Origin of the sequence: Streptomyces sp. NPDC088812 (assembly GCF_044750285.1) — a bacterium.
Classification (GTDB): Bacteria; Actinomycetota; Actinomycetes; order Streptomycetales; family Streptomycetaceae; genus Streptomyces.
Genome location: NZ_JBIVJP010000022.1, coordinates 120,525 through 177,159, shown reverse-complemented (window position 1 = coordinate 177,159; position 56,635 = coordinate 120,525). Strand labels below are relative to the sequence as shown.

General features: G+C 72.1%; 47 protein-coding genes and 3 pseudogenes (1 of these 50 running past the window's edge). 24 read left to right on the top strand and 26 right to left on the bottom strand.

Features of this window, described 5'->3' with window-relative positions; genetic code table 11:
- Nucleotides 1-247, top strand: the final stretch of a protein-coding gene (locus tag ACIP67_RS32920) for a carbohydrate kinase (RefSeq protein WP_401696678.1). 665 nt of this gene lie to the left of the window's left edge; 247 of the gene's 912 nt are visible here — the last part of the coding sequence; the start codon falls outside the window, past its left edge; it ends in the stop codon at nt 245-247.
- A gap of 340 nt (nt 248-587) precedes the next feature.
- Here ACIP67_RS32920 and uvrA read toward each other — a convergent pair whose 3' ends face one another.
- Nucleotides 588-3,620: an excinuclease ABC subunit UvrA gene (uvrA, locus tag ACIP67_RS32915; RefSeq protein WP_401696677.1), complete on the bottom strand. Its 3,033-nt coding sequence runs from the start codon at nt 3,618-3,620 to the stop codon at nt 588-590.
- Nucleotides 3,621-3,843: 223 nt separating this feature from the next.
- On the opposite strand from uvrA, the gene ACIP67_RS32910 reads away from it, so the two are divergent.
- From ACIP67_RS32910 to ACIP67_RS32890, 5 genes are all read left to right on the top strand, one after another.
- A complete protein-coding gene (locus ACIP67_RS32910; RefSeq protein ID WP_401696676.1) occupies nt 3,844-4,530 on the top strand; it encodes a maleylpyruvate isomerase family mycothiol-dependent enzyme in 687 nt (228 codons plus the stop codon).
- Between the two features lie 9 nt (nt 4,531-4,539).
- The gene (locus ACIP67_RS32905) at nt 4,540-5,196 is read left to right on the top strand and encodes an MBL fold metallo-hydrolase (RefSeq protein WP_401696675.1); all 657 of its coding nucleotides are present in this window, start codon (nt 4,540-4,542) and stop codon (nt 5,194-5,196) included.
- 396 nt (nt 5,197-5,592) lie between these two features.
- Entirely contained in the window at nt 5,593-6,477 is an 885-nt protein-coding gene (locus ACIP67_RS32900; protein WP_401696673.1) for an ABC transporter substrate-binding protein, read from the top strand.
- Nucleotides 6,474-7,418 (top strand): amino acid ABC transporter permease, encoded by a 945-nt coding sequence (locus ACIP67_RS32895; RefSeq protein ID WP_401696671.1) that lies wholly within the window; start codon nt 6,474-6,476, stop codon nt 7,416-7,418. Before ACIP67_RS32900 ends, ACIP67_RS32895 begins: the two co-directional genes overlap by 4 nt.
- Nucleotides 7,419-7,480: 62 nt before the next feature.
- Nucleotides 7,481-8,209 (top strand): amino acid ABC transporter ATP-binding protein, encoded by a 729-nt coding sequence (locus ACIP67_RS32890; RefSeq protein WP_401696707.1) that lies wholly within the window; start codon nt 7,481-7,483, stop codon nt 8,207-8,209.
- A gap of 42 nt (nt 8,210-8,251) precedes the next feature.
- Here ACIP67_RS32890 and aroQ read toward each other — a convergent pair whose 3' ends face one another.
- Nucleotides 8,252-8,725 carry a type II 3-dehydroquinate dehydratase gene (aroQ, locus tag ACIP67_RS32885; RefSeq protein ID WP_401696670.1) on the bottom strand — a complete coding sequence of 158 codons (474 nt, stop codon included), beginning with the start codon at nt 8,723-8,725 and terminating at the stop codon, nt 8,252-8,254.
- Between the two features lie 103 nt (nt 8,726-8,828).
- Between aroQ and ACIP67_RS32880 the strand changes: the two genes are divergently transcribed.
- On the top strand, nt 8,829-9,875 hold the full coding sequence (locus tag ACIP67_RS32880) for a S66 peptidase family protein (RefSeq protein WP_401696668.1): 1,047 nt from the start codon (nt 8,829-8,831) through the stop codon (nt 9,873-9,875).
- Between the two features lie 70 nt (nt 9,876-9,945).
- Nucleotides 9,946-11,274: an MFS transporter gene (locus ACIP67_RS32875; protein WP_401696666.1), complete on the top strand. Its 1,329-nt coding sequence runs from the start codon at nt 9,946-9,948 to the stop codon at nt 11,272-11,274.
- A gap of 48 nt (nt 11,275-11,322) precedes the next feature.
- On the opposite strand, the gene ACIP67_RS32870 is transcribed toward ACIP67_RS32875, so the two are convergent.
- The 6 genes from ACIP67_RS32870 to ACIP67_RS32845 all read right to left on the bottom strand — a co-directional run bounded on the left by ACIP67_RS32870 (nt 11,323) and on the right by ACIP67_RS32845 (nt 19,790).
- A complete protein-coding gene (locus ACIP67_RS32870) occupies nt 11,323-12,423 on the bottom strand; it encodes a calcium:proton antiporter (protein WP_401696705.1) in 1,101 nt (366 codons plus the stop codon).
- A 187-nt stretch (nt 12,424-12,610) separates the two neighbouring features.
- Nucleotides 12,611-13,612, bottom strand: coding sequence for a TerC family protein (locus tag ACIP67_RS32865; RefSeq protein ID WP_401696664.1), 1,002 nt, complete (start codon nt 13,610-13,612; stop codon nt 12,611-12,613).
- 288 nt (nt 13,613-13,900) lie between these two features.
- Nucleotides 13,901-15,943 carry a TerD family protein gene (locus ACIP67_RS32860; protein WP_401696662.1) on the bottom strand — a complete coding sequence of 681 codons (2,043 nt, stop codon included), beginning with the start codon at nt 15,941-15,943 and terminating at the stop codon, nt 13,901-13,903.
- A 60-nt stretch (nt 15,944-16,003) separates the two neighbouring features.
- The gene (locus tag ACIP67_RS32855) at nt 16,004-16,582 is read right to left on the bottom strand and encodes a TerD family protein (protein WP_401696660.1); all 579 of its coding nucleotides are present in this window, start codon (nt 16,580-16,582) and stop codon (nt 16,004-16,006) included.
- 153 nt (nt 16,583-16,735) lie between these two features.
- Nucleotides 16,736-18,883, bottom strand: a complete 2,148-nt coding sequence (gene uvrB / locus ACIP67_RS32850) for an excinuclease ABC subunit UvrB (RefSeq protein ID WP_401696659.1) — start codon at nt 18,881-18,883, stop codon at nt 16,736-16,738.
- Between the two features lie 40 nt (nt 18,884-18,923).
- Nucleotides 18,924-19,790, bottom strand: a complete 867-nt coding sequence (locus ACIP67_RS32845) for an MHYT domain-containing protein (protein WP_401696657.1) — start codon at nt 19,788-19,790, stop codon at nt 18,924-18,926.
- 277 nt (nt 19,791-20,067) lie between these two features.
- Between ACIP67_RS32845 and ACIP67_RS32840 the strand changes: the two genes are divergently transcribed.
- The gene (locus ACIP67_RS32840) at nt 20,068-20,934 is read left to right on the top strand and encodes a glycerophosphodiester phosphodiesterase (RefSeq protein ID WP_401696656.1); all 867 of its coding nucleotides are present in this window, start codon (nt 20,068-20,070) and stop codon (nt 20,932-20,934) included.
- Between the two features lie 71 nt (nt 20,935-21,005).
- The gene (locus ACIP67_RS32835) at nt 21,006-21,560 is read left to right on the top strand and encodes a methylated-DNA--[protein]-cysteine S-methyltransferase (protein ID WP_401696654.1); all 555 of its coding nucleotides are present in this window, start codon (nt 21,006-21,008) and stop codon (nt 21,558-21,560) included.
- A 186-nt stretch (nt 21,561-21,746) separates the two neighbouring features.
- Here ACIP67_RS32835 and ACIP67_RS32830 read toward each other — a convergent pair whose 3' ends face one another.
- Nucleotides 21,747-22,175, bottom strand: coding sequence for a VOC family protein (locus ACIP67_RS32830; protein WP_401696652.1), 429 nt, complete (start codon nt 22,173-22,175; stop codon nt 21,747-21,749).
- Between the two features lie 98 nt (nt 22,176-22,273).
- On the opposite strand from ACIP67_RS32830, the gene ACIP67_RS32825 reads away from it, so the two are divergent.
- Both ACIP67_RS32825 and ACIP67_RS32820 read left to right on the top strand, forming a co-directional pair.
- On the top strand, nt 22,274-23,182 hold the full coding sequence (locus ACIP67_RS32825; RefSeq protein WP_401696651.1) for a pseudouridine-5'-phosphate glycosidase: 909 nt from the start codon (nt 22,274-22,276) through the stop codon (nt 23,180-23,182).
- A pseudogene (locus ACIP67_RS32820) lies at nt 23,167-24,114 on the top strand (carbohydrate kinase family protein); the annotation flags it as partial. The gene ACIP67_RS32825 and the pseudogene ACIP67_RS32820, both read left to right, overlap by 16 nt.
- A 247-nt stretch (nt 24,115-24,361) precedes the next feature.
- Here the strand turns inward: ACIP67_RS32820 and ACIP67_RS32815 are convergent.
- Complete coding sequence (locus ACIP67_RS32815; protein ID WP_401696649.1) at nt 24,362-25,156, bottom strand: methyltransferase; 795 nt, start codon at nt 25,154-25,156, stop codon at nt 24,362-24,364.
- 289 nt (nt 25,157-25,445) lie between these two features.
- Here ACIP67_RS32815 and ACIP67_RS32810 point away from each other — a divergent pair, with 289 nt between their 5' ends.
- Nucleotides 25,446-26,573, top strand: coding sequence for a magnesium and cobalt transport protein CorA (locus ACIP67_RS32810; RefSeq protein ID WP_401696648.1), 1,128 nt, complete (start codon nt 25,446-25,448; stop codon nt 26,571-26,573).
- A gap of 22 nt (nt 26,574-26,595) precedes the next feature.
- On the opposite strand, the gene ACIP67_RS32805 is transcribed toward ACIP67_RS32810, so the two are convergent.
- A complete protein-coding gene (locus ACIP67_RS32805) occupies nt 26,596-27,237 on the bottom strand; it encodes a uridine kinase (RefSeq protein ID WP_401696647.1) in 642 nt (213 codons plus the stop codon).
- Nucleotides 27,238-27,338: 101 nt separating this feature from the next.
- On the opposite strand from ACIP67_RS32805, the gene ACIP67_RS32800 reads away from it, so the two are divergent.
- Both ACIP67_RS32800 and ACIP67_RS32795 read left to right on the top strand, forming a co-directional pair.
- Entirely contained in the window at nt 27,339-28,088 is a 750-nt protein-coding gene (locus tag ACIP67_RS32800) for a DUF2293 domain-containing protein (RefSeq protein WP_401696646.1), read from the top strand.
- Nucleotides 28,089-28,464: 376 nt separating this feature from the next.
- Complete coding sequence (locus ACIP67_RS32795; RefSeq protein ID WP_401696645.1) at nt 28,465-29,952, top strand: glutamate synthase subunit beta; 1,488 nt, start codon at nt 28,465-28,467, stop codon at nt 29,950-29,952.
- Nucleotides 29,953-30,030: 78 nt separating this feature from the next.
- Here ACIP67_RS32795 and ACIP67_RS32790 read toward each other — a convergent pair whose 3' ends face one another.
- A complete protein-coding gene (locus ACIP67_RS32790) occupies nt 30,031-30,615 on the bottom strand; it encodes a carboxymuconolactone decarboxylase family protein (RefSeq protein WP_401696704.1) in 585 nt (194 codons plus the stop codon).
- Between the two features lie 62 nt (nt 30,616-30,677).
- Between ACIP67_RS32790 and ACIP67_RS32785 the strand changes: the two genes are divergently transcribed.
- The gene (locus ACIP67_RS32785; RefSeq protein ID WP_401696644.1) at nt 30,678-32,240 is read left to right on the top strand and encodes a PLP-dependent aminotransferase family protein; all 1,563 of its coding nucleotides are present in this window, start codon (nt 30,678-30,680) and stop codon (nt 32,238-32,240) included.
- Nucleotides 32,241-32,408: 168 nt separating this feature from the next.
- Here the strand turns inward: ACIP67_RS32785 and ACIP67_RS32780 are convergent, their stop codons facing one another.
- From ACIP67_RS32780 to ACIP67_RS32770, 3 genes are all read right to left on the bottom strand, one after another.
- Nucleotides 32,409-33,221, bottom strand: a complete 813-nt coding sequence (locus ACIP67_RS32780) for an SAM-dependent methyltransferase (RefSeq protein WP_401696642.1) — start codon at nt 33,219-33,221, stop codon at nt 32,409-32,411.
- Between the two features lie 251 nt (nt 33,222-33,472).
- A complete protein-coding gene (locus ACIP67_RS32775; protein WP_319196274.1) occupies nt 33,473-33,727 on the bottom strand; it encodes a DUF397 domain-containing protein in 255 nt (84 codons plus the stop codon).
- Nucleotides 33,728-34,588: a helix-turn-helix transcriptional regulator gene (locus ACIP67_RS32770; RefSeq protein WP_401696639.1), complete on the bottom strand. Its 861-nt coding sequence runs from the start codon at nt 34,586-34,588 to the stop codon at nt 33,728-33,730.
- A gap of 258 nt (nt 34,589-34,846) precedes the next feature.
- On the opposite strand from ACIP67_RS32770, the pseudogene ACIP67_RS32765 reads away from it, so the two are divergent.
- From ACIP67_RS32765 to ACIP67_RS32755, 3 genes and pseudogenes are all read left to right on the top strand, one after another.
- A pseudogene (locus ACIP67_RS32765) lies at nt 34,847-35,359 on the top strand (ATP-binding protein); the annotation flags it as partial.
- Nucleotides 35,360-35,883: 524 nt separating this feature from the next.
- Nucleotides 35,884-36,321: a hypothetical protein gene (locus tag ACIP67_RS32760; protein ID WP_401696637.1), complete on the top strand. Its 438-nt coding sequence runs from the start codon at nt 35,884-35,886 to the stop codon at nt 36,319-36,321.
- A gap of 390 nt (nt 36,322-36,711) precedes the next feature.
- Nucleotides 36,712-38,631 carry an ABC transporter ATP-binding protein gene (locus ACIP67_RS32755; protein ID WP_401696703.1) on the top strand — a complete coding sequence of 640 codons (1,920 nt, stop codon included), beginning with the start codon at nt 36,712-36,714 and terminating at the stop codon, nt 38,629-38,631.
- A gap of 9 nt (nt 38,632-38,640) precedes the next feature.
- Here ACIP67_RS32755 and ACIP67_RS32750 read toward each other — a convergent pair whose 3' ends face one another.
- From ACIP67_RS32750 to ACIP67_RS32740, 3 genes and pseudogenes are all read right to left on the bottom strand, one after another.
- Complete coding sequence (locus ACIP67_RS32750; protein WP_401696636.1) at nt 38,641-38,817, bottom strand: hypothetical protein; 177 nt, start codon at nt 38,815-38,817, stop codon at nt 38,641-38,643.
- A gap of 166 nt (nt 38,818-38,983) precedes the next feature.
- A pseudogene (locus tag ACIP67_RS32745) lies at nt 38,984-39,341 on the bottom strand (DUF899 family protein).
- Between the two features lie 154 nt (nt 39,342-39,495).
- Nucleotides 39,496-41,451, bottom strand: a complete 1,956-nt coding sequence (locus ACIP67_RS32740; RefSeq protein WP_401696634.1) for an FUSC family protein — start codon at nt 41,449-41,451, stop codon at nt 39,496-39,498.
- A 438-nt stretch (nt 41,452-41,889) separates the two neighbouring features.
- On the opposite strand from ACIP67_RS32740, the gene ACIP67_RS32735 reads away from it, so the two are divergent.
- Nucleotides 41,890-43,368, top strand: a complete 1,479-nt coding sequence (locus ACIP67_RS32735; RefSeq protein ID WP_401696633.1) for a LamG domain-containing protein — start codon at nt 41,890-41,892, stop codon at nt 43,366-43,368.
- A 30-nt stretch (nt 43,369-43,398) separates the two neighbouring features.
- Here ACIP67_RS32735 and ACIP67_RS32730 read toward each other — a convergent pair whose 3' ends face one another.
- Both ACIP67_RS32730 and ACIP67_RS32725 read right to left on the bottom strand, forming a co-directional pair.
- Nucleotides 43,399-44,094: a uracil-DNA glycosylase gene (locus ACIP67_RS32730; RefSeq protein WP_401696632.1), complete on the bottom strand. Its 696-nt coding sequence runs from the start codon at nt 44,092-44,094 to the stop codon at nt 43,399-43,401.
- Nucleotides 44,095-44,144: 50 nt separating this feature from the next.
- Entirely contained in the window at nt 44,145-44,828 is a 684-nt protein-coding gene (locus ACIP67_RS32725) for a class I SAM-dependent methyltransferase (RefSeq protein ID WP_401696630.1), read from the bottom strand.
- A 149-nt stretch (nt 44,829-44,977) separates the two neighbouring features.
- Here ACIP67_RS32725 and ACIP67_RS32720 point away from each other — a divergent pair, with 149 nt between their 5' ends.
- Nucleotides 44,978-45,244, top strand: a complete 267-nt coding sequence (locus tag ACIP67_RS32720; protein ID WP_401696629.1) for a DUF6343 family protein — start codon at nt 44,978-44,980, stop codon at nt 45,242-45,244.
- A 125-nt stretch (nt 45,245-45,369) separates the two neighbouring features.
- Here ACIP67_RS32720 and ACIP67_RS32715 read toward each other — a convergent pair whose 3' ends face one another.
- From ACIP67_RS32715 to rpsA, 4 genes are all read right to left on the bottom strand, one after another.
- The gene (locus ACIP67_RS32715) at nt 45,370-45,750 is read right to left on the bottom strand and encodes a tetratricopeptide repeat protein (protein WP_389511501.1); all 381 of its coding nucleotides are present in this window, start codon (nt 45,748-45,750) and stop codon (nt 45,370-45,372) included.
- A 50-nt stretch (nt 45,751-45,800) separates the two neighbouring features.
- Nucleotides 45,801-46,430 (bottom strand): dephospho-CoA kinase, encoded by a 630-nt coding sequence (coaE, locus tag ACIP67_RS32710; RefSeq protein WP_401696627.1) that lies wholly within the window; start codon nt 46,428-46,430, stop codon nt 45,801-45,803.
- A 74-nt stretch (nt 46,431-46,504) separates the two neighbouring features.
- Nucleotides 46,505-47,443 (bottom strand): PAC2 family protein, encoded by a 939-nt coding sequence (locus tag ACIP67_RS32705; RefSeq protein ID WP_401696626.1) that lies wholly within the window; start codon nt 47,441-47,443, stop codon nt 46,505-46,507.
- A gap of 191 nt (nt 47,444-47,634) precedes the next feature.
- Nucleotides 47,635-49,125 carry a 30S ribosomal protein S1 gene (gene rpsA, locus ACIP67_RS32700; RefSeq protein ID WP_401696624.1) on the bottom strand — a complete coding sequence of 497 codons (1,491 nt, stop codon included), beginning with the start codon at nt 49,123-49,125 and terminating at the stop codon, nt 47,635-47,637.
- Nucleotides 49,126-49,456: 331 nt separating this feature from the next.
- Between rpsA and ACIP67_RS32695 the strand changes: the two genes are divergently transcribed.
- Together ACIP67_RS32695 and hrpB are read left to right on the top strand one after the other, a co-directional pair.
- Nucleotides 49,457-50,353: a class I SAM-dependent methyltransferase gene (locus ACIP67_RS32695; RefSeq protein ID WP_401696623.1), complete on the top strand. Its 897-nt coding sequence runs from the start codon at nt 49,457-49,459 to the stop codon at nt 50,351-50,353.
- 189 nt (nt 50,354-50,542) lie between these two features.
- Nucleotides 50,543-53,068 carry an ATP-dependent helicase HrpB gene (gene hrpB, locus ACIP67_RS32690; RefSeq protein WP_401696621.1) on the top strand — a complete coding sequence of 842 codons (2,526 nt, stop codon included), beginning with the start codon at nt 50,543-50,545 and terminating at the stop codon, nt 53,066-53,068.
- Nucleotides 53,069-53,197: 129 nt separating this feature from the next.
- Here hrpB and ACIP67_RS32685 read toward each other — a convergent pair whose 3' ends face one another.
- Complete coding sequence (locus ACIP67_RS32685) at nt 53,198-54,991, bottom strand: lytic transglycosylase domain-containing protein (RefSeq protein ID WP_401696619.1); 1,794 nt, start codon at nt 54,989-54,991, stop codon at nt 53,198-53,200.
- A 350-nt stretch (nt 54,992-55,341) separates the two neighbouring features.
- On the opposite strand from ACIP67_RS32685, the gene ACIP67_RS32680 reads away from it, so the two are divergent.
- Nucleotides 55,342-56,181 carry a DUF4184 family protein gene (locus ACIP67_RS32680; RefSeq protein ID WP_401696618.1) on the top strand — a complete coding sequence of 280 codons (840 nt, stop codon included), beginning with the start codon at nt 55,342-55,344 and terminating at the stop codon, nt 56,179-56,181.
- On the opposite strand, the gene ACIP67_RS32675 is transcribed toward ACIP67_RS32680, so the two are convergent.
- The gene (locus ACIP67_RS32675; RefSeq protein WP_401696617.1) at nt 56,168-56,515 is read right to left on the bottom strand and encodes a hypothetical protein; all 348 of its coding nucleotides are present in this window, start codon (nt 56,513-56,515) and stop codon (nt 56,168-56,170) included. The genes ACIP67_RS32680 and ACIP67_RS32675 overlap by 14 nt on opposite strands.
- Nucleotides 56,516-56,635 lie beyond the last annotated feature (120 nt).

Here is a 56,635-nt window from a genome sequence, read left to right as displayed (position 1 = left end):
CGGCGCGGTGTACCCGGTGCCGGGCGAGGAGGTCGAGGTGGTGGACACCATCGGCGCCGGCGACACCGTGAACGCGGCTCTTCTGCACGGTCTGTCGGCGCGCGACGCGCTGTCTGCGGCGGCGCTCGCGAGTCTGGGCCGCGAGGGCTGGGAGCGGCTCCTGCGGTTCGCGGCCCGCGCCGCGGCGGTCACCTGCTCCCGGGCGGGCGCCGAGCCGCCGTACGCCGCCGAAGTCGGCGAGCCGTAGCGGGTGGTCACGGGGGGAGCGGCCTGCATCCACCGGCCGGGGTCCCGGACGGCCGGTGTGCATCAGCCGCTTCCTGGGCGCGAGCGCCCCTGACCGGACTTCTGCTTCTCTCGGTGGTGTTGTCAAGGTGCGACCGGCCCCGCCTTTCGTCGCATGCAGGGCCAGGGTGGCTGCTGGTGGAACGGACGGCGCCCCGCGGGGAGTTCCCGCGGGGCGCCGTACTTTTCCGGAACATCCTTCGTTTTCAGGACTGTTCGGAAGTGGTCATGTTCTGTCGGCTACGGATGGTTGCTTGTGCTCAGCCGGAGGCCGGGCACAGCTCGGCTCGGCTCAGCTCGGCTCAGGCCTTGCGGGCCCGCACCGTCTTCTTCGCCGGCGTCGCCTTCTTGGTGGTCGAGGCCGCCTTCTTCGTCGCCGCGTTGTTGACGGACGTCGTGGCGGACGCCGTCTTCCGCGCCGTCGACCTCGCCGCGACCGCCTTCTTGGCCGCGGTCCCGCGCGCCGGCTTCACCGGTGCCGCGTCGCTGATGCGGTCGGCTCCGAGGATCTCCCGCAGGAACTTGCCGGTGTGACTGGCCGGGACCCCGGCGACCTCCTCCGGTGTGCCCTCGGCGACGACCAGGCCACCACCGGCGCCACCCTCGGGGCCCATGTCCACGACCCAGTCGGCGGTCTTGATCACGTCGAGGTTGTGCTCGATGACGATGACCGTGTTGCCCTTGTCGACCAGGCCTGCGAGGACCTTGAGGAGCTTGCTGATGTCCTCGAAGTGCAGACCCGTGGTCGGCTCGTCCAGGACGTAGACCGTGCGGCCGGTGGAACGCCGCTGCAGCTCGCTGGCGAGCTTCACGCGCTGCGCCTCACCACCGGACAGGGTGGTCGCGGACTGCCCGAGCCGGACGTAGCCGAGGCCGACGTCCTTGAGGGTGTTGAGGTGCCGGGCGATCGCGGGAACGGCCTCGAAGAACTCCGTGGCCTCCTCGATCGGCATGTTGAGCACGTCGGCGATGGACTTGCCCTTGTAGTGGACCTCCAGGGTCTCCCGGTTGTAGCGGGCGCCGTGACAGACCTCGCACGGGACGTAGACGTCCGGAAGGAAGTTCATCTCGATCTTGATCGTGCCGTCGCCCGAGCAGTTCTCGCAGCGGCCGCCCTTGACGTTGAAGGAGAAGCGGCCGGGCAGGTAGCCGCGGACCTTCGCCTCGGTCGTCTCGGCGAAGAGCTTGCGGATGTGGTCGAAGACGCCGGTGTACGTGGCGGGGTTCGACCGGGGGGTGCGGCCGATGGGCGACTGGTCGACGTGGACGACCTTGTCGACGAGGTCGTCGCCGTCCACGCGCGTGTGCCGTCCCGGCACGTTCCTCGCGCCGTTCAGTTCGCGGGCCAGGTGGGTGTACAGGATGTCGTTGACCAGCGTCGACTTGCCGGAGCCGGACACACCGGTGACCGCGGTGAACACGCCCAGGGGGAAGGAGACGTCGATGTCCTGGAGGTTGTTCTCGCGGGCGCCGTGGACCGTGAGCTGCCGGGACGGGTCGCGCGGGCGCCGTACGTCGGGCACCGGGATGGCCTTCTTGCCGGACAGGTACTGACCGGTCTGCGACTCGGCGTTCGCGAGCAGTTCCTTGAGGGAGCCGCTGTGGACGACCTTGCCGCCGTGCTCGCCGGCACCGGGGCCGATGTCGACGACCCAGTCGGCGATCTTGATGGTGTCCTCGTCGTGTTCGACGACGATGAGCGTGTTGCCCATGTCGCGCAGCCGCACGAGGGTCTCGATCAGCCGGTGGTTGTCGCGCTGGTGCAGGCCGATGGACGGCTCGTCGAGGACGTACAGGACACCGACGAGGCCGGAGCCGATCTGCGTGGCCAGGCGGATGCGCTGGGCCTCGCCGCCGGAGAGCGTGCCGGCCGCGCGGTTGAGCGAGAGGTAGTCGAGGCCGACGTCGACCAGGAACCGCAGCCGCTCGTTGACCTCCTTGAGCACGCGCTCGGCGATCTTCTTGTCGCGGGCGTTGAGCTTCAGCTCACCCAGGAACTCGGCGCAGTCGCTGATGGACATGGCGGCGACCTCGGCGATGGACTTCTCCATGATCGTGACCGCGAGGACGATCGGCTTCAGTCGGGTGCCCTCACAGATGGGGCAGGGCACCTCACGCATGTAGCCCTCGAAGCGCTCGCGGCTGGCGTCACTCTCGGCCTCGCTGTGCCGGCGCTTGACGAAGGGCACGGCACCCTCGAAGGGCGTCGTGTACACGCGCTCGCGGCCGTACCGGTTGCGGTAGCGGACCTCGATCTGGGTCTTGTGGCCGTACAGGAGCGCCTTCCTGGCGCGCTGCGGCAGGCCCGCGAAGGGGATGTCCGTCCGGAAGCCCAGCGCGTCCGCGAGGGCGCCGACGAGGCGGCCGAAGTAGTCCTTGGTGTGGCCGTGCGACCAGGGGTGGATGGCCCCCTCGTCCAGGGACTTGTCCTCGTCGGGGACGATCAGCTCGGGGTCGACCTCCATGCGCGTTCCGATGCCGGTGCACTCCGGGCAGGCGCCGAAGGGCGAGTTGAAGGAGAAGGAGCGGGGCTCCAGTTCCTCGAAGGACAGGTCGTCGTACGGGCAGTAGAGGTGTTCCGAGTACATGCGCTCGCGCTCGGGGTCGTCCTCGGGGAGGTCGACGAAGTCGAGCACGACCATGCCGCCGGACAGCCCGAGGGCGGTCTCCACGGAGTCGGTGAGCCGTCGCTTGGCGGACTCCTTCACCGTGAGGCGGTCGACGACCACCTCGATGGTGTGCTTCTCCTGCTTCTTCAGCGTGGGCGGGTGGGAGAGCTGGACCGTCTCGCCGTCCACGCGGGCGCGGGAGTAGCCCTTGGTCTGCAGATCGGCGAACAGGTCCACGAACTCGCCCTTGCGCTCGCGCACGAGCGGCGACAGCACCTGGAAGCGGCTGCCCTCCGGCAGCTCCAGGACCCTGTCGACGATGGCCTGCGGCGACTGGCGCGAGATCGGGCGGCCGCACTCGGGGCAGTGCGGCTTGCCGATGCGCGCGAAGAGCAGACGCAGGTAGTCGTAGACCTCGGTGATGGTGCCGACCGTGGAGCGCGGATTGCGCGACGTCGACTTCTGGTCGATGGAGACGGCCGGGGAGAGGCCTTCGATGAAGTCGACGTCCGGCTTGTCCATCTGGCCGAGGAACTGGCGGGCGTACGAGGAGAGCGACTCCACGTAGCGCCGCTGGCCCTCGGCGAAGATCGTGTCGAAGGCGAGCGAGGACTTGCCCGACCCCGACAGACCCGTGAAGACGATGAGCGAGTCGCGCGGCAGGTCGAGCGAGACATTCTTGAGGTTGTGCTCGCGCGCGCCACGGACGATGAGACGGTCGGCCACGCCGGTCCGCACCTTTCTTGAGAGAAGTGACAGGGGCGGGGCCCCCGTCTTCCTCAGACTAGGGGGAGCCACTGACAGCGCCGGTCGGGATTCACCGGATGACAACAATCCCCGGCCTTCCAGCATGCCCCATGCCGCCACCGACCATATAGCACGTGCATTCGATTTACGGCCGCGGTCCGTCACCTTCACCCGAAGGAGTGGCAGCGCTAGTGTCAGCGCCATGACTGATCACGCTCATGACCTGGGGTGTGTACGGGAAGCGACCGAGCGGCTGCTCGCCGCGGTCGCCGCGCTGGACGACGCGGCAGTGACCGAGTCGTCACGTCTGCCGGGCTGGAGCCGGGGACACGTCCTCGCCCATCTGGCACGCAACGCCGACGCTCTGGTCAACGTCCTTCAGGGCCGGCCCATGTACGCATCGGGCGCGGCCCGGGAGGCGGACATCGAGCGGGACGCTTCCCGTCCCCCGGAGGTCCAGCTGGCGGACGTCCGGGACAGCACGGCCCGCTTCCTGGAGGCGGGCGCCGCGCCCGCCGACTGGTCGCGCACGGTCGAGCTGCGAGGCGGGGTCACCGACTCGGCGGCCCGGGTTCCGTTCCGGCGGTGGGCCGAGGTCGAGCTGCACCATGTGGACCTCGGGATCGGTCACGAGCTGGAGGACCTGTCGGCGGAGTTCACCGAGCGGGAGATCGACTTCCTGGCCCGGCGGTTCGCCGGGCGTCCCGACGTGCCGCCGACCCGGCTGACGGACGGCACGCGCGCGTGGCACACCGGCCGGGAGACCGGCGATCCCGAGGTGACCGTCGCAGGGTCCCGCGCGGACCTCCTGGGCTGGCTCGCCGGGCGCCGCGACGGCTCGGCCCTGGACGTCGACGGAGGTCCCCTCCCGTCCCTCCCGCCGCTATAGGCTGCCGTCATGACGTACAGCGGAGAGGTGAGGGTCGGCGGCCCGGCCGACGTGCACGAACTCAAGGACCTCATGATCACCAAGATCGCGGTCGGTCCGATGGACAACAACGCCTATCTGCTGCGCTGCCGGGCCACGGACGAGCAGCTGCTGATCGACGCGGCCAACGACGCGCACACGCTCCTCGGCATGATCGGTGACGACGGCATCGCATCCGTCGTCACCACCCACCGTCACGGTGACCACTGGCAGGCGCTCGCCGACGTCGTGGCGGCCACGCGCGCGCGTACGTACGCCGGCCGGGACGACGTCGAGGGCATCCCCGTGCCGACCGACGTCCCCGTCGACGACGGCGACGTCGTCCGGGTGGGGAACGTGGAGCTCACCGCACGCCACCTGGTCGGACACACCCCGGGCTCGATCGCCCTCGTCTACGACGACCCGCACGGCCACCCGCACGTCTTCACGGGCGACTGCCTCTTCCCGGGAGGCGTGGGCAACACCTTCAAGAACCCCCAGGCGTTCACCAGCCTGATCCACGACGTCGAGACGAAGCTCTTCGAGGTGCTCCCGGACGAGACCTGGGTCTATCCGGGACACGGCAACGACACCACCCTGGGCGCCGAGCGCCCGCACCTGCCGGAGTGGCACGCGCGCGGCTGGTGAGCCACCCCGCACGCCAGCGGTGTCGTGCGCACCTGCGCGCCCGCGGCGTGGCGCACGCCCGCGCTCCCGCGACGGCGCACGCCCCCTGTGTACCTGCGCAGTGCGTACACAGGGGGCGTGCGCCGTCTTATGCGCACCCCGTATGAACGACGTGCACGTGCTGGTGCCCCACGCGTGCTCCCCCCGCACCTCCCCGCGCGGTCGACCGGTGGCACCCCCACGCGGGACGACGCCCCCGCACGGCCTGGGCCGCCGACCTTCTCCCGCCCCTCGGCCGGCGAGGGCCCAGGTGCTCTCGAACGCCCCTTTCACACGGCCGCAACACCCGTTCCCACAGGGTGGACAGTCGCTGATGTGATCTCGACAGAACACGGCCTTCACTGCCACTCTCCCGCCATGCCTTCTGACCCTCGTCTCCTGCGCCGCGCCGCCGTCGGCGTCACCTCGGTCCTCCTCGCCACCGCAGTCGGCTGCGCACCGCAGCCGGAGGACAACGCGGCCGCCGCGCCGTCCGGTTCGGCCGGGAGCACCTGCGCCAAGAGCACGCTGGCCACCAAGACCTCCGGCAAGCTGACGATCGCCACCGACTCACCCGCGTACGAACCGTGGTTCAAGGACGACAAGCCCGCCAACGGCCAGGGCTTCGAATCGGCGGTGGCCTACGCCGTGGCGGAGCAGCTCGGCTACGCCGAGAACGCCGTGGTGTGGCAGAGCGTGCCGTTCAACAAGGCCTTCGCGCCGGGTGAGAAGACCTTCGACTTCGACATCAACCAGGTGTCCATCAGCGACGAGCGCAAGAAGGCCGTGGACTTCTCGTCCGGCTACTACGACGTGCGCCAGGCCGTCATCGCGCTGAAGGGCACGAAGGCCGCGAGCGCGACGAGCATCGCGGACCTCAAGGGCCTCAAGCTGGGCGCCCAGGTCGGCACCACCAGCCTGGACTACGTCGACGACGTCGTACAGCCGACGCGGGCCGCCGCCGTCTACGCCAAGAACGACCAGGCCAAGTCCGCGCTGAAGAACGGCCAGGTCGACGCCATCGTCACCGACCTGCCGACCGCCTTCTACATCACCGCCGCCGAGGTGACCGACGGCACCATCGTCGGCCAGTTCGAGAACCAGGGCGGGACGCCGGAGCAGTTCGGGCTGGTGCTCGACAAGGGCAGCGCGCTCACCTCGTGCGTGACGGCCGCCGTCGACGCCCTCCGGCAGAACGGCACCCTGGCGAAGATCGAGCAGCAGTGGCTCTCCGACGCCGTCGACGCCCCGGTGTTCAAGTGACGGTCACCGAGGAGGAGCCCGGCCCCGAGGGCGCGGACGACAGCCCGAACGTGCCCGACAGCGGCCCCGGGAACGGCGAGGAGGGGCCCGGCCGCGGGTACGTCCCCTCGCGGCGGCGGCTGGAGCGCGAGCGCTACCGGCGCACGCGAGCCCGCCGCGCCACGGCGATCGCCGCGCTCTCGACCCTGGTCACCGCCGTCGCGCTCTATCTGATCGTCGTCAGCGCGCCCGGTTGGCCCCGCACCAAGGAGACGTTCTTCGACGGGCGGTACGCGCGCGAGGCCTTCCCGAAGGTCCTGGAAGGGCTCTGGCTGAACGTCCGCCTGCTGTTCGTCTGCGGCGCCGCCGTACTGGTCCTCGGCATGGTCATCGCCGTGGCCCGGACCCTGCGCGGCCCTCTTTTCTTCCCCCTGCGCGTACTGGCGGCGGCGTACACCGACTTCTTCCGCGGACTGCCGCTGATCATCAACCTGATGATCGTGGTGCTGGGTGTCCCGGCACTGCGTCTGCAGGGGGTCACCGTCGACCCGGTTCTGCTCGGCGGCACGGCACTGACCCTGACCTACTCGGCGTACGTCGCCGAGGTGTTCCGCGCGGGCATCGAGTCCGTCCACCCCTCGCAGCGCGCGGCGGCCCGCTCGCTGGGCCTCACCAACCGGCAGGCCCTGCGGTACGTGGTGCTCCCCCAGGCCGTGCGCCGTCAGGTGCCCCCGCTGCTGAACGACCTGGTGTCGCTGCAGAAGGACACCGGTCTCGTGTCGATCGGCGGCGCCATCGACGCCGTGCGCGCCGCCGACATCATCGTGGGGCGCAGCCTCAACTACACGCCGTACATCGTCGCGGGTCTGGTGTTCGTGGCGCTGACCATTCCAATGACGCGTTTCACGGACTGGGTGACGGCCCGGATGGACCGTCAGCGGGCCCAGGGAGGAACGACATGAGCGACACGTCCGCACGGCCCGGCGGTCGGCCCGCTTCCCCCGACGGCTCACCCGTGCTGCGGATGGAGTCCGTCCGCAAGACCTTCGGCGGTTCCGTCGTCCTCCGGGACGTCGATCTGGAGGTCGCCCCGCACACGGTGACCGCGCTGATCGGCGCCTCCGGCTCCGGCAAGTCCACCCTGCTGCGCTGTGCCAACCTGCTGGAGGACATCGACGACGGGGCGATCTGGCTGGACGGTGAGGAGATCACCGATCCGCGCGCCGACCAGGACGCGGTACGGCGCCGTATCGGCGTGGTCTTCCAGGCGTACAACCTCTTCCCGCACATGACCGTGCTGGAGAACATCACGCTCGCCCCGCGCCGCGTGCACGGCGTCGCCCGATCCGAGGCCGAGGAACGCGCGCGGGAGCTCCTGGAGCGGCTCGGGCTCGGCGGCAGGGCGGGCGAGTACCCCGACCGGCTCAGCGGCGGCCAGCAGCAGCGTGTCGCCATCGTGCGCGCCCTCGCCGTACGCCCACGGCTGCTGCTCCTCGACGAGATCACCGCGGCTCTCGATCCGGAGCTGGTGGGCGAGGTCCTGAACGTCGTCCGCGACCTCAAGGACGACGGCATGACCATGGTGCTGGCCACGCACGAGATGGGCTTCGCCCGGGAGGTCGCCGACCAGGTGTGTTTCCTGGACGCGGGTGTGGTGCTGGAACACGGCACCGCCGCCCAGATCTTCGGCGATCCCCAGCGGGAACGCACCCGACGCTTCCTGCGACGGATCGTGGAGGCGGGCCGCCTGTAAGGAGCGGGCACCTGGAGGGCGCGGCTTACACCGGCAGGCGGGTCACGCGTCCGCCCGCGCCGGCCCCGCCAGTGCGGCGACCCGCTCCACGCCGAACACGTACCCCTGCACGCCGCAGCCCGCGATGACGCCGTCGGCGCGCAGGGAGACGTACGAGTGGTGCCGGAACGACTCGCGCCGGTGGATGTTGGAGATGTGGACCTCCAGCACGGGCAGACCGTCGCAGGTGTTGAGCGCGTCCAGGATCGCGACCGAGGTGTGCGAGTAGGCGCCCGGGTTGATCACGATGCCGCAGTGGTTCACACGCGCCTCGTGGATCCAGTCGATCAGCTGGCCCTCGTGGTTGGACTGCCGGAAGTCCACCGTGCCCCCGTGCGCGGCCGCCGCCTTGACGCACAGCTCCTCGACGTCGGCGAGGGTGTCGGCCCCGTAGATCTCGGGCTGGCGCTGCCCCAGCAGGTTCAGGTTGGGGCCGTTGAGAATCATGATCGGGGCGTCTGCCAGGGTGCGGGGCACGGTTCCTCCGGTCCGTTCGACGTGGGGCGGCCCGTCGGGGACCGCTGCTCGAACCCGGTTTATCACGGTGGGACCGCAGGGCAGCAGGCCGTACCCTCCCTGCATGACGCCCCCTTCGTACCCGCCCAAACCCTCGCCCGGTGACCGCGTAGCCGTCCTCTCGCCGTCCGCGGGTCTGCCCGGGCTCTTCCCGCGCCCCTACGAACTGGGCCTGCGACGGCTGCGCGAGGAGTTCGGCCTCGAGCCGGTCGAGTTCCCGACGACCCGGACGATGGGTGCGACCGCGCAGCAGCGGGCCGACGACATCCACGCGGCGTTCGCCGACCCCGAGGTGAAGGCGGTCATCGCGTCGATCGGCGGCGACGACCAGATCACCGTCCTGCCGCTGCTGGACCGTGAGCTCCTCCGCGCGAACCCGAAGCCGTTCTTCGGGACGAGCGACAACACGAACCTGCTCGCCCACCTGTACAACACAGGCATCGTCGGCTATCACGGCGCGAGTGTGATGGTGCAGCTCGGCCGGCCCGTGGCCATGGACAAGCTGACCGCGGACTCCCTCCGGGCGGCACTGTTCACCTCCGGCGCGTACGACCTGCGGCCCGCCGAACGCTGGACGGACGTCAACCGCGACTGGGCCGACCCCGCGACGTTCGAGACGGAACCGGAGACCCGGCCCGGCACCGGATGGACCTGGCACAACGCCGACCGCGTGGTGGAGGGCCGCAGTTGGGGCGGCAGCCTGGAGATCGTCTCCTGGCTGCTGATGGCCGATCGGGAGATCGCGCACGACCTGTCCGAGTACGACGGTGGCGTGCTGTTCCTGGAGACCTCGGAGGAGCTGCCCAGCGCCACGGAGGTCTTCCGGATCCTCCGCAACATGGGCGAGCGCGGCCTGCTGCGGCGCTTTCCGGCATTGTTGATGGGCCGCGCCAAGACGTGGTCGTTCGAGCGTCCCCACAGCACGGAGGAGGGCGCGCGGTACGCCGCCGAACAGCGCGAAGCGGTGCTGCGTGCGCTGCGCGTGTACGCCCCTGACACCCTGGCCGTCTTCGACGTGGACTTCGGCCACACCGACCCGCAGCTCGTCATCCCCTACGGCGGGACGGTCCGCGTCGACGGGCCCGCACGGCGCATCACAGTCACCTACTGAGCCGACCGCCCACGGCGCGCGCTGCCGTGCGCCCCCGTAACCCCTCGTGACGGCGGGTAGTTGACGCGACATGCACGAAGCACGCACGGTGACCGCGCCCTCCATGACCCGGCTCGCGTCCGCATCGCTCGCGGGAACGGCCATCGAGTTCTACGACTTCTTCGTCTACGGAACGGCAGCAGCGCTGATCCTGGGTCCGTTGTTCTTCCCGACGTTCTCGCCGCTCGCCGGGACGCTGGCCGCCTTCGGGACGTTCGGCGTGGGCTTCGTGGCCCGGCCGCTGGGGTCGGTGCTCTTCGGGCACCTCGGGGACCGGCACGGACGGCGGCCGGTGCTCGTCGTCTCCCTCCTGCTGACCGGCGCCTCGACGGTCGCCGTCGGGTGCGTGCCGACGTACGGCTCGATCGGGGCGACCGCTCCCCTGCTGCTGCTCCTGCTGCGGTTCCTGCAGGGGCTCGGGCTGGGCGGCGAGTGGGGCGGCGCGGTTCTCCTGACCGCGGAGCACGCGCCCGCCGAGCGGCGCGGACTGTGGTCCAGCTTCCCGCAGGTGGGGCCCGCGGTGGGTTTCGTGCTGGCCAACGGGGTGGTGCTGGCCCTGTCGGCGACGCTCACCGAGGCGCAGTTCGCTCAATGGGGCTGGCGGGTGCCCTTCTGGGCGGCCGGGGTGCTGGCAGTGCTCGGGCTGTGGCTCAGGTCGTCGCTTCCCGAGAGCCCCCGGTTCCTGGAGATCGACGATCACGCGCGCGTGCCGCTCGTCGAGGTCGTGCGCTCCCACTGGCGGCTCGTCCTGCTGACCGCGGGAGGTATGGCCGTCGGGTACGCGATCTTCTACGCCGTGACGACGTGGTCGCTCGCCTACGCCACGGAGCGGCTCGGGGTGAGCCGCAACGTCATGCTGGCCTGCATCCTGGCCGCGGTGGTGGTCAAGGGCGCACTGACGCCCCTGGCAGCCCTGGCCGGTGACCGCCTCGGCCGACGGCCGCTGTGCCTCACCGGGTGCGCGGCGGCCGTCGTGTGGATGTTCCCGATGGTCGCGCTCCTGTCGACCGGCCGGCCACTGCCGATGTTCGTGGGCCTCCTGGGGGCGCTGATCGCGTTCATCACGATGTTCGCCGTGATCGCGGCGTATCTGCCGGAGTTGTACGAGCCGCGCGTGCGCTGCACGGGCGCGGCTGTCGGCTACAACCTCGGTGGTGTACTCGGCGGCGCGCTCACGCCCCTCGTGGCCACGGCCCTCGCGGAGCAGTCGGGGCGGGTGCCGTGGGGTGTGGGCGCCTATCTGACGGGCGTCGCGCTGCTCAGTCTGGGCTGTTTCGCCCTGCTGCCGGAGACCCTGCCGACACCGGTGGCGGCGACGGGTGCCGCTTCGAAGACGGCACCGGAGGCGGCCGCGGGGTGAGGCGGGGCGGCCGTCGTCCGTGGACGCGTCCGGGTGTGCCGACCGGCCTCACGGATTGATCGCGAGTTCCAGATAGGCGGCGAAGATGACCAGATGCACACCGCCCTGGAGCGGCGTGGCCCTCCCCGGCACCACCGTCAGGGAGGCCACCACGACCGTCAGGGCGAGCAGCACCATGTGGGTGGCGCTGAGGCCGAGGACGAGGGGGCCGGAGAGCCATATGGACGCGAGGGCGACGGCAGGGATGGTCAGGCCGATGCTGGCCATCGCGGAGCCGAGCGCGAGGTTGAGGCTGGTCTGCACCCGGTCGCGCCGGGCGGAGCGCAGCGCTGCGATGGTCTCGGGAAGCAGCACGAGCAGGGCGATGATCACACCCACCACCGCGTGGTGCAGGCCGGCCGCCTCCACGCCGGACTCGATGGTGGGGGAAACACCCTTGGCGAGCCCGACCACGCCGATCAGGGCCAGGCCGAGGAGCCCGAGGCTGATCAGGGCGGTCCGGGAGGACGGGGCGTCGGCGTGGTCGTCCGCGGTGATGACGCCGCCCTGCCGGGCGATCGGCAGGAAGTAGTCGCGGTGCCGTACGGTCTGGGTCGCCACGAACAGGCCGTAGAGGATCAGCGAGGAGAGCGCGGCGAAGGTGAGCTGGACGGCGGAGAACTCCGGTCCCGGCTTGCTGGTGGTGAAGGTCGGCAGGACCAGGCTGAGCGTGGCCAGGGTCGCGACGGTCGCGAGGGCTGCTCCGGTGCCTTCGGGATTGAAGATGGCCGTGCCGTGGCGCAGCGAACCGACGAGCAGACACAGCCCGACAACGCCGTTGCAGGTGATCATCACGGCGGCGAAGACCGTGTCCCTGGCGAGCGTCGTGCTCTTGTCGCCGCCGTCCGCCATCAGGGTCACGATCAAGGCGACCTCGATGATCGTCACGGCCACCGCGAGCACCAGGGATCCGAACGGTTCGCCGACCCGGTGGGCGACGACCTCCGCATGATGGACGGCGGCCAGGACGGCTCCGGCGAGGACCACGGTCACCAGGGCGACGACCGGGCCGGGCAGGTCGCGCCCCCAGGCCAGGGCCAGCAGGACGACCGCGAGCACGGGCACGAGGAACGTCCACCGGTTCGTGAGCGGCCTGAGCCAAGCGATCATGCTGCGATCGTCGCAGAGCGGTACGGGCTTCGCATGTCCGGCCTGGGCGTCTGGTTCTTGGCTCATGCGGCCGCTCCCTGGTCGTGCTGGTTCGGTCGTCGAGCGACGAGGCCGGCGGCGAACGGCCCGGGAGCGATGGCCGGCCGTGCGCCGGTCACCGCTCCCGTCGTCGCCTTGTCGTCCGGGGTCAGACGTCGAGACTGTCCTTCGGAGCACCTTCGCTCTCGTTCTGCGCCTTCTCGGCCGCCGCCTGCTTCCGGGAGGCCCGCAGGCTGGTGATCGTCGTGACGATCAGCACGGAGCAGATGACGCCGAGCGAGACGGGGATGCTGATCTCCGGGACGTGGACCCCGGACTCGTGCAGCGCGTGCAGCACCAGCTTCACGCCGATGAAGCCGAGGATGACGGACAGGCCGTAGCTCAGGTGCACCAGCTTCTTCAGCAGGCCGCCGATGAGGAAGTACAGCTGCCGCAGCCCCATGAGGGCGAACGCGTTCGCCGTGAAGACGATGTACGGGTCCTGCGTCAGACCGAAGATCGCGGGGATCGAGTCGAGCGCGAAGAGCACGTCGGTGGTGCCGATCGCGAGCATGACCACGAGCATCGGGGTCATGACCCGCTTGCCGTTCTGCTCGATCCACAGCTTGGTGCCGTGGTAGCGGTCGGCTACACCGAACTTGTGCTCAACGGCCCTGAGCAGCTTGTTCTCCTCGTACTCCTCGTCCTCCTCGTCGGCCCGGGCCTCCTGGATGAGCTTCCAGGCGGTCCAGATCAGAAAGGCACCGAAGAGGTAGAACACCCATGCGAAGCTGGCGAGGATCGCGGCGCCCGCGGCGATGAAGACGGCTCGCAGAACCAGGGCTATGAGAACGCCGACGAGCAGGACCCGCTGTTGGTACTGCGACGGGACCGCGAACTTCGCCATGATCAGGACGAAGACGAAGAGGTTGTCGACACTGAGGGACTTCTCGGTGATGAAGCCCGCGAAGAACTCTCCGGCGGGCTGGCCGCCACCGAAGAACAGCAGGCCGAGCCCGAAGAGTCCGGCGAGGGCGATCCAGACGCCGGTCCAGATGCCGGCTTCCTTGATCGACACGTCGTGCGGTTTGCGGCCGATGAAGAAGTCGACCGCGATGAGGACGGCCAGGCCCACGATGGTCAGGACCCACAGGGTCACGGAAACATCCACTGCGCCTCCGGCAGTACGTCACGGCAGGTAGTCAGCGTCGTCGCGCTGCCGGAGGTCTCTTCCACCCCGGGTCCCGGTTCACAGCACACGCATGGGACCGCACGGGCCGACGCCCCGGGATCTGGCTCGATCCGTATTGACGGGTACGCCGCAGCAGGTAGGGAGTACTCCCCTCCGTACGGAAAACAGTACCGAATCACCAAGGATTGGTAAAGTGCTTGGTAAAGGAAAATCAAAAGCCGCTGCTCGTAGCGCCTTTACGGCTACTTGGGGAAGCCGTGGGAGCGGTTACCGCAACCAGGTCCGGCGAGCCGTGGCGACCTGGGTGAGGACGTGCTCGAGGACCTGGCTGCCCAACGGCACGAGCGCGGGTTCGTAGGTCCAGGCATGCCCGACCCAGGGGTCGGCGAGGTGGTCGTCGGGGACCGGTGTCAGACGCATCAGCCCGCGCCACAGCGGATCCAGCAACGGACCGTAACCGCCGGCGTCCTCCCGGTCGGCGACCATCATCAGATGGACACCGACGGCGGGGCCCTCGTCCGCGAGATAGCGGAGCTGGTTGACCGCACGGTCGTCGAAGCCGTGCGGGAAGTCGTTGACGACCAGGAGTTGCTGGGATGCGTCGAAGCCGGGAGGGAGCGAGTCGGCCGCGCCTCCGCGGACGGCCATCTGCACCAGGTCCACGCGCTGGGTGAGCCGGCCCAGGGCGTCCGCCACTCCGGCCGCGCCGGCGGCGGGCGGGCCCGCGAGCACACCGGTCCGCACCAGGGGAGCGAGGGCCTGCGCGCCCGAGCCGGCCGGGTCGATGACGTGGACGGTGAACTCGCCTGCGGGATGGACCGCCAGCAGGCGGGCCGTGTGCGCCACGGCCGACTCCATGGCGAGGCGCCTCAGCTCGTGCGAGTCGGCGAAGGAGCCGTCGGACGATCCCGTCCTGCCGCTGTCGATCCACAGCCCGCGCTCCAGCGGCAGCCGCATCAGCAGGGGGACGCGCAGCCGCTCGCTCTCGGGCAGGTGGAGGTCACCCAGGCGCAGGGCCATGGGCATCTCCATGGGCACGCGGTAGGCCTGCCAGACCGGGTTGTCCCAGCGCGCGTACGCGGGCGGCAGCGCCGGCTCCACGACGTCGGCCTCGGCGGTGAGCTGGGCCAGATCCCGGTCCAGGGCCTGCTGGGCCTGCTCGACGAGCTGCGCGTACTTGGCGCGGGCCGCCTCGCGGGCGGCGTCCGCCTGGCCTCCGATGCGGCTGCGCGGGTCGGACAGGATCTGGTCGAGCTCGTTCTCACGGCGGGTGTCGGCGAAGTCGACCGCACTGCGGTAGGCGGCCGTGGTGCGCGCCAGGTCCTCGAACATGCCCCAGACCTGGTTGTAGAGCCGCTCCTCCATGGACCAGCCGGTCGCGTCCCCGGCAACGGGCTGCGTGAGCTGCCCGGGCTGGGCCGGGGGCGCGGTGGGCGGGGGCGGCGGGACGGCGCTGCGCCGGCGCGGGTGCCGGTAGTCGATCGGGCCACCCGTGGGGGGCGCCGACGGTACCGACGGCTGGTTGCCGGCCGACGGGTCGGCCGGCGCGGAGCCCGTCGGGTAGCCCGCCCCGGGGTCGGACGAGCCGGGCGTGCCGGGGCCCTGACCGGCGGCTCCCCCATAGGGGCCGGTGGCGCCCTGGGCCGCCTGTGCGCCGTACGGAGAGCCGCTCTGGTCCTGGCCGAGGGTGGACGCGGCCGCCTGCCGGGAGCGGTCGCCGTCCGTCGTACGCGGCGGTGGAGCGGCCACCGAGCGGGCCACGCCCAGCGCCACGGCCTCCTGAATTCCGGCCGCGAGCTCGTGTGCCTGCGGCAGGCCCTGGTCGGTGAGGAGCTCGGTGAGGCCCCCGGCATAGCCCTGGCCGACCGCGCGCACTTTCCATGCGCCCTGACGCCGGTACAGCTCCAGGGCGACAACGGCCGACTCGGCGTCCAGGCCGGTGATGGTGTAGCTGGCGACCTCTGCGCCGTCGAGACCGGTGACCGCGACGAAGGGGGCCGCGACGGAACCGAAACCGATCGGTCCGCCGACGCCCGAGGGCAGGGCGAGCAGGATGCTGACGCGGTGCACGTCCGCGGCGACGGCGTCCAGGTCCACCGCGAGACGGTGATCGGCGGCCGCCTGCCGGGACACTTCGATGCCTGGCAGGACGGGCGCGCCCGGGTGGGCCACCCACTCCACGCCGTGGATCCTGCCGCTGTCGTCGCCGAGGGTGGCCCCGGCGACGATCGGCGTTCCGGCAGAGATCCTGACCTCGAGGCGGACCTGGGAGAGCGGGTGGTTCTGGCCCCGCACCAGCTCGGCCGTCATCGCCTGTCGCCCCCTGTGTCGCGTGTGGTGTCGTGGTCTCCCGCTCGTCCCGGCCGGGCCTTACAGGACGGGCAGGATGGCGGGCAGCAGGTCCTGGAAGGTGCGGCCGTTGGCCGGGCTACCGAGGGCGGTCATGTTCCAGCCGCTGCCGACGCGGTGCACCTTGGCCATGACCTGGGCCGTGTACGCGCCGCCACCTGCGAGCGTGTAGCGGGCGAGCTCCTGGCCGTTGGTCTCGTCGACCAGACGGCAGAACGCGTTCTGCACCTCCTGGAACGTCTGCCCCGTGAAGGAGTTGACGGTGAAGACGATCTGGTCGATGTGGACCGGGACGCGGGCCAGGTCGACGAGGATCGCCTCGTCGTCGCCGCCTTGGCCGACACCGCCGACGAGGTTGTCACCGGTGTGGCGGACGGAGCCGTCGTCGCTCACCAGGTGGCGGAAGAAGACGACGTCGACCGGCTGCTTGTCCGCGAACAGGACGGCGGAGGCGTCGAGGTCGATCTCCCGGGTGCGGGAGCCGAACAGGCCACGCCGGGGGGCCGCCTGCCAGCCGAGACCCATGCGCACCGCGGTCAGGCTGCCCCCGTCGTTCTTCTGCAGACTGATGGCCTGACCCTTGGTCATGTTGACGGTCACGCGCTGATTCCCCTCTCGAACTGTCCCCTGTTGCCGCGGACCCCGCGGTTGACGAAAACCCTACGCAAGGGCACTGACAGCGCCGTACCCGAGACCGCACTTTGTGTCGTTCTTGCAACACAGTGCGTACGGCGCCCGAGCGCGCCTGGTCCGTCAGGCCAGGCCGGCCTCCTTCATCTGGCGCAGTTCCTTCTTCATCTCGGAGACCTCGTCACGAAGCCGGGCGGCGACCTCGAACTGAAGGTCGGCCGCGGCAGCCCGCATGCGCTCCGTCATCTGCTCGATCTGCTCGGCGAGCTCGGCCGCGGGGCGGTCGGTCGGGACGCTCCGCGCGGCCGAACCCTTGGCGGGCTTGGCGGACTTCGCTCCCTTGGCCGCCTTGTCGCCGAGGGCGGGCACGGGCGCCTTGGCACCGCGGCCGTCCTTCTGCGCCCGGTAGCCCGAGCCGAGCAGCTGCTCGGTGTCGACCTCCTCGCGGGCGATCTGGGCCACGATGTCGTTGATCTTCTTGCGCAGGGGCTGCGGGTCGATGCCGTTCGCCTTGTTGTAGGCGATCTGCTTCTCCCGGCGGCGGTTGGTCTCCTCGATCGCCCGCTCCATGCCGGGGGTGATCTTGTCGGCGTACATGTGGACCTGGCCGGAGACGTTGCGCGCCGCGCGGCCGATCGTCTGGATCAGCGAGGTGCCGGAGCGCAGGAAGCCCTCCTTGTCGGCGTCGAGGATCGCCACCAGGGACACCTCGGGGAGGTCGAGGCCCTCCCGCAGGAGGTTGATGCCGACCAGGACGTCGAACTCGCCGGCGCGCAGCTCGCGCAGGAGCTCGATGCGGCGCAGTGTGTCGACGTCGCTGTGGAGGTAGCGCACCTGGATGCCGAGCTCCAGGAAGTAGTCGGTGAGGTCCTCGGCCATCTTCTTGGTGAGGGTGGTGACCAGGACGCGCTCGTCCTTGTCGACACGTGTCCGAATCTCGTGCACCAGGTCGTCGATCTGCCCCTCGGTGGGCTTGACGACGACCTCGGGGTCGACGAGGCCGGTGGGGCGGATGATCTGCTCGACGACGCCGTCACCGCGCGACAGCTCGTATTTTCCGGGCGTCGCCGACAGGTAGACGGTCTGTCCGATGCGCTCCTGGAACTCTTCCCACTTCAGGGGCCGGTTGTCGAGGGCGGAGGGCAGGCGGAAACCGTGGTCGACGAGGGTGCGCTTGCGGGAGGCGTCGCCTTCGTACATGGCGCCGATCTGCGGGACGGTGACGTGGGACTCGTCGATGACGAGCAGGAAGTCGTCCGGGAAGTAGTCGAGCAGGGTGTTCGGCGGGGAGCCGGGCGAGCGGCCGTCGAAGTGCATCGAGTAGTTCTCCACGCCGGAGCAGGAGCCGATCTGGCGGAGCATCTCGATGTCGTAGGTGGTGCGCATGCGCAGCCGCTGGGCCTCCAGGAGCTTGCCCTGCTTCTCCAGCTCCGCCAGGCGCTCGCCCAGCTCCTTCTCGATGTCGTTGACGGCCCGCTCCAGGCGCTCGGGCCCGGCGACGTAGTGGGAGGCCGGGAAGACGTAGAGCTGCTCGTCGTCGCTGATGATCTCGCCGGTGAGCGGGTGGAGCGTGGACAGGGCCTCGATCTCGTCGCCGAACATCTCGATGCGGACGGCGAGCTCCTCGTAGACCGGGAAGATCTCGATGGTGTCGCCGCGCACCCGGAAGGTGCCGCGGGTGAAGGCCATGTCGTTGCGCGTGTACTGGATGTCCACGAAGCGGCGCAGCAGCTCGTCCCGGTCGATCTCCTCGCCGACCTTGAGGGGGACCATGCGGTCCACGTACTCCTGCGGAGTACCGAGGCCGTAGATGCAGGAGACCGAGGCGACCACGATGACATCCCGCCGGGTGAGCAGCGAGTTGGTCGCGGAGTGGCGCAGGCGCTCGACCTCCTCGTTGATCGAGGAGTCCTTCTCGATGTAGGTGTCCGACTGCGGAACGTACGCCTCGGGCTGGTAGTAGTCGTAGTACGAGACGAAGTATTCGACGGCGTTGTTCGGCAGCAGCTCGCGGAACTCGTTCGCCAGCTGGGCGGCCAGCGTCTTGTTCGGCGCCATCACGAGCGTGGGGCGCTGGAGCTTCTCGATCATCCACGCGGTGGTGGCGGACTTGCCGGTGCCGGTCGCGCCCAGGAGGACGACGTCCTTCTCGCCGGCCTCGACGCGCTTGGCCAGCTCGGCGATGGCCGCCGGCTGGTCGCCGCTGGGCTGGTAGGGGCTGACGACCTCGAAGGGCGCCACCGTGCGTTCGATCTGGGAAACGGGCCGCATGCCATCCACCGTACGACCCCCCACTGACAACGGGGTCCGGTCAGCGGTTCTGCGGGGTCCGGGGCTCGTGCGAGGACACCTTGCGGCGGGTGCGCAGCGGGGCCCGGCGGGCGGGGTGGGGTATCTGGCCGTGGGCGGGGACGCCGGGCTTGTGCTCGACGGGGGTCCAGTCGGGCTTGCCCATGACCATCAGCGGGTCGAACAGGACGACGGCGCCCGCGAGGCAGAGGAAGGAGAGGGGGCCGATCAGCATCGGTGCGAGCAGGCCGGCGGGTGCGTCGCCCTGGGTCGGCGCACCGGTGGTGTGCAGGTGGACGCTGACGGCGGCCATGCCCGTGTAGTGCATGCCGGAGACGGCCAGCCCCATGACGAGGCTGGCACCCACGCTCCACAGCAGGCCCCTGACCTGGCCCGCGGCCCACAGGGCGGCGGTGGCGGCGGCCATGGCTATGGCGACGGAGGCGGCGACGGTGAGCGTGTTGTACTCCAGTGTGCCGTCGAGCTCGAGGCCGGCCATGCCCAGGTAGTGCATCGAGGCGATGCCCAGACCGGTGATCGTGCCCCCGGTGAACAGGGCAGTCCCGGTGGCCCCCCGGTAGCCGACGATGAAGATCCCGACTCCGACCATGACGATGGCCACGGCCAGGCTGGCGTAGGTGATCGGCTTGTCGTAGTGGATCGGTGCGTCCGCGACCGTGAAGCCCATCATCGCGATGAAGTGCATGGTCCAGATGCCGGAGCCGATCGCCGCGGAAGCCAGGGCGAGCCATCCCGGGCGCCAGGAGTGGGCGACGAGCAGGGCTCTGGTGGTGCACCGCAGGCCGAGTGCACCACCGAGGCAGGCCATGACGTAGGCCACCAGCGGTGTGACGATTCCGTAGCTGAATCCGTCGACCGTGCCGTGCATGCGCGGTTGCCCTTCCGCCCTGTTGCTGGATGTCCCTGTGACGCGCACCCCTCCCCGGACGGCGCGAGTGGCCAGAGGTGACGCAGAGAGTATGACTGCCACCGGAATGGTCGAACGATTTTCCGGCAAAGAAACACGCCCCTGCCCCACATGTGCGGCAGAAGTGAGGGGCTCGGGCTTCTCCTGTCGTCCGCGTGGCCGTCGTGCGCTGCTCCGCAGTGGAGCGCCTGCTGCGAGAGTGGAACTGTACGTGATCGCCCGAACGCGAGGAGTGCGCATGTACGCGCGCGTAGTTGCCGCCACGACGACCGCGTTGGTGGGCGTCGTCCTGCTGCTCTCCGTCCACGACGCGCAGGGCGTCGACGGCCGGCCGGAGGTGATCGCCCACCGGGGAGCCTCCGCCGCGGCTCCCGAGAACACCCTGGCCGCCGTCGACGCGGCGGCCGACCTGGGTGTCCGCTGGGTGGAGAACGACGTCCAGCGCACGAAGGACGGCGAACTCGTGGTGGTCCACGACGACAGCCTCCGCAGGACGACCGATGTCGAGGAGGTCTTCCCGGGCCGCGCTCCCTGGCAGGTGAAGGACTTCACCGCGGCCGAGATCGCGCGGCTCGACGCGGGCAGCTGGTTCGGCTCCGCGTACGCGGGCGCGCGCGTGCCGACACTGAGGGAGTTCGTCCGCCGTGTCGAGCATCACCGTCAGAGCCTGCTTCTGGAGATCAAGAACCCCCAGCTGTATCCGGGGATCGAGTGGGACACCCTCAAGGTGCTGGGTGACGAGGGGTGGCTCGACCCGCGGCACCTGGACGACCGCCTGGTCGTGCAGAGCTTCAGCACCGGGAGCCTGCAGAGCGTCCATGACCTGAAGCCGGCGGTCACCACCGCGCTGCTGGGCCGCCCCCCGGTGGCGGACCTGCCCGGCCACGCGCGGTTCGCCGACCTGATCAACCCCTCGTACACGTCGCTCTCCCAGGACTACGTGTCCGCCGTGCACGCGGTCACGGGTCCGCACGGCAAGCCACTGAGGGTCTTCGTATGGACCGTCGACGACGCCTCCGCCGCCCGGGTCGTCGCCGGGTACGGCGTCGACGGCATCATCACGAACCGGCCCGACCTGGTGCGGCAGGCACTGCCGCGCCCCTGACATCCCCCGCCGTCCTCCGGTGCGGTGCGGCCGCCCGGGACGTTGTCAGTGGCGGGTCGTACGGTGGGGGCATGGACAGCCACAGGCAGTACGAGCCGCAGGTCGTGTGGGCCGTCGTCGGTACCGACATCGGTCCGCTGCTGCTGGCCGCGACCCGCGAGGGCCTGGTCAACGTCGTGTTCCACGCCACCGAGACGGTGCGCGACACAGCGCTCGGCCGCCTCGCGGCCCGGCTGGGCACCGAGCCGGCCGAGGCGCCCGGCTCCCCCCTGCTGGCCGAGGCGATACGTCAGGTCGAGGACTACTTCGCGGGTTCCCGGCGCGCCTTCCGGCTGCCCCTGGACTGGTCGCTGATCTCCGGCTTCAACCGGCGGGTCCTGCACGAGCTGGCCTCCGGCGTCCCGTACGGGGCGGTCGTCGGCTACGGCGAGCTGGCGAAGCGGGTGGGCCAGCCGGGGGCCGCGCAGGCTGTGGGGATGGCGATGGGCGCCAACCCCCTGCCGGTGGTCGTGCCCTGCCATCGGGTCGTGGAGAGCGACGGCGGGATCGGGGGCTTCGGGGGCGGTCTGGAGGCGAAGCGGAAGCTGCTCGCCCTGGAAGGCGTACTGCCGGAACCCCTCTTCTGAGCCGGGCGGAGCCGGCGGTCCGGCGGTCCCGCGGCTCCTGAAGGCCGCGCGTGCCCCCGACGGTCGGCCAGGTCTCCGGCGGACGGGCCGGTCGTGCGGGGAGCCGGCGGGGTGCGCCCGGCAGGCCGGTCGCGGGGCGGTGCAGGTGGCGGGGCGGTGCAGGTGGCGGGCGGGGCGCCGGGTGTGTCAGTCGTAGTGCCGTGCCTCGATGACATTGCCGTCCGGATCGCGGAAGTAGAAGCTGCGGGTGGCGTCGCCCCGGGCGCCGAAGGAGCCGTGCGAGACCTCCGACACCGGCACGGCGTGGTCGGCCAGGCGGGTGCCGAGCGCGTCGAAAGCCGCCCGGGGCAGGGCGAGGCAGATGTGGTTCACGGGGTGTCCGGCGCTGTCCGCGGACCCGGGGAGCATGGTCATGCGTTCCGCCGACGTCAGGGGCATGAGATCGAGGAGCGCCTCGTCGTTGACGCGGACGGACGGGAACGGCACCTCGCCCTTCGAGAACTCGGCGACGCGCACGGGTTCCAGGCCGACGGTCCGGTCGTAGAAGTCGGCTGACGCGAGCGGGTCGCGCACCCACAGGACGACGTGGTCGAGGCGTGTCATGTTCTCCGTCATGCCTTCAGGCTCGTGTCGTCCCCCACCGAGTGCAAGGGTTTGACCGGGTGCGCCGCCCGCCAGGAATGAGGGAGGACCGACGGACAGGAGGCGGGCACGTGGTGCTGGTGGTGTCGGAAGAGGTGCGGGAGGCGGTCGACGCGCGTCGACCCGTGGTGGCCCTGGAGTCCACGATCATCGCCCATGGGCTGCCCCGTCCGCGCAATCTGCAGGTGGCGCTGGAGCTGGAGGCGGTCGTACGCGCGGAGGGCGCCGTACCGGCGACGATCGCCGTACTGGACGGGCGGCCCCGTGTCGGCCTGGACAAGGAGCAGCTGGAACGGGTCGCCAACGAGGACGGGATCCGCAAGCTGGGCCACCGCGATCTTCCGCTCGCGGTCGCCTCGGGGGCGAGCGGAGCGACCACGGTGTCGGCCACCGCGCTGCTGGCGGCGTCGGCGGGCGTACGGGTGTTCGCCACGGGCGGGCTCGGCGGGGTGCACCGGGAGTGGACGACGACCCAGGACGAGTCGGCCGACCTGGGGTTGCTGGCGCGCACGCGGATCACCGTGGTGTGTGCCGGCGTGAAGTCGATCCTCGACGTTCCGGCGACCCTGCAGCGGCTGGAGACACTGGGCGTGGCCGTCGCCGGGTACGGCACGGACCGCTTCCCCGGCTTCTATCTCCGCGACTCGGGCCATCCCGTGGACTGGACACTGCGCAGTCCACAGCAGGTGGCACAGGTGATGCACGCTCAAGACGCCCTGGCAGGACCGGATTCTGCGCTGATTGTCGCCAACCCGGTCCCGCAGGAGGAGCAGTTGGATCCGGAGTTGCACGCGCGCGTGCTCGCCGCCGCGCTGCAGGCGTGCGAGGAGGAGGGCGTGACCGGTCAGGCCGTGACGCCGTTCCTGCTCGACTACCTGGTCCGGCACACCGACGGCGCGTCCCTGAGCGCCAATCTGGCAGCGGTACGCGGCAACGTACGGCTGGCGGGGCGGATCGCCACCGCGTGGGCCGGGGCGTGACCGAGGCTGCCCGCACGGTGGCCCCAGGGGCGCGGAGAGGGGCGTTGCTGGTCGTCGGGGACGTCGTGACGGACGTCGTGGCGCGGCACCGGGGGCCGCTGGCGTCGGGGACGGACACGGCGGCGGTGATCCGGACGCTGCCGGGTGGGGCGGGGGCCAATGTGGCCTGCTGGGCCGCGCACTGGGGATGCGCGGACGTACGACTGCTCGGGCGGGTGGGTGCCGACGCGGTGGACTGGCACGAACGGGAGCTGGTCGGCTGCGGAGTGCGGCCCCGGCTCGTCGTCGACCCCGAGGCGTCGACCGGCACGGTGATCTCCCTGGTCGACACGGGGGACGCGGCCGAGCGGACGTTCCTCACCGACAGCGGCGCGTCCCTGCGGCTCGGTCCCGGCGACTGGTCGGACTCCCTCCTCGACGGGGTGGGCCGACTGCATCTGTCGGGATACCTGCTGTTCTCCGCGTCCGGGCGCGCGCTGGTGCGGACGGCGACGGCCTCCGCACGCGCGCGGGAGGTGCCCGTGAGCCTCGACCCGGCGTCGGCGGGGTTCCTGACGGAGTTGGGGGCGGAACGCTTCCTCGGGCTCGTCCGGGGGGTCGATGTGCTGCTGCCCAGTCGTGACGAGGCGTGTCTGCTCACCGGGTGGCCCGACGGGGCGGACGCCGCAGCCGAACTGAGCCGTCACGTGCCGCTGGTGGTGGCCAAGCAAGGGGCTGACGGCGCACTGGTCGCCCGCGACGGCGCCGTCACCGCCCGCGTCCCCGCCGTCCCCGCGACAGCCCGGGACACCACGGGAGCCGGTGATGCCTTCACCGGCGCGTTTCTCGCCGCCCTGCTGGTGGGCGCCGAGCCCGGCGACGCGGCCGCCGAGGGATGCCGGGCGGGCGCGCGTGCGGTGGAGCGGGTGGGCGGCAGACCGCCGGCGCGCGGCGGCGAACCGGGCTCGGCCACGGGCCCTCCCACAGGGCTTCTTCCGACAGAGCCTCTACCGACAGTCCCTCCGGCAATCCTTCCGGCAGGTCTTCCAGCAGGTCTTTCCCCACCGCACAAGGCGGGCGGCGCGACCACGACACAGGGGGCCACGGGTGATGACATGATCGATGACGCGGGAGCGCGGGCGAAAACCAGTCCCGCCGGCTGACGGCGTCGACGGTGAGGCCTGTGGCGATGCCGGCCGCCTACTCCTTCCTCCCCCATGCCGAGATCATCGGCGCGGTCGCCAGATCCATGTTCCCGGCGGCGACGTTGGCCAGGTGCCGGTCGATCTCCTCGTCGGTCGCGAGGTCGGCGGCGACGAGGTCCCCGCGGATCTGACGGACCGTCGCGGATTCCAGGGCGGCGCAGGCAGGTGAGGTGACCGGGAAGTAGGCATCGGCCTCGACCCGGCGCAGTCCGGCCTCGCGCAGCAGGCGCGGGAGTCTGCGGCCGTAGGAGAGGTCGGCGCCCCGGTCGGCGAGGAGCTTGCGGAAGCCGTGCCGCAGCCGGTTCGCCAGTTGCTGTTCGGGACCGTGTTCGTCGGGGCAGAGCAGGGGCTGCAGGGCGGGGTCCGCGTCCTCGACCAGAAGCCGTCCGCCGGGGCGCAGGGCCCTGACCATCGACTGCAGGGCCCGGTCCCGGTCCGGCACGTGAACCAGCACGAGCCGGGCGTGCACCAGGTCGAAGCCCTCCCCCGGCGGCTCGTCGACGCCCACGTCGTGGACGCGAACCTGCACCGGCTGGCGGGCGGCCGGGGTCAGCCGCGAGATGTCGATGTCGGTCGCGACGATCCTGCCGGTCGGTCCGACCTTCTTCGCCAGCCAGGACACCACGGAGGTGCCGCCCGCGCCGACCCCCCAGCAGTGCCAGCCGGGCCCGACGCCGAGTCCTTCGAGATGGCGGAACGTCGTGGGGTCGAAGAGGTCGGCGAAGGCGTCGAAGCGTTCGCCCGCCTCGATCCGCCGGTTGTCGAGGAGGTACCCGTCGGTTCGCGTCATACGTCGATCATCCCAGTTGCCCCGGTTGTCCGAAGCGGGTGACGCGGCCGGTACGCCGTGGCCGAGGGGCTTCGGCCAAGGCGCGAAGGGCCGGCGGAGGGTGCGGAAACGGGGCGGGGCGGGGATGGGAACCCCCGTCGCGGGCAGACCCACGTCAGGTTGTCCACAGGCGGGAACAAAGCGGAACGCCCCCTTCCCACAGGCTTCCCCGCGGTCTGTGCGGGCCTGGCAGACTGGCGCGCCAGGGCGCAGAAATGCGCCACGGGGAGACGTACGCGAGGAGATCCAGATGACCATGGCGGGAAATCTCCGGAAGGTGACCGGCCTGGGCACGGTCGGCGGCCTGCGGAAGATGGCACGGCTGGCTCGGCGGCGCACACGGGTCGACCTGAGCCATCCCGCCCGCTCCCCGCTGGGTTCTTCGGTGGTGAACTGCGTGTCGTACCAGGACGGGGCCCGGGCCCCGGTCGGCGGCGATCTCGTCGACACCGTGGAGCGCGTCCGCAAGAGCGGCCACGGCTTCGTCTGGCTCGGTCTGCACGAGCCGACGAACGAGGAGTTCGCGGGCATCGCCGACCTGTTCGACCTCCATCCGCTCGCGGCCGAGGACGCCGTCGAGGCCCACCAGCGCCCGAAGGTGGAGCGGTACGGCGAGACCCTGTTCGCGGTGTTCAAGACGGTCTGCTACGTCGATCACGAGCAGCTCACGGCGACCAGCGAGGTGGTCGACACCGGCGAGATCATGGTGTTCGTCGGCCGGGACTTCGTCATCTCGGTGCGACACGGACGGCACGGTTCGCTCGGACCGCTGCGCGAGGAGCTGGAGGCAGACCCCGCCCAGCTCGCCAAGGGGCCTTCCTCGGTGCTGCACGCGATCGCCGACCATGTCGTCGACGACTACCTCAGCGTCATCGACGCCGTGCAGGAGGACATCGACCAGGTGGAGATGGACGTCTTCGCCCAGAACGGCGCACGCGTCGACCCTGGGCGCATCTACCAGCTCAAGCGCGAGCTCCTGGAGCTGAAGCGGGCGGTGGTACCGCTCGGCCGGCCGCTGCTGGACCTCGCCGACCGGCCGGTACGCGTGGTCGACCCGGAGATACAGGCCTACTTCCGGGACGTCTCCGACCACCTGATGCGCGCCACGGAGCAGATCGCCGCGTTCGACGAACTGCTCAACTCGATCCTCCAGGCGCACCTCGCTCAGGTCACGGTCGCCCAGAACGAGGACATGCGGAAGATCACCGCATGGGCGGCGATCGTCGCCGTGCCGACGATGGTCTGCGGGGTGTACGGCATGAACTTCGACCACATGCCGGAGCTCCACTGGCGCTACGGCTACGGCATGGTCATCGCCGTGATATCCCTCGCCTGCCTGGCTCTGTACCGGGGATTCCGGCGCAACGGCTGGCTCTGAAGTCCCCGCACGGCTCCTCCGCTCACCCGCTCCACGCCGGATGCCGGGGATCGTCGGCGCGGACGAGGACATCGGCCGCGGCCGCGGGGTCGGTCTCCTGGGCGTAGCGCTCGAAAGCGGGCAGCGTCCAGTGGTCGCCCTCCGGGGTGCGTCGGCGCAGGGCGGCAGGGGAGAGGAGGACATGAACGGTCAGGTCGAACGGGAACCAGTGACGCAGCAGGAGGGGGCCGTGCAGCAACATCACGCCGCCCGGAGGGAGTTGGATGTAAGAACTGCGGGTGGCGCGATCGGTGACGGGATCACGGAGGTCGGGCAGGATCCGGCCGTCGCCTCCCGGATCGAGAGGACCGAACACCTCACGCCACAGGGCACCGGTGTCGAACCAGCCGTCGTAGTAAGCCTCCACGTCGTGGCGTCCGTGCTCCAGGCGGAGGGAGGCGGGACGCAGGAAGCCGTGGGTGTCGACGACACGGGAGGAGCGGCCACGTACACGCAGCGCCTCGGCGACACGTTCGGCCAGGTCACCGGGGCGGGCTGCCGGGGCGCCGTCGAAGGCGACCCGCGGCCAGGGACCGCCGTCGGCCGGGGTCAGGTCGCGCAGCCGGTCGGCAAGGATGTCGCCGAGCCGTTCCCAGGTGATCGCTTCGAATCGCACACGGCCCATGATGCGCCAGACACCGGCCAGGTCGCGTCGCGCTCGGAGTGCCGCAGGCCACACACGGACACCCACGTGGTGCGGGGCCCAGCAGGGGGAATGACATCTTCATGCCGGCCCTGCCAACTCCCCCGCCTCGTCCCAAGCTTCTCGTCGTCCAGCCGCGGCGGCGCAGGCACTGCGCCGGATGCCGCCGCGGGCCGCTTCCGATGCTCGTCCTGGAGGACGGCGCGCCACGCTGCCTCGGCTGTGCCGATCTCGGGCACCTGGTGTTCCTCCCGCGCGGCGACACGGCACTGACCCGACGATCACGTGAGGAGAGCACGCTGTCGGCCGTCGTGGTCCGGTTCAACCGGCGCCAAGGGCGCTACGAGCGGCAGGGGGTCCTCGTCGAGGAGGCGGGCCTGGTCCGGGCCGAGGCACGGTGTCTGGCCGATGCCGAGGCGAGGCGGCGGCGCCGGGCACGGGATGCGCGGCGGCGGGCGGCGCAGGACGCGCGGTTCGCGGACGCGTTCGCGGCGGAGATCCGGCGCCTGTTTCCCGGCTGCCCGGCGGACCGGGCCGAGGCGATCGCCGCACACGCGTCGGTGCGGGGCAGCGGCCGAGTGGGGCGCAGCGCCGCCGGGCGGGCGTTGTCCGAGGGGGCGGTCGTCTCCGCGGTCGTGGCGTCCGTACGGCATCTGGACACGCCGTACGACCGATTGCTGATGAGCGGGGTGGCACGGCGTGAGGCGCGGCTGCGGATCACGGCTGAGGGGGAGGCGGTGCTGCGGGGATGGGGGTGGGGCGGGGAGGGGGGGAGGGGGAGGGGGGTCCCCCTCCCCGAGCGTGAGGCGCAGATCCCGGTCCCCCAGCCATGACACACGCCGCGGCGACGCACGCCACGGCGACGCGATCGTTCATGAGGTGCAGTTGCCGTGCGGTGCCCCGTGGTGACGGACGGTATCGAACCGCATCGGGCGGTTTCCGCCTGGATCACGGGACGCCGGTGACCTGTCGTGCCGTTCGGCCGGTCGGGCCGGTCGGGCCGGTCAGGCCGGTCGGGCCGGTCAGGCCGGTCAGGCCGGTCGGGCCGGTCGGGCCGGTCGGGCCGGTCGGGCCGGTCAGGCCAGTCGCAGCCTGCGGGAGAGCGCGCTGTCGGAACGCTGCGTGGCTGGCCGGTGGGACGTATCGTGGCCGAAAGAGTGCCGCCCGATGACGCACGGCTCGCCACTCGCGTACGCAAGGAACACGGCCATGGCCGATCCCAAGGGATTCATGAGGACGCCTCGCCAGGACTGGCCTCGGCGGCCGGTCGAGGAGCGGGTGCGGGACTGGGACGAGGTGTACGTCCCCGGAGCGTTGCTCCCCATCATCAGCAAGCAGGCGGATCGCTGTATGGACTGCGGTGTCCCGTTCTGCCACTACGCCTGTCCGCTCGGCAATCTCATCCCCGAGTGGAACGACCTGGTGTCACGGGAGGACTGGCGGACGGCGAGTGACCGGCTGCACGCGACGAACAACTTCCCCGAGTTCACCGGCCGGCTGTGTCCGGCGCCCTGCGAGGCCGGGTGCGTGCTCGCCATCAATCAGCCGGCCGTCACCATCAAGAACGTCGAGGCCGCCATCGCGGACCGGGCCTGGGAGGAGGGCTTCAGCCCGCCGCGGCCGCCGGAGCGGCTGTCCGGGCGGACGGTCGCGGTGATCGGCTCGGGGCCCACCGGTCTGGCGGCGGCGCAGCAGCTGACCCGGGCCGGTCACACGGTCGCCGTGTACGAGAAGGACGACCGGATCGGCGGGTTGATGCGGTACGGCATCCCCGAGTTCAAGATGGAGAAGCACCATCTGGACCGGCGTATCGAGCAGATGCGTGCCGAGGGGACGAAGTTCCGTACGTCGACGCAGGTGGGGCGGGATGTCGTGGCCGCCGATCTGCGGACGCGCTATGACGCCGTGGTGATCGCCACCGGGGCGACCGCGTGGCGGGAACTCCATGTGCCCGGGAGGGAGTTGACCGGGATTCATCAGGCGATGGAGTACCTGCCGCTGGCCAATCGTGTGTGCGAGGGGGATCTGGAGGCGTCGCCGATGTCCGCGTCCGGCAAGCACGTCGTGATCGTGGGCGGCGGTGACACCGGGGCGGACTGTCTGGGGACGGCGGTGCGGGAGGGTGCCGCGTCCGTGACCCAGCTGGACATCTACGCCCAGCCGGGCGCGGAGCGCGACGAGGACACGGATCCCTGGCCGACGTACCCGAAGGTCTACCGGCTGTCGGCCGCGCACGAGGAGGCACGCGACCTGGAGACGGCGCCGGCGGCCGACGCGGACGCGCGGTTGTTCGCGGCGTCCACGCTCCGTTTCACGGGCGACGGGAGCGGGCACGTCCGCTCGCTGCACCTCGTCGAGGTGGACGCCGCGCGGCGTCCGGTGGAGGGAACCGGGCGGGCGCTCCCCGCCGACCTCGTGCTGCTCGCCCTCGGGTTCTCCGGGCCGGACCGTGAGGACGGGCTCGTCGAGCAACTGGGGCTGGAGCTGGAGCCGCGCGGCACGATCTCACGGGACATGGACTTCGCGACGAACGTGCCCGGCGTGTTCGCCGCGGGGGACGCGGCGCGCGGGCAGTCGCTGATCGTGTGGGCGATCGCGGAGGGGCGGGCGGTCGCGGAGGCCGTCGACCGCCATCTGACGGGAAGTTCCCGGTTGCCGGCGCCGATCGGGCCGTACGACCGGCCCATGACGGCGTAGAGGCGCGGGCGGGAGGGGGAAGGTGACCGCTTCCGGGGCTTGCGTCCGGGGCTCGGGCTGACGGCTGAGGCTCGCTCCTCAGCGGCGCTCGTCCGTCCCCGCCACCTTGCCCGTCGCCAGGGCCACCCGGTTCCAGGTGTTGATCGTGCAGATCAGGGCGATCACCTGGGCGAGTTCGCCGTCGTCGAAGTGGGCCGCGGCCCCGGCGTAGACGTCGTCGGGGACGCCTCCGTCGGCCACGAGGGTGACCGCCTCCGTCAGGGCGAGGGCGGCTTGTTCCTTCTCGGTGTAGAAGTGGCGGGCCTCCCGCCAGACGGCGACCAGGTGCAGGCGGTCCTCGCTCTCGCCGGCCTTGCGGGCGTCGTTGGTGTGCATGTGGAGGCAGTACGCGCAGTGGTTCAGGTGGGAGGCGCGGATCTGGATCAGTTCGACGAGCGCCGGGTCGAGGCCTTCGCGGGCGGCGGTGTCGAGTCCGACGAGTGCGCGGAACGCCTTGCGGGCGGACCGGGCGAGGTCGAGTCGCGTCCGGGCGGCCTCCGCGGCCTCGATCGCGGTGGAGGCGTTCTCGGGGAGGTGGGCGGTGCCGGCGGTCCCGGTCGCGTCGAGGGTGCCGGTCGCATCGACGACGGTGCCCTCACCGGTGCCGGTGGTCGTCGTGCTCATCGTGTGCGTCGTCATGTGTCTCACCCTAGGAGCGGGAAAGACCGCTTGTAGGGTGCATTTCCATGGTGGAATCGTGGGTCAATTCGGCGGAGCGGATCGGGGCGGACCTGCTTCTTGAGCTGTCCGGACCCGGCGGGCGCCGGGCCGCGCTGATCCGGGCGTTGCGGGAGGCCGTGCGTGGCGGGCGGCTCGCTCCGGGCACCCGGCTGCCGCCGTACCGTTCGCTCGCCGCCGACCTCGGGGTCGCGCGCAACACGGTGGCCGACGCGTACGCGGAGTTGGTGGCCGAGGGCTGGCTGACGGCCCGCCAGGGCTCCGGTACGCGGGTCGCCGACCGGGCGGAGCCCCTGCGGCGGGCCGCGCGCGTGGCCGGGGGTGTGGCCGGGCGCGTGGCCGGCCAGGCGCCTCCCGGCGAGCGTGACCCGCTGCACGACCTGCGGCAGGGCACTCCGGACGCGTCGTCGTTCCCCCGCGCGGCCTGGCTGACGTCCTACCGGCGGGCGCTCCAGCAGGCGCCCAGCGAGGTGTTCGGGCCCGGTGACCCGGCCGGGCGCCGCGAACTGCGGGAGGCCCTCGCCGAGTACCTCGCCCGCGCGCGTGGTGTGCGCACCGTTCCCGAGCGCATCGTGATCTGCTCCGGTTTCGCGCACGCGCTGCGCCTGCTGTTCGGGCGGAGCGGGAGCACGGGCGCGGGTGGAGACGCGCGGGGAGAGAACAACGTCGGGGGCGCGCGGGGTGGCGGGGTGCTGCGGGGTCCGCTCGCCGTGGAGGCGTACGGGCTCGGCTTCCACCGGGAGCTGCTGGCGGCGGCGGGCGTGCGGACGGTGCCGGTCCCCTTGGACGAGGCGGGGGCGCGTGTCGATCTGCTGGGGCGCGAGCGGGGCGTGCTGCTCACTCCGGCGCACCAGTTCCCGACCGGTGGTCCGTTGCACGCGTCGCGCCGGGCAGCCGTGATCGACTGGGCACGCGCGCGTGGCGCGGTCGTGGTGGAGGACGACTACGACGGTGAGTTCCGTTACGACCGCAAGCCCGTCGGCGCCGTCCAGGGCCTCGACCCCGAGCGGGTGATCCATGTCGGTTCGGTCAGCAAGAGTCTGTCACCCGCCCTGCGACTGGGCTGGATGGTGCTGCCGGAGCGGTACGTCGGCGGCGTCCTCGCGGCCAAGGGCGAGCGGGAGGCCTGGGTGAGTCTCCTGGACCAGCTGAGCCTGGCCGACTTCATCGCCTCCGGGGCGTACGACCGCCATGTGCGGCGTATGCGGCAGCGCTACCGCCGACGGCGCGACCGGCTGGTCGAGGTGCTCGCCGGGCACGCGCCGCATGTCGAGGTGACCGGCGTGGCGGCCGGGTTGCACGCGGTGCTGCGGCTGCCGCCGGGCACCGAGCGCTCCACGGTCGAGGCGGCCGCCCGGCGGGGCGTCGCCCTGGACGGTCTCGCCGCCTTCCGCCACCCGCGGACGGCCATGGAGGCCGGTGACGGACTCGTGGTCGGCTACGCGACGCCGTCGGAACACGCGTACGCAGCGGCGCTGGAAGCCTTGTGCGGGGTGCTGGCACCGGGCGGACCGCGGAGCCCTGGCATCGGAACCGCCGCCGACCCCGCCACCGGAGGAACCGCCGAGTGAACCCTGCGGCGGCGGTCCGACACGCCCATGCGCGCGGACCGCCGTCGAACGCCTGGACCGGCTGCTCCCGCCGGGGCAGCCCGCCCCCGCCGAATCAGCCGGATCAGCCGAACCAGCGGAACCAGCCGGATCAGCGGAACCAGCCGAACCAGCCGAACCAGCGGATTGTCAGGCCTTCCGCCCGACCCCCCCGTACCCCGGGATCACCCCGTCCTCCTGGCCCGGCACCGGATCGCCCAGTTCGGGGTGCCAGTCGGGGACGACCGTGACGCCGGGCTCGACCAGGTCGAGGCCGTCGAAGAAGTGGCCGAACTCCTCGCGTGAGCGCAGGGCGAGGGTGACTCCGGCCGCCTTCAGCTTCGCCGTGGCCGCCGCCGACTCCTCCGGGGTGAAGTCGGCGGTGGCGTGGGTCATCATCAGGTAGCTGCCCGAGGGGAGTTCGGCGAGCAGCCGGTTCACCAGCTCGTGCGCGCCGTCCTCGTCGGAGATGAAGTGCAGGAGGGCGACCATGGACAGGGCGACCGGCTGGTCGAAGTCCAGGATCTTCCTGGCTCCTTCGATGATGGTGGCCGGGTCGCGGACGTCCGCCTGCAGGTACTCCGTGACGCCCTCGGGCGTGCTGCGCAGCAGGGCGGCCGCGTGGGCCAGCACGATCGGGTCGTTGTCGCAGTAGACCACGCGGGCGTCGGGCGCCGCCTGCTGGGCGACCTGGTGGAGGTTGGGCTCGGTCGGGATGCCCGTTCCGACGTCCAGGAACTGCCGGATGCCGTTCTTGGTGAGCCAGCGGGTGGCCCGGTGCATGAAGGCGCGGTTGACCCTCGCCATGACCGGGACGCGGGGGTCGAGGGCCAGCATCTGCCGTCCCATCGCCTCGTCCACGGGGTAGTTGTCCTTGCCGCCCAGGTACCAGTCGTACATGCGGGCGGGATGGGGCTTGCTGGTGTCGATCTCGACGGGGGCGGTGGGATCCTGCCCGGTCATGAGGCACTCCGTAAGACGCAAGAGGTAGTCAAGAGGATAGTCAATTCAGTATCACTACAAGGAAGTTCAGGTGCAGGGTGGTTCTTGTCCGGGAACGGGTTCCGGATCGGCATCAGGGACGGCACCGGGGACGGCACCGGGGACGAGTCAGGGGATTGCACCGGGGATGGCTGAGGGGGATGAGCGGGGGACGGCTGAGGGGGATGACTCAGGGGACGGCTGAAGGGCACGGCCAGGGGAAGGACAACACGTCAGGACAGCAGGAAGTCCGCCTTCCCCGCCTTCGCGCCCTCGATGAAGGCCGTCATCTCGTCGGTGGTGTAGATCAGCGCCGGGCCGTCCGGGTCGGTGGACTGGCGGACGGCGATCCGGCCGTCGGCGAGCTTCATCGCCTCCAGGCAGTTCCCGCCGTTGCCGCCGCTCCACGGCTTGTGCCAGCCCTCGCTGCCCAAGTCCCGCGCGGGCATGCCGTTGTAGACCCGTTTGCGCGGCTTGATGCGGTCCATTTACAGCTCCTTGCGGAGATCCCGCAGGATCTCCTTCGTGCGATGTGCCGTAGCGGCCTGCGCCGCCATGCGGTCCATGACCTCGAGGTGGGTCGCCACCTCGGTGCGCGCGTCGAGGTAGACGGCGCCGGTCAGGTACTCGCTGTAGACCATGTCCGGGAGTTCCGGCATGGCGAATCGGAACAGCACGAAGGGCCCGTACGTGCCGGCATGCGGCCCCGAGGAGAACGGGGCGATCTGCAGCGTCACGTGGGGCATCTTCGTGGCCTCGAGCAGTTTGTCGATCTGCGCGCGCATCACCTCCGGGCCGCCGACCGGGCGGCGCAGCACCGTTTCGTCCATCACGACCCAGATGCGGGGCGCGTCCTGACGGGTGAGCAGTTCCTGACGTCGCATGCGCAGGTCGACGAGGCGGTCGATGTCCTCCGGCCGGGTCTGGCCGATGGCGCCGGACTTCAGGACGCCGCGTGCGTAGTCCTCGGTCTGCAGCAGGCCGGGGACGAAGTGGGGCTCGTACTGGCGGATCAGGGCGGCCGCGCCCTCGAGGCTGACGTGCATCGAGAACCAGCCGGGCAGGACGTCGTGGAAGCGCTGCCACCAGCCGGGCCGGTTGGCTTCCTCGGCGAGCAGGACGAAGCCCTCGGCCTCCTCGTCGCTCACCCCGTACGCCTTGAGCAGCAGTTGGAGGTACGGGATCTTGAGGGAGACCTCGGCCATCTCCATACGGCGGACCGTGGCGGGCGCGACGCGCAGGATACGGGCGGCCTCCTCCCGTTTGAGCCCGGCGCGTTCCCGCAGGTCCAGCAGGCGCCGGCCGAGGACGACCTGTCCCACTGTCGGCGCGGACCGCGGTTCGCTCACGCCCCACCTCCACGATGAGCCCGACCGGACGGTCCGTCGGGGACGTCCGGTCGGTCACGAAAAGAATCCTGACAGCCCTGCGGCGCCATTCGAAGACCGAATCGAAGATCTGTACGAGTTAGGTACGGATCTCCGGTGATCTCAACTGGCGCCGCTCAACATGCTGTTGCGAGCAGTGTGCCATGGCGCTCCACCGCGTCACACAGCACTCTGCATTTTTCAGAGTGACACTTGCCAAGTGTCCACGGCGGGGCGATAGTGGCAAGCGTGATTCCGTCCGCGCCCTTAGGAACAGACGCCGCCGCAGGCCGCCCGCCAGGTCTCGGTGCCGCCGCGGGAACAGGCCCTGAAGAGGCCGTTCCCGAGCGCCGGTTCCGATTCGAACTGGCCGCTCACCCGGGCTCTCCCGCACAGGCGAGACGCCTGACGCGGACCCGGCTGACCGGCTGGTCGGTGTGCGAGGACACCTGCGACACGGCTGATCTGGTCATATCCGAGCTGGTCACGAACGCCATCGTGCACACCGCGAGCGGCACCGTGGTCTGCGAGCTGCACGACACCGGTGACCTCGTACGCATAGCCGTGCGGGACGAGGGCTGCGCACCGGGCGAACCGCATCCCTCGCCGCAGCGCCCCGAGGAGGAACACGGGCGGGGCCTGTTCCTCGTCGACGCACTGTGTCAGGCGTGGGGTGCCCAGGAGCACGGCCCCGGGCTGCTGGTCTGGGCCGACCTGGCCCGCGGCACCGAGGTCTCCCGCGTGCCCGCCGAACCCGACGACATCGCCGCACCCTTGCCACACGACGCCGGATCCCCTACGCCTCCCGGGCTCGTACCCCTGCCGCACGACGCCGGATCCACGCCCTTCGGACTCGTACCCCCGCCGCCCCCGCCGCACGGGACCGCCGCATCCGTACGCCACGAGGCCGGGGCCACACCCCGCGGCGGCCTCACCACCCCCCGGAACGACCTGGGCTGGGGCTCCCGGCCGAAACCGGTGCCCTCCGACGGTACGGGCGACGAGGACGACCACACCGAACACACCGCCGACCACACCCAGCACACCCAGCACGCCGACCACACCCAGCACGCCCAGCACACCGAACAGGACCACCGGGGTACCGGCGCGGAGGAACGGACACCCGCCCCCGCATGGCGCGCGCACCACTCCCCCGTGACGGATGGCCCCCTCCGGCGCGTAGGTCCCCAGCGGCGCCCGAGCCTTCTCCCGCACCCGAGCCCGCTCCCCCACCCGGGGACGGGGACCGGAGGACGGGACCTGGACCGGGATCCCGCGTGAGCGCCGTGCCCGGCCGGGCGCCGGTCCTCGGCCTCGACACCCTCGTACGCTTCCGGCGCGGCCCCGGCCCCGCCACGGCACCCCGCCGGCTCGCCGTGCCCGACGGCATGACGGCCCCGCTGGGCTGCGACGCCGTCGCCGTCCCGGCCGGCCTCGGCCCTCAGGTCATGCCGCGCCTGCCCCGCGTGGGCTGCGTCTACGCCGACGAGACGCACTGGTGGTGGCTCGTTCCGTCCGACTCCGACTACGCCCTGGAGTGGCCCGCCCCCGCGTACTACGCCACGGGCGCGCTCGTCCCGGACTCCCCGCGCGCCCCCGACCTCATCCACCGGCCGGACGGCACCCTCCCCTACACACCGCCGCTCCCCCTCTACCTGACCCTGTGCCGCCTCACGGGCACTGCGCCGACGTGGTCGAGGCCGGTCAGCGCCTAGCACGCCCCACCCGCCGAGCGCGCTCCCCGCCACCGGACACGCCCGGCGCACCCCCGCCCCTCCGGTTCCTCCCGCCCCTCCCGCCCTACACACCGGCACACCGGCACACCCCACACAACCGCGTACCCGCACGCCCGCCCGCACGTCCGCCCGCCCGCGAGGCATCCGCCCGGCGCCCCCGTCCCTCGCCCCACCCCGGCGCACGCCCGCGCGTAGCCCTTGCTCCGTGCTGCGCCCTGCCCTCCCGCGGCGCCTGCCGCGATAGTGGCCACTTGTCGGCGATCGGGGGAGGTCCTCACGGTGCGGAAGGTGCCGAAGCAGCAGCGTCCTGACGAGCGCGAGGTGTCGGAGTCGGAGCGGCTGCTCTTCGGGGGCCCGCTCCGCTACGACATGGGCTGGAACCAGCACCGGGACGCCTTCCTGGAGCTGAGCTTCCGCGCCATGCTGACCCGGCTGCCGTCCCTGCTCGCCGTCAGTCTGCGCCTGGCCCGCCAGGCCGACCCGCGGGCGGCGCGGATCGTGCTGGCCGCCGAGATGGGCCGTGGCGCGGCGCAGGCGGTGAGCCTGCTCGCCGTGAACACCGTGCTGGCCCGGTTGATCCAGAGCGGCCCGATCGAGGACCGGCTGCGCGGCGCCGCGCCCGCACTGGCCGCCATGGCCGTGGTCCTCTTCGTGGAGGCCGTGCTGCGGGCCGCGTCCACGTACGCCACCGGGCGTCTGGAGCCCAAGGTGGAGCGGGTGGCGACCGAGCTGTACCTGGAGCGGGCCGCGTCGGTGGAACTGGCCGCGATCGAGGACCACGCCTTCCACAAACTGCTGGACACCGCGCAGTACGGCGCCCAGTCCGCCCGCCGGATGATCATGTACGGCACGCGCGTGGCGAACGCGGTGATCTCGCTGACCGCGGCGGCCGGCGTGCTGACCGTGCTGCACCCGCTCCTGCTGCCGCTGCTGGTGACGATGACGCTGCCCAGCGCGTGGAGCGCCCTGACGAACGCCCGGCGCCGGTACGAGTCCTTCCACACGTGGGTGCAGCACGCGCGCGCGGGTCATCTCATCGCGAGCCTGCTGACCGAACCGGAGGCGGCACCGGAGATCCGGGTGCACGGTGTCGGCCCCTTCCTGCTGCGCCACTTCCGGTCGATGTCGGAGACCGCGGAGGCGGAGCAGGCGCGGCTGGCACGGCTCGCCGCCCGCACCGGCCTGTTCGCGGCGGCCTGGACGGGGCTGGCGACGGTGGCGACGTACGCCACGCTCGGCGGGCTGCTGATCAGCGGGACGATGGCGCTGGCGGTGGCGGGCACGGCCGTGATCGCGATCCGCAGCGGCTCGACGAGCCTGAACACGCTCGTCCTGGAGGTCAACCAGCTCCACGAGGAGGCCCTGTTCGTGGGCGACCTGCAACGCCTCTACGTCGAGGCGGCCGAGCGGGCGATCCCGGAGGGCGGCGACGCGCTGCCGGCGGACCCTCGGCAGATCCGCTTCGAGAACGTCACCTTCGGCTACCCGGGTGAGTCCGCCCGGCCCGCCCTCGACGACGTCTCGCTCACCCTCCCCCTCGGGCGGATCATCGCGCTCGTCGGCGAGAACGGCTCCGGCAAGACCACCCTGGTCAAGCTGCTGGCGGGGCTCTACAGGCCGGACCGGGGGCGGATCCTGTGGGACGACGTCGACGCGGCGGACGCCGACCGGCGCCAGGTGGCCGAGCGGATCGCGATGGTGGCACAGGACTTCAAACGGTGGCCGTTCACGGCCAAGGTCAACGTCGCCGTCGGCCGCTCGTCCGTGCCGCTGACCGAGGAGCGGCTGGCCGACGCGATCGGCGAGGCGGGTGCCGGGGAGGTGGTCGCGGACCTGCCGCGCGGCCTGGACACCCTGCTGGCCCGCCACTTCAGCGGTGGGCACGAGCTGTCGGGCGGGCAGTGGCAGCGGCTGGGCATCGCCCGGGCCGCGTACCGGCGCGGGCGCATCCTCATCGTCGACGAGCCGACGGCGGCCCTGGACGCCCGGGCCGAACTGGAGGTCTTCGAGAAGATCCGCGCGCTGGCCGACGGCGGCCAGACGGTCGTACTGATCACGCACCGGCTGGCGTCGGTCCGTCACGCCGACCTGGTGCACGTCCTGGACCAGGGACGGCTGGTGGAGTCCGGCACCCCGGACGAGCTGCTGGCCGGGGGCGGCGTCTACGCGGAGCTGTACGCGCTCCAGGCGGAGCAGTTCGCCCCGCAGCCTCCTCGACAGGCGCCTCCGCAGGCACCCCAGCCTCCACAGGCACCCCAGCAGGTACCCGCCTCCTCGAAGGCGAGCTGAACCGTCCCGTCAGTCGGCGGCCTCGCCGCCCCGGACGATCACCAGGAAGGTGTCCGTCACGAGGTCCATGACCACCTCGGCGGCCAGCCCCTCCATGCGTCGCGCGTGCGCGAACTCCTCCGCCGGCCACGACCCGCGCGGCCCGCCTGCGGGAAAGCGTTCGAGCACCGTTCGCCCGCTCACCATCTCGCACCTCCAGAAAGCGTCGTACGTGTAGGGAGTTAACGCTCTCCGCCCCGGAACGCCTCGCCCGGTGACGGTACTGAGACGTAGCCGACACGGATTCAGTACGGAGTGTGAGGATCAGGTCACCTGATGGAAGGACAGGTGACGCTTCGCATCAGAGATCGTACTAATCGTGATGGCGGACGGGCTCCTGTCCCGCAGGCGCCCCGAAGCTCGACGCGCGTCCCTCCGGTTCCTCCCACGCCTCCTGCCGTCCGAGGGCCGTCAGGTCCAGCAGGCTGGTGGTGGAGCCGAGGCCGTCCAGGGTGGACGACGAGTTGGTGGCGTCCGTCGAAGAGGTCCGGGAGGGCCGCCTTGACGTCCCCGCCCTCGAAGACGTACTCCTCGGCGACCTCGACCATGGGCAGGGCCCGCCGCTCGGCGTTGAGCGCGTCCCGCGCGCGTGTCACCACCTCCGCCTTGACGAGTAATTCCGCGCGCGCGGCACGCCACCGCGCGCGCGAGACGATCTCCGGAAGCGACATGGCCCCTCCAGTACGACGGTCCGTTCGCGGTGATGACCGGCGCCGCGCACGGAACTCATCGCCGTCGCCCGGCCTTTCCCGCTCTCCGCGTACTTCTCGGGTGCCGTCCTGCCGGATGCACCGGCCGTGGCCGCGTCCGGGCCTCCTGCTCACCTCACCGTACGGGGCCGTGACCGGCGGCGTGGGCCGGGACGGGCGCGCCGGACGTGTGCCGTACGGCCCGGTCCTCCCGTGCGGCGACGGGCCGGTCGTCGATCCGCGCCGGGAGGTCCACCAGGTCCCGGTGGGCGGCGAGTTCCGCGAGGAGTTCGGTGAGGCGTTCGCTGTGCCGGCGGCCGAGCCGGCCCGTGTCGTCGAGGTGGACGGCGCCGGCGGTGGTCGTGTCGACGAGGCGTTCGAGGAGCGCCGCGATCTCGTCCGTGCCCTCGGTGTGCCGGGCGAGGGAGGGCAGTTCGGCGGCGGCGAGGGCGATCGAGGCGCGGGCCTCGGCGAGGGTCCGGTAGGCCTCGCGGCGCAGCGTCCAGCGGGCGGCGCGGTCGTGGGATCCGTCGAGGACGTGGACGAGGTAGGCGTGCGCGGCGGACGCGGCGGCGGCGAGCCGGGCGCGCACCCGCCCGCCGCGCTCCCCCGGCATCGGCAGGTGCCCGACGATCAGCACGATCGCGCAGGCCAGCAGGGTCTCCCCGATCCGGCTGACGGAGGCCTGCGGCTCCCCGCCGACCATCACCAGGGACAGGACGAGGACGGTGACGACGGCGGTCTGGGCGGCGAAGTGCCGGGTGGCGACGGGGATGAGCGCCCCGCACACGGCGACCAGGACCACCAGCCCCTCCGGCCGGGGCAGCAGGGCGGCGAGGCCGGCGAAGACGAGCGCGCCGAGCACGGTCCCCGCCGCCCGGCACAGCACCCGGGACACCAGCGGCCCGAGGTCGGGCTTGACCAGGAAGACGGCGGTGGCGGGCAGCCAGTACCAGTGGGTGTGCTGCCCGTACCAGTGGGAGTGGTACAGGGTCTGCGCGATCGCCGCGCTCGCCCCGAAGCAGAGGGCGACCCGCATCCCGTACTCGCGTCCGCCGGCCCCGAGGGCGGTGCGGACCAGGTCGCCGGCGCTCCGCCGCCGGGTGTGCAGATCACCGCCGCGGCCGTGGTCGAAGGCGTCGGCGGCGTGCAGCAGGGCGTCGTCGAGGGCGCGCAGCGCGGGCGCCGACCGCGAGGGCGCCGGCAGCGGCCCGGTGGGCGCACTCTCCCGTACGGCGGCGGCGAGGCGCCGGGGGCCTTCGCAGGCCCGCCCGGAGACGGGCTTCCCGGCCCAGGCGAGGGCGGTCGCGGCCTCGGCGAGGGGCAGTGCGGCGGCGTACTGGGCGTGCAGTCGGCGTTCGGCCGCGGAGCCGGCGTACCGGCGCAGGCGGGGGCCGGCGAGGGCGTCCTGGGCGTGGTCGAGGGCGGCGGTGAGGGCCGCCCGCCGGGCGGTGGCCCGCTCGGTGCCGACGGAGTCGAGGAGGCGGGCGACGGCTTCGTAGACGTCGGCGACGGCGGTCCGTTCCCCGTCGAAGCGGAAGTCGCCGGTGAGGGCGCCGGGCGTGGGCAGGGCCAGCCGCAGTGCGAGCAGCCAGCCGGCCCCGGTGAGGAAGGCGAGGGCGCGTGCCCAGCCGCTCTCGGGGAGCGGCATCCCGGCTCCGATGGCCGCGGCGACGAGCAGCTGGGTACCGGAGCCCGAGGCGACGGGCCCGATGGCGCTCATGCCTCCGGCGAGGAGCCCGAGCCCGGTCAGCGCGAGCGTCAGCGCCACGGCGTCCAGGTGGTCCCCGGCGCAGGTGCCGGCGAGCAGTCCGACCGCTCCCGCGAGCGCGGGCGCGCCGAGCCGTCTGACGGAGGCCCGCCGGCTGCCGGGCCGGTCGTTGATGCCGGCGAGCATGGCGGCGATCGCGGCGACGACGCCCAGGGAGGCCCGGTCGACGAGGACGGAGACGAGCAGCAGCGGTCCGGCGGCGAGTGCCCCGCGCGCGACCGCACTCCACGGAACGGGCCCGCGCTGTGCCCTCAGGGCGTGGGCGAGCCAGGGCGGCAGAGCGGTGGGTGTGCGAACGGCAACGGCGGAACGCGAGGACACGGAGCTCCTGTCGGGACGAGGGCGGGGTGTGCCTTCGGGCGACGGTGGCCGGGGCTGCGGATCGTGCTGTGGTGCCGGGTGTGCCCTCCACGGTACGGCGGCTCTTGGAGGAGGCGAAACGGTCGCGTTTCGGGGAGGTGACACTTCGCCGTGATTCCGCTCTCTTTGTGAACGCAACGTGCGCGGGTACCCCGAAGAGACCCGGCGTGTGCGCCCGCCCGGCATGGTGGTCCGGCGCACGACCGGAAGCCGGCGGCTCTGCCTCGGGTTCGCTTCCGATCCCCCGGCCGGAAGCGAAGGCGGCCGCGAACGGCGTGGGGCGAGCGGCGTGGGGCGAGCGGGTCGCTTCTGCGGCCGGCCGTCCGCCTAGACTCTGGCGACCCTTCGGACACGCGTCCGAAGGGATATGCCGGAACATGCGGGACGGGGAGGAACGACATGGTCAGCAGACGTGGGCTGTTGAGCGGTGCGGCACTCGTGGGGGCGGGCGCGATGAGCGGTGTGCTGGGCGGTGCGGGACCCGCCGCGGCCGACGCGCCGCTGGACACCCCGTTCACCCCCGTCGGCGCCCCGCACCTCGCGGAGGCCGAGCGGATGGTGCAGTACCAGCGGCTGCTCGCGGCCGGCTATCTGACCGACGGCCTGGCCGGGCACTGGCCGCTGGACGGATCGGGCGCCGACCGCTCCGGGCGCGGCCTGACCCTCACCCTCGGCTCCGGCGCGATCTGGACGGCCCTGCGCGCGGGTGGCGAACTCGGTTTCGACGGCACGTCCGCCGCGTACGCCGCCACGTCCTCCGCCCTGGACACCACGGCGCCCTTCACCGTCTCGGCCTGGGTACGCCTCTCGGACGACACCGACGACCCCGCCGACCTGGCGAACATGTACACCGCGGTCAGCCAGGACGGCACCGCCTGCAGCCGCTTCCTGCTCCAGTACGACGACACGGCCGCCACCTGGGCGTTCAAGGTCCGCGGCGAGGACCAGAGCGTCAAGATCTCCGCCCTCGCCACCAGCGCGCCCGTCCTGGGCCGCTGGACCCATCTGACCGGCGTGTGGGACGGCACCCGTGTCCACCTCTACGTCGACGGCGTGCTGGAGGGAAGCGCCGACGCGGTCCTGTCCTGGGCGGCGACCCAGGGCTTCAACATCGGCAGGGCCCGCTGGGACGGCGCGTACGTGAACCGCTTCAAGGGCGCCATCGACGACGTCCGCGCCTACCGCCGCGCCCTGAGCGCCGACGAGGTCTCCCTGATCAGCGGCCGCACGGCCCGCCTCAACAACGTCTACCTCGTCGGCTCCTCCTCGTCCGTCACCTGGGGCACGCCCGACGACCTGTCGAGCTGGACCGCGCTGGCCCGCTGTTCCTCCTTCCTGACCTGGGTGCTCAGGCATACCTACGGGTGGGCGACCGACGCCTACTTCACCCAGTACTTCCAGGACCGCATCCCCGAGGCCGCCGACTACCGCCGGGCCTTCACCGACGGCACGGCCGGCCCGCGCTTCCAGCGCGTCCTGGAGGTCACCGACCTCCGGCCGGGCGACCTGATCGCGGTCGACTACGACGGGCAGGTCGAGGACAGCACCGGCCACATCGTCATGGTCCGCGAGGTCAAGGGCGTCTTCAGCGGCGTCGCCGACTTCACCGGCGAGACGCAGTACGCCGTCGAGGTGGTCGACTGCACGTCCGAGCCGCACGGCGTGTACGCGCTGACCAACTACCCGAAGTATCCCGACACCCGCATGGTCGGCCCCGTCGCGGAGGAGAACTTCGAGGGCGTAGGCATCGGCCACATGATGTTCTACGCCTCCGACACCACCGGCGAGTTCTCCCGGTACCGGTGGAGTGTCAACACCGCCAAGGCGAGCGCCCACCCGGTGACGGACCGGCCGATCGCGGCGGCCCGCGTCCTGTGAGCCGCGGGCGGGCCGCGGCAGCGGCGCGGCTCACGGCAGTCCCGCCGCTGCCGCCGCCGTCCGCAGGACGTCCCGCAGCATCTCGGGGGTGAGCCGCCCGGTGAACGTGTTGCGCTGACTGACGTGGAAGCAGCCGAAGAGGTCGAGACCGTCGAGCGGCACGCGCACCCCGTGCCCGAAGGCGGGCCGTGGCCGGGGAACGGACCAGCCGGCCTCGGTGAGCGCGGGCAGTGCCGCCTGCCAGCCGAAGGCGCCCAGGACGACGACCGCGCGCAATGTCGGCCGCAGCAGCCGCAGCTCCTGCACCAGCCAGGGACGGCAGGTGTCCCGCTCCTCGGAGGTGGGTTTGTTGGCGGGCGGTGCGCAGTGCACGGGCGCGGTGACCCGTACGCCGTGCAGGGCGAGACCGTCGTCGGCCGACACCGAGGTGGGCTGCGAGGCGAGCCCCACGTCGTACAGCGCCCGGTACAGGACGTCCCCGGAACGGTCGCCGGTGAACATCCGGCCGGTGCGGTTGCCGCCGTGCGCGGCCGGGGCGAGCCCCACGACGAGCAGACGTGCGTCGGACGGCCCGAAGCCGGGCACCGGCCGCCCCCAGTAGGTCCAGTCGGCGAAGGCGGCCCGCTTCGTCCGGGCCACCTCCTCGCGCCAGGCCACCAGCCGGGGACAGGCCCCGCACCCCGCCACGCGCCGGTCGAGGGCGGCGAGGGCATGAGCGGCGTCCATGCCTCCACGGTAAAGCCCCCTTCGCCGTGGCCGCGCCGTCCCGGATCCCGCTACTCCCCCATGGGCACCGCCCTCACCCAGACCCCGTCCTCCGTCAGGTAACGGTCCACTCTCAGACCTGCCTCGGCCAGCGCGTCCTCGAACTGTTCCGGGGTGAGGGGGCGGGAACGGAACGTCTGGGTCCATACCGCGTCGGGGAACACGTACTCGGCGTGCACCTCGTGGACACCGTCGCCGACCGGGTCGGCCGACAGGATCCGGACCGTGCAGCCGGCCGGGTCGACCCGTTCGCGGGGCAGGTTCGCGTGGTAGTCCTCGCCCTCCCGCTGGATCAGCACGTGTCCGCCCGGCGCGACGTGGCGCGCGCAGGCGCGCAGCATGCCTCGCCGGACCTCGTCGTCCCCGCTGTGCACCAGGAACGACGCGAGCATCACGACGTCGAAGGTCTCGCCCAGGTCGAGGTGTTCGATGGGGCTGCGTATGGTGCGTGCCCCACGGACGCGCTCCAGCATCTGGGCGGACTCGTCGACCGCCGTGACGGTGAACCCACGCTCCACGAGCGCGTGGGTGACGCGGCCGACGCCGCTGCCCAGTTCCAGGATGTGCGCGCCCGCGCGGACCGCGGCGGCGATGATGTCCGGCTCGTCGCCCACCCGCAGTCGGCTGTAGAGCTCGACCGCGCATCCGTCGGGGGTGATGGCCCCGGGACCCGTTCCCTCGTATCCCTCTCGCATGTCACGCCTCATGCCAGTCCAACGGGCCGTCCCCGCCGGGCCGTTCCCCCCATCCGACGGTTCACCCGTTCGAGCGATGGGACGTCCGTTCGCCTTCTGTGGAGGACGTCCGGGCCGAGGAGTACGTTTCCAGCAGGAGTGATGATCCGATGCGTACAGGCAGTGAGCCGACGACAGCGCGCAGCGCGCTGCGGATGCGTCTGTGGCTGAGCGTGTGGGGGCTGCTCTGGGCCGGCTTCGGCACGAGCGCGTTCGCGCTGGTGGGACGAGTGGGATGGGCCGCCGCCTGCGGTGTGCTGTGGCTGGTGGCCGGCATCGATCTGGCCATGATCCTCAGGCATCTGCGGCAGGGTCCGCATTACCAGCCGGGCCGGAACGTGCCCCCGTACTGGCCGCCGGACCACCCGCGCACCTGAGCAGGTCCGTACCCGGGCAGGTACGTAGCCAGGCAGGTCCGTAGCCAGGCAGGTCCGTACCCGGGCCCGGGCAGGTGCGTTCCCGAGCACCCAGGCCCATGAGCCGCCGGTGCGGCGGCGGCCCCTCAGGTGTCGAAGCGTGCCGCCTTCAGGTACTGCGGGTTCGGGTCCAGTGCGGCCGCCAGCCGGAAGTGGCGCTTGGCCTGGTCGCCGCGGCCCTGCCGCTCATAGGTCCGGGCGAGCGCGAAGTGCGCGAACGCGTTGTCCGGTTCCCGCTCCAGGACGATCGTGAACTCGAGTTCGGCGGGACGCAGCTGCGCGGCGGCGAAGAAGGCACGCGCGCGCAGCAGGCGGGCGGCCGTGTTCTCGGGATGGGCGGCGATGACACCGTCGAGCAGCTTCACCGCGCCCCGCGGGTCCCGTGCGGCGAGCAGCTGCTCGGCGGCACGGAAGTCGATGACATGCGTCTCCGGAGTACGTCCGGTCGAACCGCTGGTATCGGGCACGGAAAAATCCTTCCCTCGCTGCACGCGTTCAACGCGCGGGGCGGGGGCCGCTATTCCTCCGGTGATCCGAGGGGCTCGCGGGGCGCACGCGCCCGGTGTGCCAGGTCGGCCCACACCTCGCGGACGCGTCGTTCGAGGTCCGGCAGCGGCACGTCGTTGTCGATCACGATGTCCGCGATCTCGCGGCGTTGCTCGCGTGTCGCCTGGGAGGCCATGCGCGCGCGGGCGTCGCCCTCGGTCATGCCGCGCAGCCGGAGGAGCCGGTCCAGCTGGGTTGCGGGCGGGGCGTCGACGACGATAACGACGTCGTACAGGGGGGCGAGGCCGTTCTCGGTCAGGAGGGGGACGTCGTGGACCACGACGGCGTTCTCGGGGGCGGCGTCCTCCAGTTCGCGGGAGCGGGCACCGACGAGGGGGTGGACGATCGCGTTGAGGGAGGCGAGCTTCGCGGGGTCGGCGAAGACGATGGAGCCCAGGGTCGGGCGGTCGAGGGTGCCGTCGTCGGTGAGGACCTCCTCACCGAAGGTGTCGACGATCGCCGCGAGACCGGGGGTGCCCGGTTCGACGACCTCGCGCGCGATGCGGTCCGCGTCGATCAGCACGGCGCCGCAGGCGACGAGCAGCCGCGACACCTCGCTCTTGCCGGCGCCGATCCCGCCGGTCAGGCCCACCTTCAGCATGACGGGAAGCTTAGGGCCTGCCGCCGACAGCGCGTCCGGCAGACCCCCGGACGACGTCTCAGCCGGACGACGGCTCAGCCCTCGCCCTCGCGCTCCGCCAGGAACTTCTCGAACTCCCGCCCGATCTCGTCCGCCGAGGGGATGTCCACGGGTTCGGCGAGCATGTTGCCGCGGGTCTCGGCGCCGGCGGCGGCGTCGTACTGGTGCTCCAGGCCCTGGACGAGGGAGGTGAGTTCCTCGTCGCCCTCCTGGATCTGGCGGTCGATCTCGGTCTGCGTGCGGTGCGCCTCCGTGCGCAGTGTGTGCGCGATGCCGGGCAGGACGAGTCCCGTGGCGGCCGTGATGGCCTCCAGGACGGTCAGGGCGGCGTCGGGGTACGCGGAGCGGGCGATGTAGTGCGGGACGTGCGCGGCGACGCCCAGGACGTCGTGGCCCGCTTCCATGAGGCGGTACTCGACGAGTGCTTCGGCGCTGCCGGGGACCTGGGCTTCGTCGAAGGGGCTGCGATGGCCCGGGACGAGGTCGGTGCGGTTGCCGTGCGGGGTGAGGCCGACGGGGCGGGTGTGGGGGACGCCCATGGGGATGCCGTGGAAGTTCACGGACAGGCGCACGCCGAGCCGCTCCACGATCTGCCGGACGGCGACGGCGAAGCGCTCCCACTCCACGTCCGGCTCGGGGCCGGACAGCAGCAGGAAGGGCGCTCCGGTGGTGTCCTGGACGAGGCGTACCTCGATGGCCGGTTCCTCGTAGTCGGTCCACCGGTCGCGCTTGAAGGTCAGCAGCGGACGGCGGGCGCGGTAGTCCACCAGGCGGTCGTGGTCGAAGCGGGCGACGACCTGGTGGGGCAGCGCGTCGAGGAGGCGGTCGACGATCTGGTCGCCGGTCTCCCCCGCGTCGATGTATCCGTCGAAGTGGTAGAGCATGACAAGTCCGGCCGACTCCTGGGCGAGCGCCATGTCGACGACGGCCAGCCCCTTCGGCTCCCATGCGTACAAACCCTGCGGATCAAGCACTTGGACCGCTCCTCCTCGTGTTCGTACATCCCAACGCGCACGCCGGTGTACGCATTCCCGCCCCGTCACCTTGATCGGTCGGCCCCTGGGGCGGGCCGCCGGGTGAGGGCCCGCTTCGCCGGGCAACGCCAAGGGGCCGCACCTCGAAAGGTACGGCCCCTCAGTGAGCGGCTGGGATCAGCGGCTAGCGATCAGCTCTGGCCACCGGCCAGCTTCTCGCGCAGGGCGGCCAGCGCCTCGTCCGAGGCCAGCGCGCCGGAGGTGTCGGCACCCTCGGAGGAGTACGAACCGCCGGTCGCGGCCGGAGCAGCGGCCTCGCCACCCTCGGCAGCGGCCTGGGCGTCCGCCTCGCGGGACTTGATGACCTGCTGCTGGTGCTGCTCGAAGCGGGTCTGCGCCTCGGCGTACTGGCGCTCCCACTCCTCGCGCTGCTTCTCGTAGCCCTCGAGCCAGTCGTTGGTCTCGGGGTCGAAGCCCTCGGGGTAGATGTAGTTGCCCTGGTCGTCGTAGGACGCGGCCATGCCGTACAGGGTCGGGTCGAACTCGACCGAGGCCGGGTCGGCACCGAAGGACTCGTTGGCCTGCTTCAGCGAGAGGCTGATGCGACGGCGCTCGAGGTCGATGTCGATGACCTTGACGAAGATCTCGTCGTTGACCTGGACGACCTGCTCCGGGATCTCCACGTGGCGCTCGGCCAGCTCGGAGATGTGGACCAGACCCTCGATGCCCTCGTCCACGCGGACGAACGCACCGAACGGAACCAGCTTCGTGACCTTGCCGGGCACGACCTGGCCGATCTGGTGGGTGCGGGCGAACTGCTGCCACGGGTCTTCCTGGGTCGCCTTCAGCGACAGGGAGACGCGCTCGCGGTCCATGTCGACATCGAGGACCTCGACCGTGACCTCCTGGCCGACCTCGACGACCTCGGAGGGGTGGTCGATGTGCTTCCAGGACAGCTCGGAGACGTGGACCAGACCGTCGACGCCACCCAGGTCCACGAAGGCACCGAAGTTGACGATCGAGGAGACCACACCGGACCGCACCTGACCCTTCTGGAGGGTGGTGAGGAAGGTCTGGCGGACCTCGGACTGGGTCTGCTCCAGCCAGGCACGGCGGGACAGGACCACGTTGTTGCGGTTCTTGTCCAGCTCGATGATCTTGGCCTCGAGCTCCTTGCCCACGTAGGGCTGGAGGTCGCGGACGCGACGCATCTCGACCAGGGAGGCCGGGAGGAAGCCACGGAGGCCGATGTCGAGGATGAGACCACCCTTGACGACCTCGATGACGGTACCGGTGACGATCCCGTCCTCTTCCTTGATCTTCTCGATCGTGCCCCAGGCACGCTCGTACTGGGCGCGCTTCTTCGAGAGGATCAGGCGGCCTTCCTTGTCCTCCTTCTGGAGAACAAGGGCCTCGATCTCGTCACCGACGGCGACGACCTCGTTGGGGTCGACGTCGTGCTTGATGGAGAGCTCGCGGCTCGGGATAACGCCTTCGGTCTTGTAACCGATGTCGAGCAGGACCTCGTCCCGGTCGACCTTCACGATGACGCCGTCGACGATGTCGCCGTCGTTGAAGTACTTGATCGTCTCGTCGATCGCGGCGAGGAAGGCTTCCTCGTTACCGATGTCGTTGACCGCTACCTGCGGGGTGGTGGCGGTGGTCTCGGTGCTGCTCGTCATGTGGGAAAGGGCTCCGGTACGGACATTGAAGTCGTAGGTACTGCTTACGCCGGGAGCCCGTTTCGCTCTGCAGAAGCCGGACAGCCAAGGAAGCGCCCCACCGGGTGACCGGTGACGGCGCCTCGACAACCGAGGGGACATACAACAGATGCGAGCGCAGCCTGCTACGTCTGAGGTGCGCAGGCCCGCAGCGCAACTTGTAGCATACGGGGGCAGCCGGGCAGGGTCAATGCGCGAACGCGCACACCCGGGGCGGATCGCCGCATACCCGGCACTGAACCTGTCTTTTGAGGCCACACGGGCCCCGGAAGAACCCTCCGGTGACACCTCTGTGGCACCGCCGGGGCGGGTTGGACGGAAGAGTACGACGAGGGAGCCCATCATCCAAGAGCCCGTATCGTCCCAGTCGGTGTCCCGGCCGGCACCCCGGCCGGCGCCCGAGCCGGAGGCCACCCGCCGCGATGCCGACGTCACGGAGAGCGCCCGGGCCAACCGGGGCTGGTGGGACCGCAACGCGGACGAGTACCAGATCGAACACGGCACCTTCCTCGGCGACGACCGCTTCGTGTGGTGCCCCGAGGGCCTGGACGAGGTCGAGGCCGAGCTGCTCGGCCCGGCGGAGGAGCTGAAGGACCGGGACGTCCTGGAGATCGGCGCCGGCGCGGCCCAGTGCGCGCGCTGGCTCGCCGCGCAGGGCGCCCGCCCGGTGGCGCTGGACCTCTCCCACCGCCAGCTCCAGCACGCGCTGCGCATCGGCGTCACCTTCCCGCTGGTGTGCGCCGACGCGGCCGCGCTGCCCTTCGCGGACGCCTCCTTCGACCTGGCCTGCTCGGCGTACGGGGCGCTGCCCTTCGTCGCCGACCCGGTGCTGGTCCTGCGGGAGGTGCGCCGGGTGCTGCGCCCGGGCGGCCGTTTCGTCTTCTCCGTGACCCACCCGGTCCGCTGGGCGTTCCCCGACGAGCCGGGGCCCGAGGGCCTGTCGGTCGCCTCGTCCTACTTCGACCGCACGCCCTACGTCGAGCAGGACGAGGACGGCCGCGCGGTCTACGTCGAGCACCACCGCACCCTCGGCGACCGGGTCCGCGACATCGTGTCCGCGGACTTCCGGCTGGTGGACCTCGTCGAGCCGGAGTGGCCGGCCTGGAACAGCTCGGAGTGGGGCGGCTGGTCGCCGCTGCGCGGCGGCCTGATCCCGGGGACGGCGATCTTCGTGTGCGAGCGGGACTGACGGCGTCGGCGCGGACCGCCGCGCGGCACGGAGCCGCGGGGTGGGCGAGTAGGCGGCGGGCCGGAGCCGGAGGTAGGGCGGGGACCGGAAAGGGCACGCGCGCGTGGGCGGCGCGCGCCTCGTGCGCGCGTGGGGCGCGTGGTGAAGGCACGCGGCGGGCGCGTCGTCGAGGCGTACGACACTAGGGGCGTGATCCGTGACGACGCCTTGGACGCGCTGCCCGTGCGGGCCGCCCTGCCTTCCCTGAACGACGCCCTGGACCGGACCGGGACGGCCGTCCTGGCCGCGCCGCCCGGCACCGGCAAGACGACGCTGGTGCCGCTCGCGCTGGCGGGGCTGCTGGGCGAGGGGCCCGGGCGGCGCGTGGTGGTGGCCGAGCCGCGGCGGATCGCGGCGCGTGCGGCGGCCCGGCGGATGGCGTGGCTGCTGGGTGAGAAGGCCGGCGGGAACGTCGGGTACACCGTGCGCGGGGAACGGGTCGTAGGGCGGCACACGCGCGTGGAGGTCGTCACGACCGGTGTGCTGCTGCAGCGCCTCCAGCGCGACCAGGAGCTGACCGGTGTCGACGTGGTGGTGCTGGACGAGTGCCACGAACGCCATCTGGACGCGGACACGGCGGCCGCCTTCCTGTGGGACGTCCGGGAGGCGCTGCGGCCGGAGCTGAGGCTGGTGGCCGCGTCGGCGACGACGGACACGGAGGGCTGGTCCCGGCTGCTGGGCGGGGCGCCTGTCGTCGAGGCGCACGGCGCCGCGTTCGACGTCGAGGTCGTCTGGGCGCCTGCGGCCCGGCCGGTCCGGCCGCCGCACGGCACGTGGGTCGATCCGGCGCTGCTGGGGCATGTGGCGTCGGTGGTGCGGCGGGCGCTGGCGGAGCGGCCGGGGGACGTGCTGTGCTTCCTGCCGGGCGTGGGGGAGATCGCGCGGGTCGCGGGGCAGCTCCAGGGGCTGGGCGGGGTGGAGGTGCTCCAGGTGCACGGGCGGGCGCCGGCGGCCGTGCAGGACGCGGTGCTGAGGCCCGGCGAGGGGCGCCGGGTGGTCCTGGCCACGGCGGTGGCCGAGTCGTCGCTGACCGTGCCGGGGGTGCGGGTGGTCGTCGACGCGGGGCTCGCCCGGGAGCCCCGGGTGGACCACGCGCGGGGGCTGAGCGCGCTCGCGACCGTACGCGCCTCCCACGCGGCGGCGCGGCAGCGGGCCGGACGGGCCGGGCGCGAGGCGCCGGGCGTGGTGTACCGGTGCTGGCCGGAGGCGGAGAACGCCCGTCTGCCGCGTTTCCCGTCCCCGGAGATCAAAGTGGCCGACCTCACCGCGTTCGCCCTGCAGGCGGCCTGCTGGGGCGATCCCGACGCCTCCGGGCTGGCCTTGCTCGATCCGCCGCCGGCGGGCGCGATGGCCGCGGCGCGGGGTCTGCTGACGGCGATCGGCGCGGTGGACCCGGTCGGCCGGGCCACGGAGCGGGGGGTGCGGCTGGCGCGGCTGGGGCTGCACCCACGGCTGGGGCGGGCGCTGCTGGACGGGGCGTCGCTGGTGGGGATGGAGCGCGCCGCCGAGGTGGTCGCGCTGCTGAGCGAGGAGGCTCCTCGGGAGTACGGGGACGACCTGGCCGCCGCCGTGCGGGGCGCCCGGCGCGGGGGTGACGCGTACGGCTCGCGGTGGCGGGCGGAGGTGCGGCGGCTGCGGTCGGTCGCCGCGGAGTCCGCCCGCCCTCCCTCGCGGGACGCCCCGCCGCCCCGGGAGGGGGGCGGTGAGGACGCCACCGCGGGGCTCGTCGCCGCCCTCGCCTTTCCCGAGCGCCTCGCCAGGGCCGACGGCGGCTCGCACCTGATGGTGTCCGGGACCCGTGCCGAGGTCCGGGAGGGCTCCGCCCTGCGCGGCGCGCCGTGGCTCGCGGTCGCCGTGGCCGACCGTCCGGTGGGCAAGGGGCACGCGCGCGTGCAGCTGGCGGGGGTGGTCGACGAGGAGGTGGCACGGCTCGCCGCCGGAACCCTGCTCGACGAACGCGACGAGGTCCACTGGGCCGACGGTGACGTCGTCGCCCGGCGCGTCGAGCGGCTCGGTGCCGTGGAGCTGGGCGTGCGGCCGCTGAGGGACGCCGATGCCGCGCTCGTACGGCAGGCGGTGCGTGCGGGGCTGCGGCAGGAAGGGCTGGCGCTGCTGCGGTGGACGCCGGAGGCAGAGGTACTGCGGCAGCGGTTGGCGTTCCTCCGGCTGCACCTGGGGGAGCCGTGGCCCGACGTGTCCGACGCGTCGCTGCACGCGCGCGTGGAGGACTGGCTGGAGCCGGAGCTCGGCCGGGCCCGGCGGCGCGCCGATCTGGCGCGGATCGACGCCGGGGAGACCCTCGCCCGGCTGCTGCCGTGGGCCTCGGGTGAAGCGGCCCGGCTGGAGGAGCTGGCGCCGGAGCGGATCACCGTACCCAGTGGTTCCAGGATCCGGATCGACTACGCGAACCCCGAGCAGCCGGTGCTCGCGGTGAAGCTCCAGGAGATGTTCGGGCTCCAGGAGTCGCCGCGGGTGGCCGGGGTGCCGCTGCTGGTGCACCTGCTGTCCCCCGCCGGGCGGCCCGCGGCCGTCACCGCCGACCTCGCCTCCTTCTGGCGGGACGGCTACAAGGGCGTACGGGCGGAGCTGCGCGGCCGGTATCCGAAGCATCCGTGGCCGGAGGACCCGGCCGGTGCCGAGCCGACCCGGCACACCAAGGCGCGGCTCGGACGGTGAGCGTGAAGTGGTCCGAGCGATCTGATGACACATCAGGACGGCGCCCCTCTCGGGTGGGAGGGGCGCCGTCGTCGTGGTGCGGGGTGCGCGTGGGTGGTGCTCGGTGCGCGTGGGTGGTGCGGGGAGGGCTTACGAGCCGGTCGTCGCCGACTCGGACGCGGTCGCGGTCGCGGTCTCGCTCTCGCTCTCGGTCGCGGAGGTGTCGTCGGAGGGGGTCTCCGACGACCCTTCCGACGCGCTCTCCGACGGGCTCGGCGTGGTGGACGGGACGGCCGTGACGGTCAGTTCGACCGTGAGCGTGGCGCCGCCCGTGGTGGTGATGCGCAGCAGGAACGTGCCGGCCGTGTCGTCGGCGTACAGCTTCGGCAGCTGGAGCAGGCCGTCGGCGTCGGTCCGCAGGTCCGTCAGGGTGCGGACGGCGTTGCTGGCGGCGTCCTTGAAGTAGGGGCCCTTGTCGTTCGCGGTCGTGTCGCCGGCCGACGCGATCAGGGTGGCGGTGGCCGCGACCTTGTCCGCGGCGGCCCCCTGGTACGTGGCCTTGACCTCGACCTGGTCGGTGAACGTACCGCCCGCGGTGCAGGTCAGCGCGGTGCTGGTGGTGCGGGCGAGGGTGTCGGCGGCACGGGCGGTGACCGTGGCCGTGTAGTCGAGGGCGGGCAGCACGCGGCCCAGGACCGTGGCGCGGACGGTGAAGGTGCCGGTCTCCTCGCCCGCCTGGAGGGCGGGGGCCGTGGCGACGCCCTTGCTGTCGGTGACGATCGTGGCGACGCTCTCACCGCCGGTGAAGGTGGCGTCGGTGTCGCCGACGATGGTGAAGCGGACCCTGACCTTGCCGACGGCCTCGCCGGCCTCGGTCTCGGCGCGGGCGCTGATCGTCTGGGTGAACGCGTCGCCCGCCATGGCGGTGAGCTTCGCCGTGCCCGCGTTCTCGAGGTGGTCGACCGTTTCGGTCGGCGTCTGGGCCGGAGTGCTGGGGGTCGTCGACGGGGTCGTGCTCGGAGTCGTCGACGGCGTCGTGGACGGCGAGGTGGAGGGCGAAGCGGAGGACGAGGCCGAGGGCGAGGTTGAGGTGGTCGTCGCGCTGTCGTCGTCGCTGCGGCTGGACGGCAGGCTGCCTGTGCCGTCGGGGATCTCGTGGGTGCCCTTGCGGTAGTACTCCAGCCACGACACGACGGTGTCGTAGTACTCCGTCGAGTTGTTGTAGCTGAGGATCGCGCTGCGCAGCCCGGACGTGGTGGACATGTCCCAGCTGTAGCGGCACAGGTAGTGACCGGCCGCGAGGGCCGCGTCGTAGATGTTGTTGGGGTCCTTCTTGCCGTCGCCGTTGCCGTCGCGGCCTGCCCACTCCCAGGTGGAGGGGATGAACTGCATCGGGCCCACGGCGCGGTCGTAGGTGCTGTCGCCGTCGTAGGCGCCGTTGTCGGTGTCGCTGATGTTGGCGAAGCCGTTGCCGTCGAGGACCGGGCCGAGGATCGGCGTGAGGGTGGTGCCGTCGGCGTTGACGTTGCCGCCGCCGGCCTGACCCGACTCGACCTTGCCGATGGCGGCGAGGAGTTCCCACGGCATGTTGCAGCCGGGCTTGGCCTCGGCGAGCGCCGCCGCGGCCTTCTTGTAGGCGTCCAGCACGGTCGCGGGGATGCCGGCCTCGGTGTCGCCGGTGGCGGCCGGCGTGGTGCCGGTGCTCTGACTCGGCGAGGGTGTGGGGCTGTTCAGCGGCGGCAGGTCCGTGTAGTACGGCGAGTTGCCGGTGGCGCTGTCGTCGGAGCCCGTGCCGGAGGCGGCATCGGCGGCGGTCCGTCCGCCGGTCGCGCCGCCGGCCGTGACATCGGGTGCCTGGGACGCGGCCAGCGCCGCGACGACCACCGCGGCCACGGTCGTGTTGACCGCTCCCTTGCGCAGCCTCCTGCCGAAATGCGCCGACATGAAGTGAACCCCTCCCGTGGACACCCGTGCGCCCGTCTCCGTCCGATGCGCCCGCCCCTGTGGGGACGTACCGCCTCACCAGCCCCGTGGGGCCGTCGTCCCTCCCCGTGGGTCGCGCTCCCGAGCGGTTTGCGCCGTTCTGTTCGGTTGTTCGACCGGGCCTTTCGACTCGGTGGCCCAGGCGACCCTACGACAACTTCGGTGGCACCGGCACCCGTTCGAACGCGGTGTTCACCACCCGGTCATCTCCGTTCCGGTGTCAGTGGCGTCGCGCATACTGGTGCGCGTCGTCGGACTTCCGACCCGACCGGTCCGTCGAAATCCGCCAATGTCCGCCACGGGGAGCCCTGTTGCCGTTCACCCTCAGTCATGCGGCGGCCGTGCTGCCCGCCCTGCGCGCCGACGGCACCGGCCGCGGCCCGCTGGTGCCGGCCGTCCTGGTGGCGGGATCCTTCGCGCCCGACATGACCTACTACGCGGCGAGCGTCGCACCGGGGGCCATGGAGTTCGGTGACGTCACGCACTCCTTCGCCGGCGTGTTCACCGTCGACGTGCTCGTCGCCTGGGCGCTGGTGGGGCTGTGGCTGCTGGTGCGCGAACCGCTCGTGGCCCTCCTGCCACGGGCCCGTCAGACCCGTCCGGCCACCCTGGCGCGCTGCGGGGCGCCCCGCGCGCGTGTCCGTCCGCCCACCCTCCTGTGGTGGTACGTGTCCGCGGTGCTCGGCGCGCTGACCCATGTGGTGTGGGACGCCTTCACGCACCTCGACCGGTGGGGCATGCGCCTGTTCCCGGTGCTCGGCGAGAAGGTCGCGGGCTCACCGCTGTACTGGTACCTGCAGTACGGCGGCTCCGCCGTGGCCGCGGTCGTGATCGTGTCCTTCGTGGTGTACGCGCTGCGCCGGACCCCTGTCGCCGAGCCGGCCGGGGTGCCCGTGCTGTCGGCGCGGGACCGGTGGTGGGCGGCGGCGGTGATCGGCGGTTGCGCGCTGGTCGCGGCGGTGCGGCGGGCGACGCGGTGGTGGGAGTACTGGGGTTCCCGGGCGAAGCCGTACGAGCTGATCCCGACGCTGTGCTTCGGGGCGGGCGCCGGCCTGGTGCTGGGCCTGCTGCTGTACGCCGTGGGCGTCCGCGCGGCGCGTCCCGTCGCCCCGGAGTCCGCGGGGCGTCCGGACCAGGTCAGCGTGGGCTGAACGGCTCGCCGACCGGCCGCACGGGCACCAAGGACACGGTGATACGACGTGCCGCCCCGGGTCTGGGGAGGCGGCCGAGGGCGCTGAGGGCCAGTGCCAGGTAGCCGTGCGCGACCTCGATCCGGGAGAGCGGCGCGAGTCCCCCGAGACGGGCGGCGGCCGCGCGCACGGTGGTGAGCGGGGTCCCGGGGACGCGGGGGGTGGCGGCGCCGCGCGCGTGGGCGGGCAGCGGCCGCCCGGCGGGGGCGGCGCCACGCGCGTGGGCGGGCAGCGGCCGCCCGGCGGGCGCCGCGTCGGGGCGCACCGACTGATCGGCGGCCGCCGTGGCGCACACCAGTGCACCGAGTCACCGAAGGGCCGCCGAGGGGCCCGCCCGCCAAGGCCCCTCCAGCACGCTCCTACCGCCGCAGGCCGGTGCACAGTCCGGTGCACCGCCGCACCCAGTGCACCGCCG

Bases quoted from the DNA above. Each gene is read 5' to 3' on its own strand.
- ACIP67_RS32790 (WP_401696704.1), bottom strand. From the start codon at position 30,615: ATGAGCACGACGACCACCGGCACCGGTGAGGGCACCGTCGTCGATGCG.
- ACIP67_RS32750 (WP_401696636.1), bottom strand. From the start codon at position 38,817: ATGGTGAGCGGGCGAACGGTGCTCGAACGCTTTCCCGCAGGCGGGCCG.
- ACIP67_RS32720 (WP_401696629.1), top strand. From the start codon at position 44,978: ATGCGTACAGGCAGTGAGCCGACGACAGCGCGCAGCGCGCTGCGGATG.
- ACIP67_RS32725 (WP_401696630.1), bottom strand. From the start codon at position 44,828: ATGCGAGAGGGATACGAGGGAACGGGTCCCGGGGCCATCACCCCCGAC.
- coaE (WP_401696627.1), bottom strand. From the start codon at position 46,430: ATGCTGAAGGTGGGCCTGACCGGCGGGATCGGCGCCGGCAAGAGCGAG.
- ACIP67_RS32685 (WP_401696619.1), bottom strand. From the start codon at position 54,991: ATGTCGGCGCATTTCGGCAGGAGGCTGCGCAAGGGAGCGGTCAACACG.
- ACIP67_RS32845 (WP_401696657.1), bottom strand. From the start codon at position 19,790: ATGCACGGCACGGTCGACGGATTCAGCTACGGAATCGTCACACCGCTG.
- ACIP67_RS32860 (WP_401696662.1), bottom strand. From the start codon at position 15,943: ATGACGGCCGAGCTGGTGCGGGGCCAGAACCACCCGCTCTCCCAGGTC.
- ACIP67_RS32815 (WP_401696649.1), bottom strand. From the start codon at position 25,156: ATGACGCGAACCGACGGGTACCTCCTCGACAACCGGCGGATCGAGGCG.
- ACIP67_RS32795 (WP_401696645.1), top strand. From the start codon at position 28,465: ATGGCCGATCCCAAGGGATTCATGAGGACGCCTCGCCAGGACTGGCCT.
- ACIP67_RS32755 (WP_401696703.1), top strand. From the start codon at position 36,712: ATGGGCTGGAACCAGCACCGGGACGCCTTCCTGGAGCTGAGCTTCCGC.
- ACIP67_RS32880 (WP_401696668.1), top strand. From the start codon at position 8,829: ATGACGCCCCCTTCGTACCCGCCCAAACCCTCGCCCGGTGACCGCGTA.
- ACIP67_RS32780 (WP_401696642.1), bottom strand. From the start codon at position 33,221: ATGACCGGGCAGGATCCCACCGCCCCCGTCGAGATCGACACCAGCAAG.
- ACIP67_RS32875 (WP_401696666.1), top strand. From the start codon at position 9,946: ATGCACGAAGCACGCACGGTGACCGCGCCCTCCATGACCCGGCTCGCG.
- ACIP67_RS32810 (WP_401696648.1), top strand. From the start codon at position 25,446: ATGACCATGGCGGGAAATCTCCGGAAGGTGACCGGCCTGGGCACGGTC.
- uvrB (WP_401696659.1), bottom strand. From the start codon at position 18,883: ATGCGGCCCGTTTCCCAGATCGAACGCACGGTGGCGCCCTTCGAGGTC.
- ACIP67_RS32870 (WP_401696705.1), bottom strand. From the start codon at position 12,423: ATGATCGCTTGGCTCAGGCCGCTCACGAACCGGTGGACGTTCCTCGTG.
- ACIP67_RS32775 (WP_319196274.1), bottom strand. From the start codon at position 33,727: ATGGACCGCATCAAGCCGCGCAAACGGGTCTACAACGGCATGCCCGCG.
- ACIP67_RS32900 (WP_401696673.1), top strand. From the start codon at position 5,593: ATGCCTTCTGACCCTCGTCTCCTGCGCCGCGCCGCCGTCGGCGTCACC.
- ACIP67_RS32910 (WP_401696676.1), top strand. From the start codon at position 3,844: ATGACTGATCACGCTCATGACCTGGGGTGTGTACGGGAAGCGACCGAG.
- ACIP67_RS32730 (WP_401696632.1), bottom strand. From the start codon at position 44,094: ATGGACGCCGCTCATGCCCTCGCCGCCCTCGACCGGCGCGTGGCGGGG.
- rpsA (WP_401696624.1), bottom strand. From the start codon at position 49,125: ATGACGAGCAGCACCGAGACCACCGCCACCACCCCGCAGGTAGCGGTC.
- ACIP67_RS32835 (WP_401696654.1), top strand. From the start codon at position 21,006: ATGGACAGCCACAGGCAGTACGAGCCGCAGGTCGTGTGGGCCGTCGTC.
- ACIP67_RS32735 (WP_401696633.1), top strand. From the start codon at position 41,890: ATGGTCAGCAGACGTGGGCTGTTGAGCGGTGCGGCACTCGTGGGGGCG.
- ACIP67_RS32785 (WP_401696644.1), top strand. From the start codon at position 30,678: ATGGTGGAATCGTGGGTCAATTCGGCGGAGCGGATCGGGGCGGACCTG.
- ACIP67_RS32800 (WP_401696646.1), top strand. From the start codon at position 27,339: ATGCCGGCCCTGCCAACTCCCCCGCCTCGTCCCAAGCTTCTCGTCGTC.
- ACIP67_RS32905 (WP_401696675.1), top strand. From the start codon at position 4,540: ATGACGTACAGCGGAGAGGTGAGGGTCGGCGGCCCGGCCGACGTGCAC.
- ACIP67_RS32840 (WP_401696656.1), top strand. From the start codon at position 20,068: ATGTACGCGCGCGTAGTTGCCGCCACGACGACCGCGTTGGTGGGCGTC.
- ACIP67_RS32890 (WP_401696707.1), top strand. From the start codon at position 7,481: ATGGAGTCCGTCCGCAAGACCTTCGGCGGTTCCGTCGTCCTCCGGGAC.
- ACIP67_RS32830 (WP_401696652.1), bottom strand. From the start codon at position 22,175: ATGACGGAGAACATGACACGCCTCGACCACGTCGTCCTGTGGGTGCGC.
- ACIP67_RS32805 (WP_401696647.1), bottom strand. From the start codon at position 27,237: ATGGGCCGTGTGCGATTCGAAGCGATCACCTGGGAACGGCTCGGCGAC.